The organism is Campylobacter concisus (genome assembly GCF_002165785.1).
In the GTDB taxonomy this organism is placed as follows: Bacteria; Campylobacterota; Campylobacteria; order Campylobacterales; family Campylobacteraceae; genus Campylobacter_A; species Campylobacter_A concisus_W.
In genome coordinates, this window is sequence record NZ_NDYO01000001.1 from 1 (window position 1) to 57,098 (window position 57,098).

The window sequence follows — 57,098 nt, forward strand, 5'->3', positions numbered from 1 at the left end:
ATGCTTTAAAATTTTAAATTGTGTATTTTTATTATAGGTTTAAGGGTTTAGTTTATATATGCGTATCCACTTCTTTTTTCTATATTTATAGAAGCTACATTGTTATTTTTATCTGTTAAAACTATCTTACAATCACCTTTTAATAGTCTTGAATAAGGTCTTTTCGCTCCTTTATTGTTAGTAACACTTACCACTCTCATGGGCCTACCTAATTCGTCAAAATCAATGGTTTGTGTTTTGTCTTTTCTACAACTACCAACAAATTTAACCGATTTTATGCCATATTTTTTTTCAATATTTAAATCTATATTAATTTTATTGCAATAGGACTGAGGAATGCCTCTCCAGCCCGCACTTAAGAATTTGTTTGATTTTTGTGTATCGATGGCAACCTCTTCTTTGGAATTTAAATTACCACTAAATTTATTACCACTACCTCTTTTATCATAAAAAATACTATATTTCCAAGATTTAACCCCAGGCTCATCTACTGAGCACTCTTGCAAACTAGTGTCATTAATAGCTATCCCCCATCTCATTTTAAACCAAAATTTTTCATTTTCAGAATGTACAAATTTATCATCTTGCATGGCAAGGTGCTGGGCGTACCTTATATGCGTTAGCATCTGTGTAGCTGCCTCTCTGGCTCCGTTTATTTCTAGCCTTGGTATGATCATTGCTGCAAGTATGCCAACGGCAATGATTACAAAAATAAGCTCTATAACAGTAAAACCCTTGTTTTTATGCATCTACCTGCCTCTTACATCAAAATTTGCGATTACTTTTCCCATTTTTTCTATGCAAAATTTTGATTTTCCATCTAGATCGGCGCTTACTAATAAATTTTTAGACTCATCTCTTACGTCTATACCATAAAATTTAAGTCTTAATGCAAGCTTTTTATTATCAGTGTATAAATCCTTGATTTCCGCTTCTTTTAATTTAGTAGTAAGCTCTTTTACAACATCAAATTTATAGACAAAATGCTTTGTTGGGTTATCTAAAAATAGGTAAAAAAATTGATTAAATACGATCATCGACCAGTTTAAGGCTAAAAAAAGCATCACTAAGGTCGTGCAAATTTTATAGCCTTTTCTAAATTTTGGCAATCTTACGCGATACGAATTAAAAAAAACTCTTACCATAAGTGGCGTTGCGATCATGCAAAACGGCAAAAACTGCTCAAGCTCTAGCCTTTGGCGCACTGAGACTATCATACAAAAGCAAAATGAGCAAATCGCAATAAACCATAAAAGATCCTTCTTTTCCTTAACCCAAATTCTATAAATAGTATAGACAAAAAAGATAAAAATAAACGGCGAAAAAACAGCGGCAAAGATACCAAAAGTATCGATAAAGTGCCCACTTGGCCTACCATTTGTATCAAAACCAAAAAAGTAAAGCGTGAGTAAAAATAAAATAGCACTTAGCCAAGCAAGTGGAGGCCTTCTTTTATAAAGTGAAAATATAAAAAATCCTGCGTAAAATATCAAAAAATCGCCATCTATAAAAAAAGAAAGACAAAAAAATACTACAAATAAAATTTTATTTTTAACATGAAAAAAGTATATACATAGGAGCGCCAGCATAACGCAAAGCCCAGCATTATTGACGATAAGAGCTGAAGCTATCGTACCAGGAAGTAAGATAAAAAGCAATACCGCAATAAGTCTGTCAAACTCTAATTTAATGTAAAATTTGCTTACCTTATACATTAAAACGACACTTATTACATGAAAAGCGATCATCACAGATCTTAGAGCAATATCTGTTTGACCAAAAATTTGAACGCTTAAGTTTAAAACATGACTAAGAAAATTTTGTTTGTTAAAAAAAATTTCAGCTTCACTATAACTTATGCTAAGAGAATTTGCCGTATAAAGTAAAAATATACAATCAATCAAACATATTAAAAATACGCTAAAGGCGACGTGATGTCCAACAAATTCTCTAAATTTATCTAGCAAAAATTTTCCTTAAATATGTATATCCCAAAAAAACTCGATCCAATCGTGAGCTTCTTTTACCTTAAATTCTGGCAAAAGCAGAGCTTTCTCTTTATAAAAGACGGTCGCTATTTTGATATCTAAATTTGGATAACGCTTAAGCAGCTCTCTTTTTATCTCGACCATACTCTCTCCACTATCGATGATATCATCGACGAGCAAAATTTTAGTGTATTTGCTAAGATCTGGTACATTAAAGATATTAATCGCATCAAGTTTGTTTGTATCTTCGTAGTGGATAGAATTTAGGGTAAATAAATTTCTATTATTAAGCGCAACAGCTAGCGAGTGACCAAGCGTTAGACCGCCTCTTGCCACAGCTAGTATCACCTCTGGATCAAACTCATCTTTTATCTGTTTTGCCATCTTTTTAGTATCAACAGCAAATTCATCGTAGCTATAAAATATCATCTTTCATCCTTATCAATGCACTAAAAATACGATAAAACTAATGAGTGCTAGCACGACTACACCTAAATTTATATCGCTAAATTCTCTCTTTATGAGCTTAACTATGACGTATGACATAAAGCCAAATGCAAGGCCATTTGTGATCGAGTAAGTAAGCGGGATGAGCACGACTATAAAAAATGTCGCAACCGCAATGGCTGGATCTTTAAAATTTATACTAGCAAGCTCAGCAAACATAAGCACGCCAACCATCACAAGGATCGGATAAATGGCATTGCCAGGGATCGCTTTAAAAAGTGGCAACATAAAGAGTGTAAGTATAAATAAAAGTCCGCAAAATACAGCCGTTAGACCAGTCCTACCGCCCTCTTCTACACCGCTAGCACTCTCTACAAACGATGTGGTCGTACTTACGCCTACAAGTGAGCCAGCTGCCGTAGCAATAGCGTCAGCTTCAAGAGTTTTTTCAAGTTTTACGACGCCATCTTTTTTGTTTTCATCAAAAATTCCAGCCCTCGTGCCTACACCAGCTAGCGTGCCTATAGAGTCAAAAAGATCGGTCACAAAAAATGTGATAACAACTGGAAGCAATGCTAGACTAAGCGCACCTTTTATATCAAGCTCTAAAAATATCGGAGAGATAGAGGCTGGAGTTGAGAAAATTTCTGTTGGATGAGGAGCGATACCAAGCACCCAAGCTATCACTGAAGTAGCAAGCACAGCTAGGATAAACGCGCCCTTTATCTTCCACGCCCAAAAGCAAATAACTAAAAATAATCCCAAAACACCAAGAAGTACGTTTGGATCTTTGAAATTTCCTATACCAACCAAAACTGCGTCGCTATTTACGATAAAGCCCATTTGCTGAAACGCGACAAAGCTGATAAATGTGCCTATGCCAGCACTTATCGCTCTTCGTAGGTCAAGTGGGATGGATCTAATTATCCACATTCTAAAATTTGTAAAAGACAAGACGACAAATATCACGCCGCTTAGAAAAACAACGCCAAGAGCCGTTTGCCAAGGTACTTTCATGCCGATGCAAAGACCAAATGTAAAATAAGCATTAAGCCCCATGCCAACGCTCATCGCAACTGGCGTGTTCGCCCAAAGACCATTTAATATCGTAGAAAAGATGGTAATTAGCGCAGTTGCCGTAATTAGTGCCTCATAAGGCATACCAGTTTTGCTCATAATGATCGCATTTACCGGCACGATATACATCATCGCCAAAAACGTCGTAAGTCCCGCTCCAAATTCCTGCTTCACACTCGTTTTGTTTTGTGCTAAGTCAAAAAATTTCACCCCAAGCTCCTTTTAGTAAATTTTAAGTTCGTTATATAAGCTATCACGCTCAACCGGCGTAAAACCAGATGTCTTTATGAGATCACAAAATGTCTTTAGTGTAACGCCATTTGCGCTATTTGCGCCAGCTGCACTTTGGATGCTCTCTTTTTCTATCGTGCCATCAAGATCATCAGCGCCAAATTCCTGAGCGATCATCGCTAAATTTAGCGTCGAAGTGGCCCAGTAAGCTTTGATATGTGGAACATTATCTAGCACAAGACGTGAGATCGCCAGAGTCTTTAAAATTTCAGCTGATCCTAGAAATTTCACATCTTTTAAGTAGTTATTTTCTCTTTGATAGACAAGCGGGATAAATGCGTTAAAACCGCCAGTTTCATCCTGCAATTCTCTAATCCTTAGCATATGATCGATCCTGTTACCGCGACTTTCTATGTGACCAAAAAGCATTGTTGCGTTGCTTTGTTTGCCGTGATCGTGCCACATTTTATGGATCTTTAGCCAGTTTTCGCTACTTACTTTGCCTTTGCAAATTTTAGCTCTGACCTCTTCATCAAAAATTTCAGCCCCGCCGCCTGGCATGCTATCGACGCCGTATTCGAGCATCTTCTCTATCACCTCATCATAGCTTAAGCCGTAATGTCTTGATAAAAAGTCGATCTCAGCTGCCGTCATCGCTTTTACATGGAGCTCTGGATGAGCTGCTTTTATCTTTTTAAAAATTTCTAAATACCACTGCCAGCCACTTTTTGCGTTGTGGGCAGAGACAATGTGTATCTCCTTTACGCCGTGACTCACGCTCTCATCAACGATCTTTAAAATTTCTTCGTGGCTCATTAAGTATGGGTTTGGATTTTTTCTGTGAGCCGAAAATGCGCAAAATTTACAGATATCAGCACACATATTTGTTGGATTGATATGGCGATTTACATTAAAAAAGACCTTGTTGCCATGCAGTTTTCTACGTTTTTTATCGGCAAATTTAGCCAAGGTAAAAAGATCAAGCTCATAAAGCGAAAAAGCCTCTTGTTTGCTTAATCTCTCGCCACTTTCTAGTTTTTGTAATAGATTCATTATCTTTATCGTCCTAAAGCTGAACTTAAGGCTTTATTATAAGCAAATAAAGCTTTGTTTTTGCAAAAATTATGTAACATTTGCCAAGATATTTTTAACAATGGAAACATTAAATGCTGGCCGATAAAAGTACCAAAAATAGCGATAATTATTTAAAAATCAAAGAGAAATTTCTTGATTTTAAGGCAAATTTGCCAAAACATTTTCAAAAAAATCAAGGCAGAAATTTCACAAATTTCTTAGCCAAAGAGTATGATGAATTTATAAAATCTTATTTAAATGAAACTATGCGAGAATTTTTTGATGAGTTTGTGCCACAAAATGACAGCTTTGCCTTTAGTGTTTTAGCTACTGGAAAATATGCCCAGACCTTACTTAGTGCAAATAGCGAGCTTGAAATTTTACTAGTTTATAAAAATTTAAAGGGCTATAACATAAAGAATTTCTTAAAAGAATTTAGCGAAATTTTAAGTAGCTCTGGAATAAATTTTTATATAAAAAGCGTTGAAATAGATGAAATTTTTACAAATTACAAAGACGATCTCAAATTTAAAAGCGAAACATCGCAAGTCCGATATATCTGTGGTTCAAAAAGCCTCTACCGCTTAGTAAAAAGCGAGATCATAAAATTAAAAGAATTTGATAAAAAAGCCTTTTTAAACTACCATTTAAAGGCGTTTTTGCCGTTTTCTAGCATCAGCTACTTAGCCCAAGAGCCAAATTTAAAAAGTGGCTTTGGAGGAATCGATGAAATTTACCACTTAAACTGCATACTAAACTGCCTAGATAGCGACATTTCGGTTAGATCACAGGCCCTAAAAGTGATGAATGAAAAAGAGATCGCTAGCTTTAACCTAAATGTAGACTTTTTACTAAGCCTACTAACTACCTTAAATTTAACGCAAAATTCTGATACTTTTAGTGCTTCAAGCGTTGAAATCACGACAAATTTCATGCAAACAAAGTCTAAAAAGCTTCAAGACAATGAAAGCGTTATCAGCCAAAAAATGCTAAGTTCAATGAATAATGTTGCTATTTATTCAAGGTTTATCGTCGCTTCTCTTTGCAGGCCATTTTTTAAAAGCGAGCTAAATTTTGATCAGAGAAAATTTGCAAGGCTAAAAAATGGCTTTTACGAGATAAATGGTGTCATTTACGTGCCACTTCATAAAAAGCCAGCTCTCATTGAAAATCTAATAACCGAGCTTTTAGAGCTAAAAGATGTGGATTATAAATTTGATATAAGCGCGATCTTTTACATCAAGCGAGCCATCATCACAAAAAGTGGCTTAGAGCGCGCTATCAGCGAGTTTAAAAAGATATTTTTAAGAAAAAATTCCTACGCAATTTTAAAATCATTGCTCGATGCGCAAATGATACAAATTTTAATAAAACCAATGGAACACATCAGCCAGCTAGCTCAGTACGACGGCTATCACGAATTTACGGTCGATGAACATAGCATCTTAAGCGTAAAATTTCTTGAAAATATAAAAGATAAATTTATAAAAAATCTCTATACCGAGCTTTGCTTGGAGGGCAAGACGATGCTAAAGATCGTGACTTTAATGCACGACGTTGGCAAGGGGCTTGGTAAAGACCACGCAAATATCGGCGCTAATATCTTTAGAGCCTACGCAAACAAGCTAAATTTAAGCCAAAAGGCCGTAAATATCGGCGTCATCTTGATAAAATACCACACGCTAATGAGCAACGTCTCAAACAGAGAAGACATTTATTCCCAACGCGTTATATTTGCTTTTATCTCAAAGCTTGGCGACAAGCAGGTTTTAAAACTGCTTTACATCCTTAGCTACTGCGTGATAAACGCCACAAATGAGAGGCTTTACAACGCCTACACAGCAAAGCTTTTAAGGGAACTTTATGAAATTTCTCTTAATGCATTTAGCGATGAAAATTTATTAGATGAAGCGACAAGGCGAGTAAAAAAAGAGCAATCTATAAAACGAAATAGCGAGTTTTTGGCGCTTGAGCCAAGCTTGCAAGAGAAAATTTTTAAAATCACATCAAATCTTGTCTTTATAAAATATAGTGCGAGTGAGATCATAAATTTAAGCAAGGCTGCAGATAGCTTAGATACGACAGAAATTTTTATAAATAACTCTAAAAATTTAAGCATTCAGATCTATACAAAAAAGAGCCTAAACTTAAGCGCCCTGCTCTATGAATTTGCCAAATTTGACCTTGCATACATGGAAATTTTTGAGCTATTTGAGAAGAAATTTTATATCAGGCTTGATTTTAACCAAAATGTTAAAAAAGAGGAGCTTGAAACTACTAAAAATTTAGCTCTAAAATCCCTAAATAGCGAGGTTTTAAAAGAGCCTTTGAAACCAAACATTAACAAAGATGAGATAAACTTCGAGCTAAATCACTCAAAAGATTACGCCAAACTTAGCATCAACGCAAAAGATCAGCGTGGGCTAATGGCTTATGTGATGAGTGTTTTTGACAGGCTTCATTTTCAAGTCACGAGTGCTAGAATCCAAACGGTCAAAAATAGAACAAGAAATCTCTTTTTGATCGAGAAAAACGAGCGACTTGAGAGCAAGGGCGAAGAGATATTAAATTTATTAATAAGCGAGTAAAACATGTGTGGAATCGTAGGATACATCGGAGATAAAGAGAAAAAAGAGGTCATTTTAAGCGGTCTAAAAGAGCTTGAGTACCGAGGATATGACAGCGCTGGTATGGCTGTGATGAGTGATGGCAAGATCGATTTTTTTAAAGCGGTTGGCAAGCTTGAAAATTTAGCCCTAAAGACAAAGGACTTTACATCAACTGGCTTTGGCGTGGCGATAGGTCACACACGCTGGGCGACGCATGGCAAACCAACTGAGATAAACGCTCACCCGCACCTTGGCGAGCACTCATTTGTCGTTCACAATGGCATCATCGAAAACTACAAAGAGCTTAAAGATGAGCTTGAGGCAAAGGGTGTGAAATTTGTCAGCCAAACCGACACCGAAGTGATCGTGCATCTTTTTGAAGAAATTTTAAAAGAGAAAAAAGACCCATTTAAAGCTTATGAGGCGACTATCGCAAAACTAAGAGGTGCTTATGCGACGCTACTTATCACCAAAACTGCGCCTGATAAGATATTTTTCGCAAAAGATGCTGCTCCTATGGCAATAGGAAAGAGTAATGAAAAAGAGCTATATTTTGCCTCATCAGATGCCCCGCTTATCGGCAACGCAACCGAAGTGGCATATCTTGATGACAACAATTACGGCTACGTGAGCTTAGACGAGATTGCTGTTTTTAAATACGGCAAAAAGGCGAGCATAACGTTTAATGCTTTACCAAAAGATAAGAGCTATGCCCAAAAAGAGGGATATACATTTTTCATGGAAAAAGAAATTTACGAGCAAGGTGCGGTCGTATCTGAAACCATCATGGGCAGGGTTAAAAATCACAAAGTCACCCTTGAAAATTTAGACGATGAATACCTAAAAAGTATCGATGATGTCGTGCTTTGTGCGTGTGGGACTAGCTACCATGCAGCGCTAACCGCAAGCTATCTTTTTGAAAGGCTTGCTAAAGTTAGAACAAAGGTCGAAGTGGCAAGCGAATTTAGATATAGAAAGCCTTATCTAAACAAAAACTCACTATTCATCGTCATCTCACAAAGTGGCGAGACGGCTGATACTCTTGAGGCTCTTAGGATCGCAAAAGAGGCCGGACTAAAGACACTTGCGATTTGCAATGTCGATAACTCATCTATAGTTAGACTAGCTGATAATACGCTTCTAACTCGTGCTGGCATCGAAAAAGGTGTTGCAAGCACAAAGGCATTTGCAACGCAGATCATCGTACTTTGGATGCTTGTGCTTCAAATGGCATCAGCAAAGGGATCTATCAGCAAAAAAGAGCTTGATCACGAGATCAAAACGCTTCTTCACATCCCACAAATTTTAAATATCAATAACTCTCTTCAAGAGAAGCTTCACCGCCTAAGCAAGCATTATTTACACGGCCATGGCTTTTTCTTTATTGGTAGAGATATCTTCTATCCGCTAGCACTAGAAGGTGCGCTAAAGCTTAAAGAAATCTCATATCTTCACGCCGAGGGCTATCCATCAGGCGAGATGAAACACGGTCCTATCGCACTTGCAGATGAGAAGCTATTTACGATCGCTTTAATGCCTCAAAATTTACTTTACGAAAAAACAAAAAGTAACGTCGAAGAGCTTGCTGCAAGAGATGCATACATCCTAGCGATAAGCCCACTTGAGTTTGAGCTAAGCGATGACTACGTAAAAACAAGCGTTCAAGATCACTATATGAGCGAATTTTTTGAGATGATGCTTGTACTTCAGCTACTTGCACTTGAAATTTCTGTTAGACTTGGCAACAACGTCGATATGCCAAGAAATCTTGCAAAAAGCGTAACTGTTGAGTAATTTATGTGGCTGTAATCTTGCTGGCTGCTTAAATTTTTGTGAAAAATAATTTTGCATTTATGTTATTAAACATAAATTTTATATTAATATTTTTATAATATTTGCTTATATATAATGCTAAGATCAACTTAAATATTAAGGATAAAAATGAAGTTAAGTTCATCTTTACTAAGCGTAGGTCTTGGAGTTTTACTTTTAAGCGGTTGCGCAACTGGCAACAACAATGGCGTAACTGGCAGTGCTGCTGGAAGCAATAACAATAATGCTAACACAAAAATAGAAAAATGCAGTAGCACTCTTGGAACACTTGCGTTTTATGAAGACCAAAATTCTGATTGGTATTCATATTTAACACACAACTACAAGCTCACATCAACTATTCCGGTTTTGCGTCTTCTTGCGCAACAAACTGGTTGTTTTGTTATAGTTGAACGTGGCGCTATGATGGATAATATGATGCAAGAGCGTGCACTTGATAGATCAGGCGAACTACGTGGTGGTTCTGGCTTTGGTAAAGGTAAAATGGTAGCAGCTGATTATACTATTCGCCCTGAAATTTTCTTTAGCAACGAAGATACAGGCGGAGCAGGCGCTCTTGTTGAAGCACTTTTTGGTAGTGTAGCAGGTGCTATAGCTGGTGGTTTTTCAACAAAAGAGACGCAAACTACATTAGTTCTTATAGAGAATCGCTCAGGTGTTCAATTAGCAGCAGCCATTGGCTCAGCTTCTAGCACTGACTTCTTTGGTATGGGCGGTAGCGCTGGTGCTTCTCTTGGTGCTGGACTTGGCGTATATTCAAGAACACCTGAAGGAAAAACACTTGTAAATGCTTTCCTTGATTCGATGAATCAATTAGTTATTGCTCTAAAAGACTACAAAGCACAAAATGTAAAAGGCGGTCTTGGCAAAGGCGGAAGCCTAAAAGTAGGAGATTAATATGAAATTTATAGCCATTTTATTTTGTTCATTGACTTTTTTGTTTGCTATGAGTTATGAAAAAAAAGTTGAAGCTAGGCTTTGTGGTCTTATAAATCAAAGAGAAATGGCTAAAATTTATGGCGACATAAGAAGTATTGATAGCTTTGATAAAAAAATAGAAAGCTATAAATTTCGCAACGGAATAGAAAAATTTGACGAGGATAGTTGCCGTGCAAATGGCTACTATCCTGTTGATCCAAACTATGCACCATATCCTCCTAGCTACCGTCCATACTATCAAAATGGATATGATAGATTTCAGCGTGGTTACCGCGGAGGCTACTATAACGATGACGACTATGATGATGGCTTCGATCGTGGTTATAGACGTGGTTATAAGGATGCTAGAAGAGACTATAGGCTAGGTAGATAACTTATCTCTAGCCTTAACCTTGGCTTAATTCTAGTAAAAACGATTTTTACAAATAACAAATCAAAAGCAATATATATATCAAATTTTACTGCTATAAATAAGTTCAGTGCATTGATTAAAAATTACAAAACCTGTGGATACGACAACATCCCAACTACCCAAATTTTTCTTTCGACAAAAGAGTAATAGACACCCTTACAAATAAGCTAGAGCAAGACCATAAAAATTTAAAAGAGCTAACAAGCAATATCAGCAGAGACGATCTTTTAAAGGTGCAAATTAGTGCACTTGAAGATGAAATAATAAGTTCATCTCTCATAGGGGGCGAAAGGCTTAAAAGATCAAGCATTCGCTCGTAGATAAAAAAGAGGCTAGATGAAAATTTTGACTGGCTAGCTGATACTCATGCGACTAGACACAGTGTTAATCTAGTCTCGCTAATGTTTGAAGTAAATTTAAACAAAGACTATATGAACCTCGAGCGGCTACATGGCTGGCACAATACAAGATAAAACGAGCCAAGTTTAGAGATGATGAGATGAGCGTCGTCTCAGGCTCTCCAGAAAATGTGCAAATCCACTATGAAGCCTTGCCAGCAGAGGTATAGAAGATGAGATGAGAACTTTTAAAATTTTATCAATAAAAGCCTTGAAAACGCATATCTAAAAAGTTTTATTGCACATCTTTAGTTTTTTATCCATCCTTATGATGACGGTAATGGGCGCATGACAAGGGCTTTGGCACACTACTTTTTAAGAGAAGATAGTGTTAAGCCATTTTCTATCTCTAGCATTATTTAAGCAAATAGAAAAAATTATTATGAAATTTTAGAGCAGACAACAAAGCTTGAAAATAATTTAAACTTTGACTTCACAGCGTGGATAAAGTGGCATTTAGAAGCGGTAAATAGCGCTATAAACAAGCTATAAGCTTACTAAAAATATAAAATTTCTATCGTAATTTAAGAGTCAAAGCCATTAAAATTTATCTTTACCTAGCATCGTTGCCAGCTGTTCTTTGATTCTATCATCAAATTCACTAACGCTTATAATACCTCTACTTTCGCACATCTTGGCATCATTAACATCACAGTAGTCACTAAGTGCATTTTTGTATCCGCCCCTTATGCAAGCCTCTCTGTCTTCTAAAAATCCAGCCCCACCAATGATAAGCACGCCGAGGTCAAAACCTATCTTAAATTTTGCACTCGCTGAGCTTTTAACCCAGCTTAAAAATATCTCATCGTATCTTAATCCAAGTGCTCCAACGCCATCTGGCACGACTAAGATATCCACACCATAAAGGCTCTCTGCATAAATTTCTGGATGAAGCCTGACGCCAAATTCATCGACAACCTCAGGCTTTAGTGCGTAAGTCTTGATATTAAAATCCTCAAATTTATGTAAAAAATCATAAATTTTGGCAAAGCTTAGTAGATTTAGCTTGTCAAACATCAAAATGCCAACTTTCATGCTAGCTCCTTTTAATGAAGTGCCTCATTTAGCTTGATCGCCCTTTTGCTCGCACTTGCAGTGATCTGGCCTGTTTGGCTATTTTGTCTAAAATGAAGTCCATTTAGCCCACCAAGCTCAAGCGCTTTGTAAATTTCAGCTTCAAATTTAAAGCTAGGATTTAGCTTAGCTAACTTTTCGCGCTCGCTAGCTGATATATAGACCTTTGTGCCCTCAAGCACCGCTATGCCAGCATCCACGATGCAGTTATCGCCAAGAGGTACGCCCGTGACTGAGTTTGCGCCAAGCAAGCAGTGCTTGCCGATGCTTACAGGGTTGCCGTTTGTGCCACTTAGTACGCCAAGTATGCTTGCCCCTCCGCCTACGTCACTGCCCTCGCCCACTACGACAGAGCTGCTGACTCTGCCTTCAACCATCACACCACCAGTTGTACCTGCGTTAAAGTTGATGTAGGCAGCACCTGGCATAACGACTGTGCCAGGATACACGGCAGCGCCCATGCGAACCTTAGCTGAGTCTAAAATTCTCGTGTTATCAGCTGGGATGATATGGCTTAAAAATCTTGGGAATTTATCGACGCTAACGATCGCTGGATATTCGCCAAACATCTTTAGAGAAATTTCATTTTCTCTTAGCCATTCAAGCTCAATTGGCGTATTTTGGCTAGTCCATGCAACATTTGGCAACACACCAAAAGCTCCATCAAGTACGATCGTTCTAGGTGCGACTTTGCCAAGCGATATCAAGTAAAGCTTGAGGTATACGGCTTCCACGCTAAGTGGTTTTGCATCATCAAACAAAAACACAAGCTTAAATTTATTCTCATTTAGTTCAAGATCGTCATCAAAAGCCATTTTTACGGCATGCAAATTTTGTACATTTTTATGAGAGCTTATCTCTTTTTCAAAGACACTAAAGAGCTTGCTGGCTTTTTTCACTACTTTTGGCGTAAGATCGGCTACAAATTCAGAGCCGTTAAAATCAACCTTAACATCACATTTTTGCAAGGCATAGATATAAGCAGCAGCGCTTAAAAAGCTCTCTTTGTAATTTACAACAGCAAAAGTCGCTTGCAAAATTTTATCTGTATTTTTTTGTCCGCGATCGATCCTAGCGATACCAAAAGCAAGCGGATCTTTGTAGCCATCTTTTTTTCTAAATTCTTCAAAAAATTCCTTAAATTCATTTGCATCTTTAAACTCTTTAGACATCTATTCTCCTTTAAATTTTTTCTTAGTCTAGCCAAAAATGGCTAAAAATTTTATGATTTTAAGTCCATTAAAATTTTTAAATATTTTTAATAATGATTAATCTTATCATAAAGTAAATTGCAATAAGATTTTGCAAATTTAAAGAAGGAATTTAAATGTCAAATTTAGTAACAAAACCTAGATTTGCTCTGGCTGCATTGATCGGCCTTGTCGCTGGCGTTGTCTCAGCTTTTGTCAAATGGGGAGCGGAATTCCCACTTCCTCCAAGAAGTCCGATGGATATGTTTAACGCTGCTTGTGGACCAGAGAGTACCATTAGGGCAGCCGATGCGATCGATTGCTCTAGAAATTTCTTAAATCCGCCTTATGTATTTTTAAGGGATTATTTGGGCATAGCCGATCCAAATGTCGCCATTTACGAGTTTGCAGGGCATGCGTTTAACTACGTAATGATGACGCATATATTGTTTTCGATCGTTTTCGCGGTTGCTTATTGTGTTTTGGCTGAGAAATTTCCAAAGATTACAATATGGCAAGGCTTACTAGTTGGCGCTATCGTAAATATCGCTGTTCACGTGATCACACTACCTATTTTGGGGCTTACTCCACCACTTTGGACACTTCCTTGGTACGAGCATGTATCTGAATTTGTCGGTCACATGATATGGTTCTGGTCGATAGAGATCATCCGTCATGACCTAAGAGCTAGGATCACAAAAGAAAAAGATCCGAGTGATTATTGCTGCTGCAACGCATAAATGCAAATTTTTGCTGTTTTGGGCTAAAAACCTAAAACAGCAACCAAATTTATCTCACCGTTTAAAAGCAAAATTTATCCGCGATTAGCACTCCTGGCTAAGCTCTAAATTTTCTAAACGAAGTGGCTTTTCATCCTCAAAAATCACCCCAATACCAAAAGGTTCGCAAATATCAAGCACACCATCGGCAAATCTCATCAGCCACTGCTTATCTTGCGCATAAAAAGTACACTGTGGGGACTCAAACGGCAAATCGCAAACTGGCACATCAAGCGCTCTAAGCTCGTCCTTGCTCAAAAGGCATTTCTGTTTAAGCTCATCTTGTAAAAATGTAAGCGCATCTTTTATGTGCCGGTCGATATCCTGAGCGATACGCCGCACAAGCAAAATCGTCTCATCATCCACATCTGCCCCATTTGCCGAGATAAGGCAAAAGAGCACTTGGCCAAAAATTTCACTTTTTAGCTCCGTCTCCGCGTACCAAATAAAGCCCTCATCTATTGCAACTTTTTCAAGCTTGCCAAATTTCAAAGTCATTTTTTATTCTCATTTTTGTGGTTTTGCTACTCTTACGAAAAAGAGCGAAATTTAAGCAGATTTGTAGTGAGCTAAAATTTATCATCTAAAATAGAGATAGCTTATAAATTTGCCCTTTTAGCATAAAGCAAAAGCTAAATTTACAAGCAAATTTTCAGTTTTTCTCGCTATTTAGAAGCAAAATTTCTCATCAGTGCCATTTTGCTTGCGCATAGCTTTAAAGTTAGCAAGATTATCTTTATCTAAAAAGTAATCTTTCTCTTTTTTATTGCGCGCTTCTAGCTTTTCTATGCCTTTTGCAAGGGCTGCTTTTCTATCTTCGTGAGGCGAGCTAAATTCTGGCGAGAACATCGCTTCATAGGCATTTTTCTTAGTCCATTCAAGCGCTTTATCAGCGATATCTTGTTGCTTTTTGATATCGCAAAATGCATAAGGATTGACCACTTCGCCAACAAGCTTCATAAACGCCCCTATCGCGGCCACCACGTCAGTAAATTTATCGCCCTCCATGTCTATAACGCCTCTTAGCAAGATCGCGCGATTTTTTGCCGCATAAAACCAAAATACCGCATCATCGCGAAGTCCAAGATCGTATGCGCGAGCTGAAAGGACAAAAAGAGTTATCGGAGAGACCATTTGTGGGGTGTCTTGCACGATCTTTTCAGCCTTTTTAAAATCCTCTTCTTTGCCACTTTTTAAAAGCTCGTCTATCTTGTCATAGACTTTGACGTACTCCACCTTGCCAGCATTTGCTGAGTAGTATGGCGTGACGTAGATGTCGATACTTCTTACTTTGCCATCATTTGCAAAGCCACATACTGCTCCAAAAAGTAGCGCCGTAAGCAGTGATAAAATTTTCATTTTAGCTCCTTGGTTTAAAATTTTTATTATTTCAACTAAAAGCAGTTGAAAAGATTAGGATAAATTTAAGAAAAAGTCCGCAAATTTAAAGCGGACTTCGAATATTAGTTTTTAAAACTATGAATTGGAGCTGGAATTTGTCCGCCACGAGCGATGAAGTCGGCACTTGAGGCTTTGTTTATCTTCATCACAGGCGCTCTTCCTAAAAGGCCGCCAAACTCGATCATATCACCCTCACGTCCAAGAGGTATAATTCGAACGGCCGTTGTTTTTTGATTTATAACGCCGATAGCCGCCTCATCAGCGATCATCGCAGCTATGCTCTCACTTGGCGTATCCGCAGGTATGGCGATCATATCAAGACCAACCGAGCATATCGCGGTCATCGCTTCAAGCTTTTCTAAATTTAGCGATCCCGCGCGCACCGCAGCTATCATGCCCTCATCTTCTGAGACCGGGATAAATGCACCGCTTAAGCCGCCAACTTGATTGCACGCCATGACGCCACCTTTTTTTACTGCGTCATTTAGGAGAGCAAGTGCCGCAGTCGTTCCGTGCGTACCAACAGCCTCAAGCCCCATCTCCTCAAGCACACGAGCCACCGAGTCGCCCACAGCAGGTGTTGGAGCAAGAGAGAGATCAACGATACCAAATTTCACCCCAAGGCGCTCGCTCGCCATCTGGCCCACGAGCTGGCCGATACGCGTGATCTTAAATGCCGTCTTTTTCACAGTCTCAGCCACCACATCAAAGCTCTCGCCACGTACCTTTTCAAGGGCTCTTTTTACCACTCCTGGGCCTGAAACTCCGACATTTATCACCACATCAGCCTCGCCCACGCCGTGAAATGCGCCAGCCATGAAAGGATTATCTTCGACTGCATTTGCAAAGACAACAAGCTTCGCACAGCCCATCTCTGATGCTGCCGCCGTCTCTTTTATAATGCGTCCCATATCACGTACCGCGCTCATATTTATGCCAGTTTTCGTTGAGCCGACATTGACACTTGCACATACTTTTGAAGTCTGGGAAAGTGCTTGCGGGATAGAATTTATCAAAATTTCATCGCCCTTTTGATATCCCTTTTGAACTAAAGCTGAAAAACCACCTATAAAATCAATACCAACCTCAATAGCCGCCCTATCAAGCGTCTTTGCGATCATTACGTAGTCTTTTGCGTCCGTTGCGGCGCCGATTATCGAGATAGGCGTCACGCTTACTCTTTTATTGACGATTGGTATGCCTAGCTCAGCAGAAATTTCGTTGCCTACTTTGACTAGGTCTTTGGCTTTAGTGGTGATTTTTGCGTAAATTTTGTCGCAAGCTTTGCCCATGTCAGGATCGATGCAGTCAAGCAAACTAATGCCCATCGTGATAGTTCTGATGTCAAAATTTTGCTCTTCGATCATCGAGATCGTTTCGGTTACGTTTTTGATGTCCATTGTTTTTCCTTAGATTGTATGCATCGCATCAAAGATAGCGGAACTTTGGATATTTATCTTTACTTTTAGGCTCTCTCCAAGTTTATTAAGCTCTTCTCTTAGGACCGTAAAATCCTTATTTTCATTACTTGAAACCACCGCCATCATCGTAAAAAACTCATCTAAAATAGTCTGTGAGATATCATCTATGTTTAGTCCTAGCTCGCTAAGCTTTGCTGAGACGCCAGCAACGATGCCAACTCTATCTTTTCCGACTACGGTTACGATCGCTTTCATGTTTTCTCCTATTAAATTTTAAATGATTGCATTTTGGATCCAAAATTTAAGCCAAGCATCAAGCAAAGCTAAATTTTGGTAGCCAACTTTAAACGAACAAATTTTAAAATTTGCTCTAAATTTTATCTTTTGTAAATTTTACTTCGAGCAAGCACTCTTGCCGTCATTTACTGGTTGGATCGCTGAGTTATCAGCTCCGCCATCACTATTTATATTTTCTATCACTTCCCAAAGTCTAGCAGCCGCACTCTCGTAGCGTTTTGCAGTGACTGAGTTTGGCTCGTAAAAGCTAACTGGCTTACCATTATCGCCGCCCACACGAACAGCTGGTTCGATAGGGATTTCGGCTAAAATTTGAGTGTTATAAGCTTTTGCTACCTCTTCAGTCGTACCTTTGCCAAAGATATCGTACTCTTTGCCATTATCTGGGCAGATGAAACCACTCATATTTTCGATGACACCAGCGATTGGGATGTGAAGCTTCTCAAACATATCAAGCGCACGTTTGCTATCGTCAAGTGCTACCACTTGTGGTGTTGTGACGCAGACGCCTGCCGTTACTGGCACGCTTTGAGCTAGAGTTAGCTGCGCGTCGCCCGTTCCTGGAGGCATATCAAGAAACAAGACATCAAGCTCACTCCAAAGCACGTCTTTTAATAGCTGCTCGATAGCTTTCATTATCATCGAGCCACGCCAAATAAGGCTCATGCCCTCTTCCATCAAAACGCCCATACTCATCATCTCGACACCATGGCTAAGTATCGGCTTTAGCTTGTTGCCAACGACTTGTGGCTGAGTATTTACTTCGCCAAGCATTCTTGGGATATTTGGTCCGTAGATGTCAGCGTCTAAAATTCCAACCTTTTTGCCTAGTTTTGCCATTGAGATAGCTAAATTTAGAGTCGTGGTTGATTTACCAACGCCACCTTTTCCTGAGCTTACCATTACGAAATTTTTAACTTGTGGCGCGATATTTTTGCCACTTTGAGTGTTACTTTTCTCCTCAGGTATCTTTGGCTGGATCAAATTTAGCACATACTCGTTTGAGCCCATGACACGTTTGATGTCCGTTTTTAGCTCATTTGCCACTTCTGGGCTTGAGCTGACGATCTCGACTTCGATTAAAATTTTATCGCCGATTTCTATATTTTTTACAAAGCCAAAGCTAACTATATCTTTTTCAAAACCAGGATATATAACACCTTTTAGCCTATTTAAGACCTCTTCTTTATTTAACATTTTTCTCCTTTTTCTAGATCTTTTGAAATTTTATATGCACAAAATTTTGGTCCGCACATCGAACAAAAATGAGCGCTCTTAAACGCATCTTCCGGCAAGCTCTCATCGTGAAGCTCTCTAGCCTTTTTTGGATCAAAGCTTAGCTCAAACTGCTTGTTCCAGTCAAATGCGTATCTAGCATCGCTCATCTCGTGATCCTTTTCTATCGCTCCCGCCTTGCCAAGTGCGACGTCTGCAGCGTGAGCCGCTATCTTGTGAGCTACGATGCCCTCTCTTACGTCATTTTCGTTTGGCAAGCCAAGGTGCTCTTTTTGTGTCACGTAGCAAAGCATGCTAGCGCCGTGATATGCTGCCATTGTGCCACCGATCGCCGAGGTGATATGATCGTATCCTGCACCTATGTCTGAGACAAGCGGCCCAAGCACGTAAAATGGGGCATCATGGCAGAGCTCTTGTTCGATTTTCATATTATACTCAATTTGATTTAATGGCACATGACCAGGGCCCTCTATCATCACCTGCACATCTTTTTCCCACGCCCTAAGCGTAAGCTCTCCAAGCACCTTTAGCTCGCTAAGCTGTGCCTCATCTGTCGCATCAAAAAGGCAGCCTGGGCGAAGTCCGTCGCCAAGCGAGAGCGAGACGTCATATTTAGCGCAAATTTCTAAAATTTCATCAAAAATTTCATAAAATGGATTTTGCTTATTTAGCTTTGACATGTAGCTTGCGCTTAAACTGCCACCACGGCTTACTATGCCCATTTTACGCTTTTTAACAAGCGGCAAAAACTCACGCAAAAATCCAGCATGTATCGTAAAGTAACTAACTCCTTGCTTTGCTTGTTTTTCAAGTATCTCTAAAATGAGCTCATTTGTGATATTTGTAACCTCTTTTGCCTCTTTTAAAATTTCATACATAGGCACTGTGCCAACTGGCACGCTTGAATGCTCGATGATCGCACTTCTAATAGCGTCCAAATCGCCGTCCGTACTTAGATCCATAACCGTATCAGCGCCAAATTCTAGGCAAATTTCAAGCTTTCTAAGCTCAGCGCAAATGTCGCTACTTAAGCTTGAATTGCCGATATTTGCATTGATTTTTGTCTTTAGCTTTCTGCCTATGCCCATTGGCTTTAAATTTTTATGATTTATATTTGATGGGATGATGATGCTACCTTTTGCAACCTCATCCATCACCAAATTTTCACCAAGCCCTTCGATCCTTGCCACATAGCTCATCTCTTGCGTTATCTCGCCGCGCCTAGCATAATACATCTGCGTCTTATCTCTCATATAAGGCCTTTTTTGATTTTTAAAAACCTCATTTTAGTCCTTTTTTGATTTAAACTAAATAAATAGGCTTTAAAAATTTACTTTTTTTAAAAAGAAATTTTGAAGTTTTGAGATGTATAATTCTGTAACAATTTTTAAAGGAGTTATCTTGCTTGATATATCACTTATAATGCTTGGAGCAGGAAATTCTAGCCGTTTTGAGCTACCAGTAAAGAAGCAATGGCTTCGAATAGGAAGCGATCCACTTTGGCTATTTGCTACTAAAAATTTGAGTAACTTTTACACATTTAAAGAGATCATTGTCGTTAGCAAAGAGTGCAAATATATGTCAAAATTTGCTCCAAATTATAAATTTGTTGATGGCGGTGAAACCAGACAAGATAGCTTAAAAAACGCGCTTGAATTAGTAAATAGCGAATTTGTCCTAGTTAGCGACATCGCTCGCCCTTGTATCTCAAGCGAGCTTTTTCACAAAATCATCGAAGCTGCGTCTCAGGCTGATTGTGTAGCTCCAGCGCTAAAGATCGCAGACACTGCTTATCTTGGCGAAAATGTGGTTGATAGAAATAAGGTAAAACTTATCCAAACACCACAACTTTCTCGCACAGCACTTCTTAAAAAAGCTCTTAGCGGCAGCGAAATTTACACAGATGATAGCTCAGCCATGAGAGCCATTGGCGCAAGCGTATGGCAAATTTTAGGTGATGAGATGGCAAGAAAGATCACTTACAAAGAGGATCTTGCCAAAATTTCTGCTTTAAAAGAGCCCGAAAATGAAGTCTTTGTGGGAAATGGGTTTGATGTGCATGAGTTTGAAAAGGGCCGTCCTTTAATTCTTTGCGGCGAGAAGATCGACTATGAGTTTGGGCTAAAAGCTCACAGCGACGGCGACGTGGCGCTTCATGCGCTAACTGACGCTATCTTGGGAGCTGCTGGACTTGGCGATATAGGCGAGCTTTTTCCTGATACGGATGCTAAATTTAAAGATATTAGCTCCATTTACTTGCTTGAGGAAGCTTACAAAAGGGTGCAAAGCGTGGGTTTTGTGCTAACAAACGCTGATATCACGATAATGGCACAAAAACCAAAAATTTCAAAACTAAAATCAAAAATGGAGGCAAATATCGCAAAAGCTCTAAATTTAAGCCAAAGCCGCATAAATGTAAAAGCAACGACTACTGAAGGGCTTGGCTTTGTTGGCAGATGCGAAGGGGTCGCTGTAATGGCAAGCGCTAGCCTTAAATTTTATAACTGGAAGCAAATATGAAAATTTTAATAGTAGAAAATGAAATTTACCTAGCTGGCTCGATGGCTAGTAAGCTAGCTGATTTTGGCTACGACTGTGAGATTGCCAAGAGCGTTAAAGAGGCATTGAAGTTTGAAAATTTTGATGTAGTGTTACTTTCTACCACACTCCCAGGGCAGGATTTTTACCCTGTTATCGAAAAATTTAAAAACTCTATCATTATTTTACTAATCGCTTATATCAATAGTGACACTGTGCTAAAACCAATCCAAGCAGGAGCGATTGATTACATCCAAAAGCCATTTATGATAGAAGAGCTAGTTAGAAAGATAAAGCATTTTGAGGAATTTAGAAATTTCAAAAACGAAATCAAAAACTATGAAAGCTACGTAAATTACGCTTTAAAAGAGTACGAAATTTCTAGCTTTGAGGCAAAAAAGATAAAATTTCCACTGCTTTTAAAATCAAGCAAAAGCGGATACAGCGATAAATTTATTTTTAGCTACGTAAAAGCTTGCAAATTGCCATTTTTATTTTTAGGTAAAGCCTGTTTCTCTGAACTTGAAAAGGCACTAGCCAAAAATGGTGACGAGCTAATCTATATGACAAATTTAGAGGAGCTAAAACAAGAAGAAAAAGAGAAAATTTTAGAAATTTGCAAAAAGAAAAAGGTTGCGATCTCAACTAGCGATTTTGCACAAAAAGCACCATTTGACGAGCTTGAGCTTTCAGGACGAGATAAAAATTTCAATATCGATGAGATCGTTACGATCGATGAATATATAAAGTACATAATCGTTAATTATCAAGATAAATTTCCTGATACAGAACTTAGCAAAAAGCTTGGAATTTCTAGAAAATCACTTTGGGAAAAGAGAAAGAAATATGACGTCAGCAAGAAAAAATAGCGAAATTTCTATAAATACCGAAGTTTTTGGTGCTTTGGAGCTAATAAAAAATAAAATTCTCTCAGATTACGACTCGCTGATGGACGATGAACAGATAAAAGAGGTGAGCAAAAAAGGCTATTTTAACGGCGAGCCGATGCCGTATTCTTTTGGATTTGCTCCATTTGGCGAGCTAAATCAAAATATTGCCAGCAAGCTTACTCCTGGACAAAAGGTAAATCTAAGTCTTGATGGTAAGATTGTTGGGCACATCAATGTTGCCAAGGTCTTTAAATTTGACGAGAACATGAGAGCTAAAAATATATTTTTAGCAAACGAAGCTAGCAATGATAAAGAGCTAAATTTAGGCAAATACGGCATTAGTGGCGAATTTGAGCTTTATGATGAAAGTATGCAAATAAGTAAAAATGCACTAAACGATCTAATAAAAGAAGATGGCGCTAAAAAGATAACGGCGGTCTTTTTAACGGCTGATCCATTTAATAGAGCTCACGAGCGCCTTGTTAGAATGACTATTGATAAAGCTGATTTAGTAATCATTTTTTTAATAAGAACACGCGAAGAAAAGCACGTTGATTACGAGATTAGAAAGCAAGTGTTAGACTATTTTATACAAAATTATTTGCCGATAAAAAAGGTCTTTGTCTTTGCTCTAAAAAACACGACTCTTTTTAGCTCACATGCAAATCCTACACTTGAGTGTATCGCTGCTTCAAGATTTGGGGCAAATAAACTAGTCATCGGGCAAAACCACTCAGGGATTGGAATGTTTTTTGATCACAATGAAGCTCATACAATTCTTGATATTTATAAAAACGACCTAAATTTAGAGATAATCGTGCTGCCAGAGCTAGTTTATTGCAATAAATGCAAGACACTAGTTAGCACCAAAAGTTGCCCGCACGGACAACATCATCAGATCAAATATCACCCAGATGTTATAAAAGAGCTACTGTTTAACGGCATCATGCCTCCAGCCATTCTTGTGAGGCCAGAAATTTCTGCACTAGTTTTAAGCAAACTCTTTACAAATCGCTTCAAAGACGTACAAAAGCTTTGTGATGATCTTTTTGTAAATTCAGGATTACTTGAAAACAAAACTGACCGTGACTTTTACGAAGAGCTTATGAAGCTTTATCAAACATCATCGATGACTTAAGGAAATTTATGCAAAAACTATTTTTAACTTTTTTTGGATTTGGACTTTTGCCAAAAGCGCCTGGTACTTGGGGCTCTATAGCTGGCGCTGTGGTAGCTTATTTTGTGCTTTATTTTTTATCATCAACCACGCTTTTTCTAGCTAGTATTTTACTCTTTTTGATAAGCATTAGTGTTATAGATGATTTTGAAAAAAAGGTAAATTCTCACGATGAAAGTTTTATCGTTATAGACGAAGTTGCTGGAGTTTGGCTTGCTATTGCCATTAGCGGAGCTACGATCTCTCAGCTAATACTCTCACTTGTGCTTTTTAGAGTGCTTGATATTAAAAAGCCTTCGATAATAGGCAGGATCGACCGCAATGTAAAAGGTGGACTTGGCGTAATGGTCGATGATATGGTAGCTGGTTTTTTTGCTGGATTAATTAGCGCAATAATATACGGGGCTGCTATAAAATTTGGCATAACTTTGCCGTAAAAATATAGATTTTTGGCAAAGTTATATAGGCTTAAATATCTTTTATATAAATTTTTAAGCAAGTCCTAGCTCATTTAAAACAGAACTTAGATTAACCGAGCTACTACTCTTACTATTAAGATTTTTTTGCTTCTCTAGCAGAGCTTGATTGGCAAGTGCTACATTTAGCTCTTTGCGGTAATCACTTAAAATTTTATCCATTATCTTAAGCAGCTCATTTTTTTGATCCTGTGTTTTTGCGGGATCATCTATGCCTAGAAATTCAGTTAGCTCCTTTTTCTTTTGGGCTATTTTCTCTTCTATCTTGTTAGAATTTAGCTCGCTTATAAAACCAACTGCGCCGATTTCAGTAAGCCTTTTTTTAAACTGTTCAACTTTATCTGAAATTTTTGCATCGCTTGTGATCTTATCCATAGCAAGGTTTAAAATTTCGTCAAAACTATTTTTTTTATCTTTAGTTTTGCTTGAGCCTGATTGCAATAAATAATCGATTATGTCGTTATTTTGTACTTTCATATATCTCCTTTTTACTGTATTGAGATATATTTTATAAGCAAGATTTATTCCTAAAAGTTAATCTCTTTGGCTGTTTTTGCTTTTTGTAAGATAAAACTAGCAAACTCATCACTAAAATTTGGGCACCAAACAACCTTGTAGAAGCTAAAATTTAGCTCTTTTGCGATCTTTGCATACTCAATAACTAGCTCAAAAATGGTCTCAGAGTTATCTATACAAAAAGAGAGTGGATAGACAAGAGCCTTTTTACTCTTGCACTTTGCCAAAATTTCATTTAGTGATGGCTCTAGCCATTTTACAGGGCCAAGACGCGACTGGTAGGCTAAATTTATCTCTTTGAAGTTTAGTCCACTATCTTTTATCATTTTGCTTAAAATTTGCACATGCTCATTTATATGTTTTTCGTAGACATCACCTTTATCGATAATTTTTTGAGGCAACGAATGAGCCGAAAAGATAAGCTCCATATCGCTTATATCTATATTATTTATAGCTTCATTTATGTGCGAGATTATGATTTTATTATAAATTTCATCATCATAAAATGGCCCGCAAAGCAAAATTTTAGCCTTTACCTCTAGCTCATCTTTTGCTTTTTTAAAATCATCTAAACTCGAAGTTATCGTAGTTTGTGAATGATGAGGATAAAGTGGCAAAAGCACTATCTCATCAAAATTTTCGTATTTTTTAAGCACATCTTTTGCAAATGGTGAAGTATAGTTCATCGCAAAATCAACTGCATCAAACTCATTTTGTAAGCCTAAAATTTTATCGCAAAGCTTAGCTGTAAGCTCGCAAATAGGCGATTTGCCACCTATTTGTTCGTAGTTATGCTTAGCCGTTTTTAGCCTACCTTTTGTGATCATAAAAGCTACAAATTTTCTTAAAAATTTATTCTTTATACCTAAAATATAAGGGTCATTAAACATATTTTTTAGAAAAATTTCTACATCAGCAAGGCTATTTGCCCCACCCATATTTAAAAGCAAAAGTGCCTTTTTCATCAAAACAACTCCTTAATTTTTATCGCATCATCAATGCTTGAAAGCTCGCTACTTTCGCCGCTTTGACAAAGATCATAAAAGGCATCATATTGGGCTTTTATTTCATTGTTTAAAGGATCGGTTTTTAAATTCATCTGACCATTTTCATTTACTCTGTGAAGTTTGTAATCAATAAGATCGCCAAAATAAACACCTTCTTTGGCATTTACTTCTATTTTAAAACGCTCTAAAGAGCCACAAAAAGAATCAGTAATACTCACCAAAATTTGATTTTTCATTTTAATGTTAATTCCAACATTGTCGCATATTTTGGTATTTGTTTTATTTGCCTGAGTATAAAAAAAGCTGCAAATTTCACTATCTACTAAATTTTTCGCAAGGTCTATATCACAAAGCGAAAGCTCATTTATAATATTTCCCTCACAAAGTGGTCTAAAATGTGCAATTGAAATGCTATAAATTTCTTCTTCTTTTAAAAGTGCCTTTTTTAATGAAACGATGGTCGGATTAAAGCGCTCATCAACGCCGGTGCAAACTCTTACTTTATTTACCACTGAAGCATATTTTATCTCTTTTAGCTCGCTTACACTTTTAAATATCGGCCTTGAAATCAAGATATTTTGGCAATATTTTGCACACTGACAAAAGGCCTCTACTATCTCATGTTGAGGCAGACAAAGTACGACAGCTTGCGGCTGGGCTACTTCTATAAATTTCTTAAACTCATCAAAAAACGGAGCTCTGCAAGCATCATCTCTATTTTCTTTATCAAAAACTCCACAAACTTCAAATTTGTCAGAACGCCTCAGCTCTATATAGTGCCGCTTGCCAACTAGATTGTATCCAACAATGCCAATTTTGAGTTTCACTAAAGACCTTTTAGTTATAAATTTTTAGGCTATTTTAATTGCAAATCGCTTTTAAACAAATAAATTTATAAAATATATTAAGCAAAAATTAATTTTGTATTTTTTTATAAATTTACAAACGATTTTTAGCTAAAATCGAGCAAAATTTAAAACTAACGAGGATAAAAATGCAAAATTTAGATATAAGAAAGGCATATCTTGATTTTTTTAAATCAAAAGGTCACGAAGTCGTAGCTTCTGCGCCACTCGTGCCAAACGATGCAACACTACTTTTCACAAACGCTGGCATGGTGCCATTTAAGAGCATTTTCACAGGCGAAGTGCCACGCCCAACACCACCTATCCGCACTAGCTGTCAGACCTGCATAAGAGCTGGCGGCAAGCACAACGACCTAGATAACGTCGGCTACACAGCGCGCCACCACACATTTTTTGAAATGCTTGGAAATTTTAGCTTTGGCGAATACTTCAAAAAAGAGGCGATCGCTTACGCTTGGGAATTTGTTACAGAGGTGTTAAAACTACCAAAAGATAAGCTTTATGTGACCGTTCACGAAAGTGATGATGAAGCATTTGAAATTTGGAGCACTCACATCGCAAAAGAGAGAATTTACCGCTTTGGCGACCATGATAACTTCTGGCAAATGGGCGATACTGGACCATGCGGCCCTTGCAGTGAAATTTTTTACGATCAAGGCGCTGAACACTTTAACACACCTGAAGACTACATGGGTGGCGATGGCGATAGATTTTTAGAGATCTGGAACCTTGTTTTCATGCAGTATGAAAGAAGTGCGGACGGCAAGCTAAGCCCACTACCAAAGCCAAGTATCGATACAGGTATGGGACTTGAGCGTGTTACAGCTATCTTGCAGGGTAAATTTAGCAACTACGATAGCTCACTTTTTATGCCACTCATCAACGAAGTAGCAAAGCTTTGTGGCAAGCCATACGTCTATGAAAGTGGCGCTAGCTACCGCGTCATAAGCGATCATATCCGCTCGGTTACATTTTTGCTAGCTCAGGGTACGACATTTGACAAAGAAGGCCGTGGCTACGTGCTTCGCCGTATCTTACGCCGTGCGATCCGCCATGGATACTTGCTAGGTATAAAAGAGCCATTTATGTATAAGCTTGTCGATAAAGTTTGCGAGCTTATGGGCGAGCACTACACCTATCTAAATGAGAAAAAAGCGGCTGTAAAAGAGCAGATCAGGCTTGAAGAAGAGAGATTTTTAGCGACTATCGCAAGCGGTTTAGAGCTATTTGAGAGCGAGCTTAAAAATACAAAAGAAATTTTTAGCGGGGAGGCTGCGTTTAAGCTCTATGACACATTTGGCTTCCCACTTGATCTAACGGCTGATATGCTTAGAGAAAAGGGCTTAAAGGTCGATGAGGCAAGGTTTGATGAGCTTATGAGCGAACAAAAAGCACGCGCAAAAGCTGCTTGGAAAGGCAGTGGCGACAAGAGCGCAAAGGGCGATTTTAAAGAGCTACTTGAAAAATTTGGCGAGAATAAATTTATAGGTTACGAAGAGCTTAAGAGCAAAAGCAAAATTTTAGCCCTACTTGATGAAGAATTTAAAAATGTAGATAGTCTAGACGCTGGCAAAGAGGGCTGGGTGATGTTTGATGTCACTCCGTTTTACGCTCAAAGCGGCGGTCAATGCGGCGATAGCGGTAAGGTAGTAGGCAAAGCAGATGTACTTGATACTGAGAAATTTCATGGGCTAAATTTATCTTTAGTGAAAACTAGCATGGCAATAAAAGTTGGCGACGAAGTTGAGCTTGAAGTGGGCAGTGATAGAGCCCAGACTGCGCGACATCACAGCGCCACACACTTGCTTCACGCAGCCCTTAGAAGCGTGCTTGGCACACACATCGCTCAAGCTGGCTCAAGTGTCGAGGCAGATAGGCTAAGATTTGACTTCTCTCATCCAAAGGCGCTTACTAGCGAAGAAATTTCAAAGGTCGAAAACCTTGTAAATGAGTGGATCTTAAACGGCGCTAACTCAAAAACAGAGCTTATGAAGCTTGAAGATGCTAAAAATAGCGGAGCTATCGCACTATTTAATGAAAAATACGCTGATGATGTGAGAGTCGTTAGCTTTGGCAATGTCAGCAAAGAGCTTTGTGGTGGTACACACGTTAAAAATATAGATGAGATCGGATCGTTTTTCATCACAAAAGAGAGTGGCGTAAGTGCTGGCGTTAGGCGTATCGAGGCTATTTGCTCAAGAGCTGCGCTAAATTTAGCAAAATCATTTAGAGCCGAGATTGATGAGCTAAAAGATGAGCTAAAAAGCACCGAGCCACTAAATGCGGTCAAAAAGCTAAAAAATGAACTAAGAGTTTTAAAAGATAAACTAAAAAATGCTAAAAATTCTCATGAGCTAGTCTATTTAGACATAAATAAAACCAAGCTTTGCGTCACAAGCGTAGATGGTGGAGATATAAAAACTTTGATAGATGAGTTTAAAAATGAGTATGAAAGTGCTGCTATTTTGCTAATCCAAGCCGATGAGAGTGGCAAAATTTCTCTTGCAGCTGGCGTTAAAAATGCTCCTTTAAAAGCTGGTGCTTGGGTAAAATTTGCAGCACAAATTCTAGGCGGCAATGGCGGTGGCAAAGATGACTTTGCAACAGCCGGTGGCAAAGATGCATCAATGATAGAAGATGCGATAAAAGACTCACTTGAGTACGCAAGGCAAGCCTTAGAAAAATGAGTCATTACGATATAGCTTTTATAAAATTTGACCAAGTAGTACTATTTTTGCATGTATGCTTTGTAGCTCTTTTTGTGGGGCTACAAGCCGGTCTTATACTTGTTGGAAGCTACTTTATAAAAAATAAATTTGAAGACAAGGAACGCTATCACATCTTACTTCATATTATAAGACGCTTTGGCATTGCGATTTTCATACTAATCCTTTGCGTGATAGCGACAAGTGTGGTTATAATTTTTGGATTTTATGATGCAAATTTGACAAATCCTATGGCAAGTGCAATGGTGGCAACAAAATGCGCAATAGAACTATTTTTGCTATTAAATTTAAGCTATATATTTTATAGATACAAAAAGGCCTTAAAAGCACTAAGATCGCATGAAATGATCGAGCTAAACGAGAGTTTGATCGTTATAATTTATTACTTCACACCGCTAAATTTATTAGCTTCTCTAGCAGCTATTTATCTTGGTATAAGCTATAAGGTATTTTTATGATAACACTTGCTTCAAGCTCGCAAACAAGGGCAAATTTATTAAAAGATGCTGGTATAAATTTCACTCAAATTTCTTTCCAGTTTGACGAGAGCAAGATAGAAAAAAATGTAAAGCCTGAAATTTATGTCCAAAATGTCGTAAAAGCTAAAAAAGAACAATTTTTAAAAGAAAACATGGGTCTTAAAAATTTGCTCTTTGCAGATAGCTGTGTGGCGTGTGGGGATAAAATTTTAGGTAAAGCAAAGGACGAAAAAGAAGCGATTGCCATGCTAAATTTACAAAGTGGCAACGAATGCAGCGTCTATACAGCGATGATATTTTTAGGCGAATTTGAGCTTATAAACGTAAGTAAAACTACGTATAAATTTAAAAAATTTGACGAGTATGACCTTAATGAATACATAAAAAATAATGAGTGGCAAGGCAAGGCTGGAGCCATGACGATAGAAAATTTTAATAAAAAATATATCATCTCCCAACACGGCGAAACCAGCACAGCCATGGGACTAAATTTAAAAATATTAAAGGCATTTTTATGAAATATATCCTGGCATTTATCTTTATAGTTGCCATTTCGCTTGGCGGAGCATTTTTATATTTTTACTCACAAGTTAGATTTGATGCTTACGCTATTATTGATTATAAACCAAAGCTTACAACGCAAATTTTTGATAGAAACAACGAACTCATCGCGAATATCTTTGAAGAAAATAGAATTTACGTAAAATATAACGACATCCCACCACGTGTCATCGAAGCACTCGTGGCTATCGAGGATACGAGCTACTTTGAGCATGGTGGCATAAACGTAGAAGCCATGGCAAGAGCTGCCATAAAAGATATTAAAGCTAGAAAGCTGGTCGAGGGTGCTTCAACACTAACACAACAGCTCATTAAAAATTTGGCTCTAAGCCGTGAGAAGAAATTTACAAGAAAGATAAAAGAAATTGTGCTTGCCATGAAGCTTGAAAGCGAGCTTAGCAAAGAAGATATCATCGAAAGATACCTAAATCACGTCTATTTTGGACATGGTTACTACGGCATAAAAACAGCAGCTGAGGGATATTTTAGAAAAGAGCTAAATGAGCTAAGCATAAAAGAGGTTGCCATGCTAGTTGGCTTGCCAAAGGCTCCAAGCACTTATGATCCTACAAAGCACCTTGACCTATCACTTAGCCGTGCAAATAGAGTACTTGAGAGAATGTATAGCATCGGCTGGATAAACGAAGACGAGTACCGCAAGGGCGTGCTTGAAGAGCCAGCGGTCTTTGACGATACACTCACAAGAAATAAAGCCCCTTATGTAGTCGATGAGATAATAAAAGAGGCTTCAAAGAAATTTGACGATATAAAAACTGGTGGCTATAAGATACAAAGTACAGTTGATCTAAACGTGCAAAAGATCGCGCAAAACGCCCTAGTCTATGGCTACAATGAAATTTTAAAAAGAGATAAAAAGGCAAATCCAGAGATGCTAAATGGCGCTATCGTCGTCACTCATCCACAAAGTGGTCAAATTTTGGCACTGATTGGCGGTATTGACTACACAAAAAGCAGCTATAACCGTGCCACTCAAAGCAAGCGCCAGCCAGGATCTAGTTTTAAGCCATTTATCTATCAAATAGCACTTGATAGCGGATACTCAGTCGTTTCTCAAGTAGCTGATATCGCCAGGACATTTGACATGGGAAATGGTAAAGAGTGGACGCCAAAGAATTATAGTGGTGGCTTCCAAGGATATATCACTATAAAATCAGCAATAACCCAGTCACGCAACCTCGCAACCATAAATTTGCTAAACGATCTTGGTCTTAGCTCGGTTCGTAAACAGCTTACAGATATGGGCTTTAACGATATTCCTGAAAATTTATCTATCGCACTTGGAAGTTTTGGGATTTCGCCACTTGATTTTGCAAAATTTTACTCGATGTTCCCAAATGAGGGTGAGATGGTTGAGCCAACACTTATTAAGCATATAGAAAATAGCTTTGGTGCGTCGATGGACTATGAGCCACAAAAGAAGCAGGTGCTAAAACCTGAGCAGGCATTTTTGATGACGACACTTCTTCAAAATGTCGTAAATAACGGCACTGGACGCAACGCTAAAATAAACGGCATCCAAATAGCAGGCAAAACCGGCACAACAAATAATAACATCGATGCTTGGTTTTGTGGTTACTCACCTGATATCGAAGCGATAATATGGTACGGAAATGACGACAACAGCCCTATGAAAAAGATTGAAGGCGGTGGTAGAACAGCCGCACCTGTGTTTAAGAAATTTATGGAAGGCTATATTAAACTTTATCCTACTTTAAGACGTGCATTTGAGCAGCCAGATGGTGTTTATAAAGGCTATTATGGTGGCAGTGACGAATACTACACAAATGACTCACCGCTACCTCAAAATATACCGGCAAATGACATCATACAAGATCAAGAAAACGATGGATTATTATTTTAGGAAGATAAGATGAGGATTAAAATTTTACTTTGTTTGGTAGTTGCAAGTATTGCATATGGCGCTAATCTAAATACAGCCAGCAAAAACGAGTTAATGGAACTTGGGCTAAGCAAGGGCCAAGCGTTAAACATTATAAAATACAGAAAAGCCCATAAATTTAAAAGCATCGATGAGCTTGAAAGAGTCCAAGGTATTGGTTTTAACGATATGCAAAAAGTTAAAGAAAAACTTAGCATAAAAGAGAACGCAAAAGTCAAAAAAACTGAAGCAAAAAACTCCAAAGGCAAGAAAAAATAATCTTATTTTTATTTGAAATTTCTAGCCATTTGCACTTGAGTCCTATTATTATGACTTTTTATAAAATAATCCACTATTTTTCTTATATTTGTCATCGTCTTTATCTTAGTTTTTGCTAGCATTTAATGAGTTTAAATTAAGAGCAAAAATTATCTCATTTTCTATAGTTGCGATAGCTATCATATTTTCATTAACGTCTAAAATTTTTATACCATTTTTTAGAGAGCATTCGAATTTAAGAACCGCATTGCTCCCATACTATCCCATCTACTCGGCTGCAAAGCTAGTAAAATCGCTCATACAAAAACCACTACCTTTTACCTATGTAGCAGATGATGCGGTACTAGCTGATGATAAAAAGAAAATTTTAGTTTTGATAGTTGGCGAGACGCAAAGAAGCAGAAACTACTCAACAAATGGCTACGCCAAAAACGATACGAATAAATTTACTAAACAAAAAGGTGTGGTAAGTTTTACAAATTTCTACTCATGTGGAACAGCCACGGAGACTAGCGTGCCTTGCTTATTTTCAGACTTAAAGCGAGAAAATTTTAGCAACCGCGAAGCTAAAGCTCGTGAAAATTTAGTTGATATCATCAACAAACTTGGAATAAAAACATACTTTTTTGGCAACAATAGCGGCGGCTGCAAGGGCGTTTGCGACAATCTTGATCAAAATCATACTTCAGATCATCGAGCAGAAGGCTTTGACGAAGTGATATTTAATGAAGCAAAAGAGGTCATCGAAGATGCAAATTCCACCACCTTTATCGTGCTACATCTGCAAGGCTCGCACGGCCCTATCTACCACAAAGGCTACCCAAGCAAATTTAAAGAATTTACCCCAACGTGCGACACTGCCGAGCTAAATAAATGCACACCAGATGAGATAGCAAATACCTACGACAACACTATTTTATATGAGGACTATCTACAAAGTGAGCTGATAAACGCCCTTGAAGCAAGAAAAGATAAATTTGAAGTTGCCATGTTCTTTTTTTCAGATCATGGAGAGAGCCTAGGCGAAAATGGTATATATTTACATGGTCTACCTTACTCCATCGCTCCAGATGAGCAAAAACACATCCCAGCCATCGTCTTTTCAAGCGATAGTGAGCTTTTAAAAAGGCTAAAAACCAGGAGAGATGAAAGCCTTTCGCATGATTTTATCTTTAGCTCAGTTCTTGGATATTTTGGGGTAAAAACTAAGGCTTATGAGCCAGAATTTGATATTTTTAGGTAGTAAATTTAAAGCCAGCCTAGGCGAGAGCCTGAAGCTGGCGTAAATTTAAAAGCTAATCTCTTTTATATCAGCTACTTTTAATATCTCACTATAAATTTGACCGATGATTGCGATGCGGTTGTTTCGCACTTTCTCGTTTTCAACGTTTATCATAACTTTGTCAAAAAACTCATCTATTTGCGGTTTTAGAGCAAATAATGCCTTTAGCCTTGGCTCATACGCTAGACTCTTATCAACTACTTTAAACGCGTCATTTAGGGATTTTTCAGCATCTATCTCAAAGAGACCCTCATCAACCTTGCTAAATTTATCATCTTTGATGATGTTTGCAAGGCGCTTAAATGTAGAGAAATTTTCCCTAAAGCTTGGTTCGCTAGAAATTTTAGCAAGTGCCTCTATCATCTTGGTTAGCTCCAAGATATCCTTTTCGCCGCTTTTTATGCACGCTTTTACGATAGAAGCGTTTGCGTCAAAGAAAGTGTAAAGCCTATCAAGGATGAAATTTATAAGCACTTCAACATCAAATTTCTTATAATCTTTTGCGATATCTTCTAAAATTTCTTTTACGTTAAATTTCAAATTATGTGCCAAAACGATCTTTATCACGCCGTTTGCCGCGCGTCTTAGAGCGTAAGGATCTTTCGTGCCACTTGGGATTTTGCCAATGCTAAAGAGCCCCATTAGCGTATCAAGCTTATTTGAAAGCGCTACAACCGAGCTAAATACCTTACTTGGGCACTGCGCCTCCTCACCGTCTGGCAAATACTGCTCTTTTATAGCTAAAACGACGTCTTTATCCTCGTTTTTAGCCTTTGCATAGTAAGCGCCCATGATGCCTTGAAGCTCGGTAAACTCATAAACCATCTGAGTTGTAAGATCAGCCTTGCTTAACATCACGGCTCGCTCAAGCTTGGCTCCATACTCGCCAGCTTCTTTTTTGAGTAGCTCGTCATAGTTGCTAGCAAGCTTTTTAGCCACTTCTAGCTCTCTAAGCTCTTTTTCGTAGATACTTCCAAGCTCTTTTAGATAAGTTATATTTTTTAGTTTTTCTGGGCCAAATTCGTGCGCTAGGTCACTTTGCCAAAAGAACATCGCGTCACTTAGTCTTGCTCTTAGCACCTTTTCGTTGCCCTTGATGATGAGCAAATAGTCCTGCGTTATGGCGTTACTAACGACTACAAAGCCATTTGCGAGCTTATTATCTTTAAAGACTGGGAAGTAGCGCTGATTTTCTTTCATGGAAGTAATGATGACCTCGCTTGGCACCTCCAAAAATTCCTCTTCAAATGAGCCAAGAAGTGCTGTCGGATACTCGGTGATCGCCACGACTTCAGCCAACAAGTCTTTATCGATCTCGATCTTTAGCCCGCCTTTTTGGCTAATTTTTTCAAACTCATCAAGAATTATTTTTTCTCTCTCACCTGCTTCAAGCACGACACCACGCTTCTTTGAGCCTTCAAAATACTCTTTTATATTTGAAATTTTTATCTTATCATAGCTAATACTTCTGTGCGGATAGGTTGAATCGCCGCTCTCTACGCCAAATTTATTAAATTTTATGGCCTCATCACCAAGCAAACACAAAAACGATCTTATCGGGCGGATAAACTCAAACTCGCCGTTGCCCCAGCGCATAGACTTGCCAAAGTTAAGACTCTTTAAAAACTCCTCAACCATCTCGCCCATTATCTTAGCAACCGGCTCGCCTTTTACCTCTTTTTCGTAGTAAAGCACCTCTTTGCCGTCTATCTCTTTAAATTTAAGCTCACTATCATCTATGCCGCATTTGTTTGCAAAGCTAAGCGCAGCCTTTGTGAAAGCTCCGTCTTTTAGCGCTACTTGCTTTGGCGCACCGATAAAGCTAGCCACGCTATCAGGCTGAGATTGTGGAAATTTCTCATGAAAAAAGACCAAGCGACGCGGCGTATAATAAAATTTAAACTCACTTGTGATGTTATATTTTTCAAGAACAGCCTGCCATTTAGCATTGATATTTGGCAGCTCCCTTAAAAACGGTATCGCTGGAAGCTCCTCAACTCCAATTTCTAATAATAACTCTTTCATATTTCACTCTTTTTATTAAAATTTTCTCTTTTTTCTCTTACCATTTTTCTTGCTCTCTCCTTCTCCTGTGACTGCAAAATGACGCCTCTTATCATAAAAATAAGAAATAAAACAAACGCCGTAATCATAAAAATATCTAAAATTTGCACTCTCTACTCCACAGCGATTTGGTTTGCTCTCTTGTAAATTTTAACTCTCGCGTTTTCAAAACTATACTCGCCATCTTTTAGCTTTTTCTTACTATAAACCCTGATCTTACCGTATGGTGTATGCAGGTAGCCTCTCTCTAGTCTGCCCGAAATTTTAGCAAAGACATCGCCACTTCTAGCTTCACTTAGTTGCGATGCATCTAGTAAATTTTCACTAATATCTTTTGTGCCATGCTCATTTATGATCTCATAAGAGCTGACTTCAAGCGCATCTTTATAAATTTTCATTCGCCTTACTAAAATATCTAGCTCTTCGCCTACAGTAACGCTATTTTTAGGATCATAGACATAAATTCCGCGGTGATTTTTCGAGATAATAAAGCCATGCTTATCTTTTAAGATAACAACCGCTTTTTCAATCACGACTGGCACTGCCTCTGGGTGATCAAAAAGCGTACCCACATCAGCAGTCTTATAGCTTTGCTCGCTTGTTTTTTTATTAGCTTTATTTTCATCTTTTTTAAAAATTTTACTTACAAAGCCTTTTTTCACTGGGCTTGGATCAGTTGAAATTTTAAACTTTAATGCAAAGTGATCCGAGTAAAGGTCGCTCTTTGCAAAGCCTTTTTCATCGACTGCAAAGCTTGGTTTAAAGACTTCAAAACTACCACTAACATAGCTTAGATCGCCATTTTCCATAAAACTAGGCGAAAGCAAAACATGATCGATCGCTCTTTTTTTGCCATGCACTGCGTGAGAATATCTATCTTTTGGCTCAAGCTCTTTATAAAGATCATAAAAATTTCTCGTTGCAATGATGTCGTTTAGGATAGACTTTTGTCCAAAGGGCGAGTTAAAATCACCCAAAATAATCACGTTTTTCTCTTTACCCAGAGCCGTTCTTAACGTTTTTTCAGTCTTTTTTTGCATATTTATGCCATTTTTATAAGTTGGAAAGTGATTTACAAATATGCTAAATTTCTTACCTTCCGTCTCAAAAACAACCTTTAAAATATTTCTCGTCTTTACGTTTGAAACTTTAAAAATTTCACTACCACTTGGCTGTAACTTTGAAATAAGCCCAAGCCCAACAGGCGAGTTTTTCTCCTTTGTAAAGCTTATAAATTTATACTCGCTACCACTTACTAGAGCTTTTAAAACTTGCTCATTTTCGATCTCTTGAAGTGCGATAATGTCAGTATTTAGTGCATTTATGACTTGTCTTGTTCTTTGTAATTTTGAATCAGCAGCCTCGCAGTTCCACTTTGATACGCTTACTTTAAAATCAAAATACTCGCTACCATCATCTTTGCAATCAAATAAATTTTGCACATTATAAGTTGCGATGCTAATTTCACTCGAAAATGCCGCTAAAATGGTAAAAACCAAAGCAAAAACTACTCTCAAATCTCACTCCTAAAGTCAAATTCAGCGATATTTTGCCTGATCGCCTCATAAGCGATAATGCCAGCACTCATAGCTAAATTTAAGCTCCTGCCCTCTTTTCCCATTGGTATGGTTATGGCATTTTTAAAATTTATATCCATAAATTCTCTTGGCAGCCCAGTACTCTCTCCACCAAAAAATATAAAATCTCCTGGCTTAAACCTAACCTCGTAGTAAAGCCTATTTGTCTTTGTGGTAGCGAAGAAAAATCTATCCTTGTGGCTTAAGTTCGCTTCTAAAAATTCTTCCAAACTATCCCAAATTTTTGGATTTAAAATTTTCCAGTAGTCAAGCCCTGCTCGTCTAACAGCCTTTTCACTCAGATCAAAGACCGTTGGCTTAACGATATGTAGCTTTAAATTTGCATTAACGCACATTCTACCGATAGCTCCAGTATTTTGCGGTATCTGAGGATGAACTAAGACTATGTTAAACATAAGCTTTCTTTGCCTTAAAAAGTGTTATACACTAGCCTATTTTAGCCAAAATGGGCTTTTAAGAGTTTTAAAATTTAAGGATTTAAAATTTTTGCTCATTAAGATATTTTGAGATCGCAAGCTCTTCTTTGCGTTTTATCTCTTTTGCGATCTCTTCGTTTTTAAAACCAGCTGATAAAATTTCTGCCACATCGACTTTTGCGTCAAATTTTGCCTCATAAATTCCAAGCTTCTTGGCACGCTCTATTCGCTCTTTATTATAAGCTCCAAACCATGATTTTATAGGCATATTTAGAGCAATTTGCATTAGCTCTTTATCGCTTGGCATGTCCTTAAAATAAGGCTCTTTTAAGATAGAGAAGTAGCTTTTTGGCAGACGCATTTTCTCTAAAATTTCCTTTGCGTCAAGCTCAAATTTGCCAAACAAAAGATACAAAAATAATCTCTCATCATCCACAAATTCTCTAGCACTCTTAAGATCACTTAAAAACTCATCATCCATAGAAATTTGCATACCAAAAATTTCTTTAAAAAGTCCAAGCTCAAAAAGATAGTAAGCTCCTTTTTCAAGATGCTTTGCGCGAAAAAATTTAATAAGCTCAGTATTTATCCTATCTCTGCTTAAAAACTCTAAACTAAGGCTTTTCATAAGAGCTAGCGTCTCATCAGCTATGCTAAAATCAAGCCTCGCGCTAAACTGCACGCCACGAAGTACCCTTAGCGGATCTTCTTTAAATTTTTCACTATCAATGTGCCTTAATATCTTGTTTGCTAGATCTTGCTTCCCACCGTAAAAGTCTAAAATTTCTCCATTAAAGATATTCATCATCATGGCATTTATCGTAAAATCTCGCCTAAGGCTCGCCATTTTGGGATCGTTAATATAGCTTACTGCAAAGTCTTTGTGTGAATTTCCAGTTTTGCTCTCGCTTCTTGGAAGCCCAATGTCGTAGTTTTTGTATTTGTAGATAAAGTAGCTTTTGCCAACTCCGCTAGCGCCTATGCTAGCCATTAGCTCATTAAATTTAGTAGGCTCAATGTCATAAGCTTCGATGTCATAATCATAAATTTCTCGCCCCAAGAACGCATCTCTCACGCAGCCACCCACGAGATAGACACGTGAAGTAAATGGAGCAAATAGCGATCTAAAAAAGTCTAGCTCGCTATTTTTATAAATTTCATTTTTGATTTTTATCTCATTTTTTAAGCCATCTAATGGCTTATTTTGAGAGATTTTGGAGTCTATTTTCGATATTTGCAAGGGTAAATTCTAAAAATTTTGTCGTTAGCTCAAGCCTTGAAGCAAGATTTTGTTCACTAGTTTGTTTAAGCCCTTCAAAAAGCACTTCTATGCGCTCAGCAAGGTTTGCTAAGAAAATTTTTTCTTCGCTCACCTCTCTATTTTTTATTGGACTTACTGGCTCCTCTTTTACCTCAAACACTTGCTCATTTTGTAAATTTGTCTCAACTTTTAGCTCGTTATTTAGTGCATTTTCATTAGACTCTATAGCCAAAAGCTCTTTTTTTAGATTCTCACGCTCGAGCTCTTCTTGCTTCTTACTTTGCAATGCTTCTATTTTTTCAAGCTCAGCGCTAACCTCACTGATTGCCATTCTAGCGATATCATCAAGCTTCATAATCTTATCAACCACCTTTTAAATTCATTTATCTCTTCATCACTTTTCATCGCTATAAAAAACTCTTTCATCTGCTCGTTTTTTATCGCTCGCTCTTTACGAAGTCCGCTCAGGCGGTTTATCGCGCTAAGGGCATCTTTGTTTGACGGATCTTGCTTTAAGATATTTTTATAAATTTCAAGTGCATCATCTTTTAGCCCCTGAGCTTCGTAAATCAGTGCTTCAGTGATTGTGTTTTTCATTTTTTGATAAATCCTGCAATAACATCGCCTATCTCGCTAGTTGAGCAAATTTCAACCGCATTAAAAGCAGCGATATCTTTTGTTCTATAACCTTTTGCAAGTGCCTCTTTCACAGCATTTTCTATCGTATCTGCGGCTTCATTTTCACTAAATGCGTATCTTAGCATCATCGCTGCACTTAAAATTGTTGCGATTGGATTTGCTATGCCCTGCCCTGCGATGTCTGGTGCTGAGCCATGTATTGGCTCATAAATTCCCACTTTACCGCCCATACTAGCGCTTGGCAAAAGTCCTATCGAGCCACAGACCATACTCGCTTCGTCACTTAAGATGTCGCCAAATAAATTTTCAGTAAGGATGACGTCAAAATTTGCTGGCGCTCTTACTAACTGCATCGCCGCATTATCCACATACATAAAGCTAAGCTCTACTTCAGGGTAATTTTTAGCCACCTCGCTAGTCACCTCGCGCCAAAACTGGCTTGTCTCAAGCACATTTGCCTTATCGACCATGCAGACCTTTTTCTTGCGAAGCATTGCTGTTTCAAAAGCAATCTTTGCTATGCGCTCGATCTCAAATTTAGAATAAATCATCGTATTAAACGCTCTATCTTCGCCTTTTTCACGTGGCTGCCCAAAATAAAGTCCGCCTGTTAGCTCACGAACCACGACAAAATCAACGCCTCTTAAAACCTCTGGCTTTAGCGTGCTAGCATCTACTAGCTCATCAAAAACGATGGCTGGGCGTAAATTCGCATAAGCTTCAAGCTCTTTTCTAATCTTTAAAAGCCCACTCTCTGGCCTTAGGTGTCTTGGCAAACTATCCCATTTCTCGCCGCCGATCGCTCCAAAAAGCACAGCATCAGAGTTTAGAGCAGAACTAAGCGTCTCATCTGGCAAAGGCACGCCAAATACATCATAAGCTGCACCACCCATAAGCTTGTAGTCGTACTCAAATTTTATCCCAAACTCAGCGCTAACAACATCTAAAATTTTTATCGCCTCGTCGATGATCTCAGGACCGATGCCATCGCCTTTTATAACACAAATTTTATATTCTCTCATTATTTAATCCAACTTTACTTTTGCATACTCTATAAGTCCGCCGGCGTTTAGAAGCTCTTGCATAAACGGCGGTATAGGGCTAAATTTATACTCTTTGCCGCTGGTTAGATTTACGATCGTGCCGTTATCTACGTCTATTTTTAGCTCATCGCCCTCGTTTATCTCGTCCGTTTCTTTGATCTCAAGTATTAAAAGCCCCGTATTAAAGCTATTTCTATAAAAAATTCTCGCATAGCTTTTAGCTATCACCGCGCCTATACCGGCAGCTTTAAGCGCGATAGGAGCGTGCTCGCGAGAGCTACCGCAGCCGAAATTTTCTCCCGCTACGATAATGTCGCCCTTATCTATCTTGGAGCTAAAATTAGGATCGGCGTCCTCCATTATATGTTTTGCTAAGATATTTTCGTCGGAAGTATTTAAGTATCTGGCGGCGATAATTATATCGGTATCGATATTGTCGCCGAATTTCCAAACTTTATTCATCGTTTCGCCTTTTTTAAATTTTCGAGATTTTAGCCAAAAGTAGCTAAATAATTCATCAAACGGCGAATAAAATTTGCGGCCCAAACGGCTAAAGGGCAAGGCAAAGGGCGCTAAAACGCCCTTTTTATCTTTTTAAATTTAAAGAGCACCTACCCAAGAATTTACACGCAGGGCAAAAACCCGTAACGCCGACGATAATCGGGATTAACCCGATTAACGCCCAGTAGCTCTCATAAAAATACCAAACCGCTACCGTAAAAATCAGCCCCAGTACAACCCTAATAATTCTACTTTTCACGCTTACCATAATATTTTTACCTTTTCTTAAAAATTTTATAAAGCGGGCAGTAGCCGTAATATCCCGTTAAAAGCGGAATTAGCCCGACCGTCCACAACCAGCAATCGCAAATAAATCCGAAAATAAAAAACCAAATCGCCGCTATAATCAAACGTATAGTTTTATCTAAAACGCTCATTTTATCTCCTTTAAGCCAAAGCTTTTAGCATTCCGTTCATAACCATAGGTTTAAATCCGTAAATTTTAACCAGCCAACTCATATAGCTCTCCCTGGTAGCGCCGAAGCACTCTAGCGTCGGAGCCGTTCCCTCCCAGTCAAACTCTACCATTATGGCCTTGCCGTATTTGGTGATAAAAGGGCAAGCCGTATATCCTGTAAATTTCTCGCTAGGTTCTCGTCCTTTTATCGTATCGGCTAAATTTTTAGCTAAGATCGGATACATTTTCCTAATGCTAGCCCCCGTTTTGCCGGCCGCAAATCCGCAAATATCACCGATGCCGAATATATTTTTAAATTTTGTACTTTGCAGGCTGTATTTATCGACGGCTAAAAAATTTAGCTTGTCGCCCTCTTTGGTTAGGCCGGCGCGAGCTAAAATTTCGCTTCCTTTTTGCTTAGGCGGCAGGTGAAGCCAGTCGTATTTTACGTCGATTAGCTCGGATGCGATTTTATCTTCGCCGTTTTGCCTATACGCCGTCCAAAACTCGAAAGTAGCGGTACTTGAGCTTTTATCGACGGCTACGATTTGGTGGCGAAGATTAAATTTTATCTTTCTTTTTATCATTATTTGAGTCATCGCCGCGGCATAAGTCGGATCGCCGAAAAGCTTGCCGCCGCCGACGTAAAGATTAACGCTGCCTTTATCGCGGTTGCCGGCCAACCTCAGCCTATCTTCGCTCATGCAAGTTACTTTTTTATTTGCGCCGCTGCATTTCATCGGGGTTTTTTGATCGCAAAATACAGCCGCGCCGCCGTTTTGAGAGAATTTTTTCATCAGCTCGTTGCTCTTTACGGCGCCTTGTAGAGTGTAGACGGAAGATATATTGCCGCTCGTATCGTTAATATCCTCTAAGCTTAGCCCCTTAACGGCTTCAAAATCGTATTCCACGCCGCTTGCTACGATTAGATAATCATACCCTAGTTCGCTCCCGTCATCTAAGACGAGCAGATTGGCTTCGGGCTTTATCTCCGATACGTTTTTGCGTATCCACTCGGTTCCTTGCGGGATATAATCCGCTTTTTCGTAAACGACGTCGCTAGCTTCGTAAATTCCGACGGCGATTAGCGTAAAGCCCGGCTGGTAGTAAAATTTCTCGTCTTTATCCACGAGAATTACCTTGGCGTTAGGCATATCTCTTCTAAGTTTAGCCGCCAACGCGATACCGCTAAGTCCCGCGCCCATTATGACGATTTTAGAATTTATATCGTCGTTTTCGCCGCCCGTTGCCGAGCAACCGCTCATACTCGCGGCTAGTCCAGCGGCCCCCATTAGCTTTAAAGCGTCTCTTCTTTGCAGTCCTTTCATAAATTCTCCTTTCAAACGAGTTTATGAAATGCTACTTAAAAAAGGCCGCCCTCTCCGTAACAAAGTTACCTTAAAACGAGAATTTTAAGAAACTAGCCTTATTTCGCCACGGCTTTGCGTTATTTGCCCGCTTCTCTCAAGCTCTTTAAGCACCCTAGATACCGCTTCTCTAGCGCTTCCTAGATGATTCGCCAGCTCTTCGTGCGTTATTTTTATAAAATTTTCGTTTAGGTTTTCGATGCTTTGGGATAAAAAATTCATAATCCGCGCCGAAAGCGGCGAAAACAAAGCCTGTTCCATAACGTTTATGGTTCTAGCAAACCGATCGGCTACGATTTTTAGAGTAAAATTTAAAATGCTCGGATATTTTTCTTTAAGAGGTTTGTAAATCCGCGCCGGAATAACGATAATCTCGCTGTCTTGCTCGATTTCGACGCTTACTTTATTTTCTAACGAATTTATAGAACACGTATCGCACAGCACGCAACTCTCGTCTTTAGTTAGCCTAAATATCGTTATTTCCTTTGCGCTAGACGACACGAACGCCCTTAAAACGCCTTTTAGTATAAGGATAAATCCGAAGCAATCGTTTCCGGAGTAAAATATATCGCCCTTTTTTACGGTTTTTAGATACGCGTTAGTAAAGATCGCATTTAGATCCTCGCTTGCTAGATTGAAATTATTCGTAAATCTCTCGCGCAAAATTTCTTTTAACTCTTCGCTTAGCATTTTGTCCTTTCGTGACTTCGTTACAAAAATTTAGCCTTATTATAGGTAATATTGCATAAAAATTTAATACGAAAAGAAAAACAATGCACGACGTTAAGCAAAACGACTCGCAAAGCAAAATAAAATCGCTTCCGATTATGCTTTTTGCCGGTACTATGGGGCTTGGAGGGCTTTGCGCGGCTTACAAGAAATTAAGCGAGATATTTGATTTACCAAGCGAGATATTCTCGGCGCTTAGAGCGTTAGACTGCACGGTATTTTGCCTGCTTTCGGCGTTTTACTTCTTTAAGCTTTTAAAATTTAAAGAAGAGGTAAAGGCCGAATTTTCGCACCCTATAAGGATAAATTTTTTCGGCGGGTTTATCATCTCGCTTTTTCTTTTAGCTCTAGCCTACAAAGACGCGCCGCTACTATACTACTCGCTTTTTTACGCGGCTTTAGGCTTACAAACGATTTTTACTCTTTACGTAATTTCTTTTTGGATTGACGAAAAATTCGATATCGCGACGCTAAATCCGGCATGGTTTATCCCCGTAGTGGGCAACTTGTTAATTCCGATCATAGCCGAAAAATCTCAAGCGATCTGGTATTATTTTAGTTTGGGGCTATTTTTCTGGATTATTTTATTCGCCGTTATATTTTATAGGTTAGTTTTTTGCGATAAGTTAGCCGACAAATTCGTCCCGACGCTAGTCATTACACTAGCGCCGCCGGCTATTGCGTTTTTGGGATACGTAAAATTAACCGAGCAATTCGACGCTTTTGCGGCGATACTTCTTAATATAAACGTATTTTTCGCCGCGCTTATACTTTTTTCGTATAAAAGATTTATTAAACTCAAATTCGCCCTATCGTGGTGGGCTTTTACTTTCCCGACGGCCGCTAGCTCCATAGCGTTTTTAAAAGCTTACGAAGTTACGCAAAGCGATTTTTATTTAGTTTTAGGCGTCGGCGCTTTTGCGGCTCTAGTTGCTTCGATTTTGATAGTCGGATTTTTAACGGCTAAATCTATAATAAACGGCGAAATTTTTTCGGAAAAATAGCCTTATCGCTCAAAAATTTACTTTAGTAGTATTCGTAGCTGATTTCTAGCTTTTTATATAGGCCGATTTCCGTTATGTCGCCGTTTTCGTAGTATTTGTCCGCTGGCTTAAATTTGACCGAGGTTTTACGCGTCAAATTTCCCCGCTCGTCCCTGCTTATGTCTTTAAACTGCAAGATTTGCCAGATTTTTGCCTCGGAGCCGAAGTAATTTACCGACGTATACTCCATCTCGTCGCCGTTTGCGGCGTAGTAATAAACCCATTTTGAGCCCGGGGCTTGCGTGATTTTTTCGTATTCGCCGTTTGGCTTGCGCTCGAAGCTTATTTCTATGCCGTGGCCCGGCTCCATATTATTTTCTATCCGCGTTAAAACGCCCTTTTCGTCGTAGACGTAGCTATCGTCCGTCACTAGCGTCCCGCCCGAATACGCCGCCCGAGCGATCATTTTGCCGTCCTTGCCGTAGGTAATTTTCTCCGTGCGGGGGTAAAATTTATCCTCCACATGCTGCTCTTTGGCCATTGCGACTAAATTTTCGCCGTCAAATTCGTATTCGTAGAGATAAACGGCGCTATCTTGATATTTTTTGCGTATTAGCCCGTCTTTGCCATACTCAAACAAAACCGAGCTGTTTGGCGCGCCGTTTATATGCTCGGTTTCTTGCAGTATATAGCCGTTTTCGTTAAACTCCGTCCGCTTTACGCGCGTATTTTCTAGCGTCCCAGAGCCGTCTATAGAGTATTCGTACTCAGTAGCCGTCATGCTCTTAACCTCGCCTTTTAGCTCTCTTTTGCTCCAATCGCTTTCTGGTAAAACAGCCGAGTTTAGATAGCAAACCGCCGATGCCGCCGCTAAAATAGTTTTTAAAATTTTCATTTTTATCCTTTTTCAAATCACGCAAATCCTAGATTAGTTTAGGCTAAATTTCGCCTAATTTAGCCTAAAAGGCGGCAATACCGGTAAAATCCTAGCTTTTACGAGTTTAAATCCGCGCCTGAAACTGACTTAAATTTTTAAGCAAGTCTGAGGCGAATTTTCATTTCGGCAGTTTATTAACTTAAGCTTCGTTTGCCTTTTTTAAAATTTCTCTCATCTCTTCTTCGCTAAGCGGCTCAACCAGTATATTTGCGGCATCTATGAAGCGATATTTTTCTTTTGGTAAATTTGCCATAAAGGCATTGTATTCGCATTCGCCGAACACGTGCGCGTCCCTATCGTCTACGCCGACTACTAGCGTAAGTATCCAGCGCGAGACCTTGCGCTCTCCTAGAACTTCTTGCGCCTGCCACGACGGAGAAGGGGCGTAAGGCAAGATAGTCGGCAAATTTTCGCTAAGCGTATACGCGCCAAAAATTTCATTCCCGTTTTTATCTTCGTATAAATTCTCTCTTGCGCTATAAGCGTTAAGATACTGCACCTGCCTCATCATCTCATCAAATTTAGCCGCAGGGCTAGTACTTGCAAAAATTTCATCTATCATAACCGCGTCAAACGCCACGTCGCGCTCCACGCCATAGATATAGAGCGTTTGATTTTTCTCTCTTGCGTCTTTTAACGCTTCAAGTCCCCACATTATGTCGGCTTCATAATCAAATTTTAAAATTTGCTCTTCATCGTAAATTTCCTCGTTGTCGCACTCTATTGGTGAGCCGGTTTTGGCTGAGAGCTTTGAGAGTAGCTCAAGCGCGATCTGCCAGTCTCCAACGCCGCTTGGAGTGCAGACTCGAACGATATATTTTCCATCTTCATAGTTTAGTTCAAAGCCACGAGCGCTCTTTTGCCGTACGCCTGATATCATCACGTTTTCGTTTAGCGAAAGCTCGCTCGGCTCGTCGTTTTGACCATTAAAAAAGCAAAATCCCTCTATAACCTCTGAAATTTCACGCTCACTTAGCGCCTTTTCATATCCGCCCAAAAGCTTCTTTTTATTTTTCACCTTAAATGTTACGCTCATAAATTCTCTTTCGCCTACTCTAAAACGTCATCACTTGATCACACTGCCTAACCCACTCGGACAAGATATCCATGCTGCCTTTCACCTCAGCCTCGAAATAAGGCTCTCCCGCATGCAAACCGCACCTCGTTTGGCAGCTACCGCAAACCTTTAACATAGCGCCGCTAGCGTAAAGCTCTTTTAACATCGCTACTAGATCTACGTCATAGTTTTCCGGCTTTTTGGTGCTATTTCGCGCAAGGTCGACCGCATCGTTCATTAGAAAAATTCTAACCTCTTCGCCTTTTTCTTTTAGCGTTTTAGCTAGCCTTAATGCGTTGTAAGCATTGTCGGTACCGTTGTATGGTTGATTTGTAAGTATAAATAGAAATTTTTTCATCTTTTTCTCCTTTTGCCAAAAATGTAGTGCAAACCGAGCAAATTTTAGCCAAGCTATATAAAAAGAGGCTAAATTTATCTAAAAAGTAAAAGTACGCCGATCGTGCAGACGATGAGGGCGGTGAAAATTTCAAGTAGCCTTAGGTGCGTTTGTAAAAATTTCTTTAGCATAGCTCCGCCGAGTGCGTAGATATTTAGCGAGCAAAACTCGATGAAAACGAGCGTTGCCGTGATCAAGCACATACGAGCGAGACTAAAGGGATCGTCTTTGTCCAAAAATGTAGGCAGTAAAGCCGAGAAAAATATCCATGCCTTTGGATTTGTGACGCAAACGATGAGGCCGTTTATAAACATCTGCTTTTTGCTTGGTAAATTTGAGACGTTTGTTATGCTAAGCTCGCCCTTGCCAAAAAGAAGCATCGCGCCAAGATAGAGCATATAAAGCCCTGCGATGATGTTTAGCGCCTTAAATGCGTACTCAAAATGATGAAGCACCGCGCCCACGCCAAGCATACAGCAAAACGCCACGAAAGCAAGCGAAAGAAGCTGTCCGGTCATCATAATAAACGAGTGCTTATAGCCAAAGCTCATACCGATACTCATCGCATAGGTCATGTTGATGCCTGGCATTAGCGAGATGGGAGCAAGCATGGCAAAAAAGAGTAAGAAGTCCATAAAAAGCCTTAAAATTTAGCTAACAAATATAAAAATTTAAGCTATAAATCAGATCCAGCGATCAAATTTATAGCTTAAATTTAAAAGGCGGACTAAACCGCCTCTTTTTTAGTGAGTCAAAAAATACTCTTGAATTTTTGCTTTATCGCTTGTTTTTGTAAGCGCAAGCATTAAAAGCACTCTAGCTTTTTGCGCGTTTAGATTATCGCTTGTTAAAAAGCCGTATTTTGCGTCGTCCACTTCGCCGTTCATAGTCGTCTCGCCGCTTCCTACACGTGAGTCGCGAACTACCACTACGCCAGCTTTTGAAGCCTCGCCAAGTGCGTCAAGCACGCTAAAGTAAGGGTTGCCGTTGCCAAGGCCAGCGCTAACTATGCCTTTTGCGCCGTTTTTAACAGCTATGTTTACAAAGTCAGGGTTATCATTTGCATGAGAGTAGATAATATCAACTCTTGGAAGTTCTTTTACGCCCTCTAAGTCAAATGCTGATTTTGCTGTATGTTTTCTGATCGGATTCATATAGTATTTTACGTTGCCATAAAAGACTGTGCCGATCTTACCGCTGTTTGGTGATTTAAATGTATCAACGCCTGTTGTGTTGGTTTTTGTTACCTCTCTAGCAGCGTGAATTTCGTCATTCATAGTAACCACAACGCCCTTGCCTACGCTATCTTTGCTGATAGCTACGTTTACAGCGTTAAATAAATTTAGTGGACCGTCTGCGCTTAGTGAGCCGCTATTTCTCATCGCACCTACAAGCACGACTGGCTTGTCACTTTTAACGACTAAATTTAGAAAGTAAGCTGTCTCTTCCATAGTGTCTGTGCCGTGAGTAACGACGATACCATCAGCTTTGCCGCTGTTTAGAAGTTCGTTTATTCTATTAGCAAGCTTAAGCCAAACTTCATTGTTCATATCCTGTGAGCCGATATTTGAAATTTGCTCGCCTTTGATAGTGGCTATCTTGTTAATATCCGGCACGGCTGCAATTAGTTTATCGACCGTAACAGTTCCAGAAGTATAGCTCGAATCAAGCGATCCTGAGCCGCTTCCCGCTATCGTTCCACCAGTGGCTAGAATGTAGATGGTTGGCTTTGCAACCGCTAAAGTAGCACCTAAAATCATGAGTAATACCGCCTTAAAGATTAAACGCATTTTAGCTCCTTTGCATTAAAATTTGCAAAGTCATTATAATGCCATTTATTTAAAAAAATTATTAATTTCCAAATTTTATATTTATTTAAAAAAATCTTATCAAAAACATATAAATTCCGGTTGAAATAACTATGCTAAGAAGGGTATTTTTAAACTTTAAATGCATCAAAATAGCTGTAAAAACCGCTACTATCTCGCTTAAGCCATAAGGAAACTCGCTAAATTTCGTATCTTTTAAACCGTAGCAGACCAAAACAACCATTATCATCATGCCCATATGCTTCTCAATGGCGTCTAAATAATGGTTTGACTTATGGTTTTTCAGAGCATAAAACGGCGTTGCCCTCGTTATAAAAGTAGCTAGGGCGCTTAAAAGCACCGCTATAAACAGTATCATCTCACTTGAATTTACACTTATCAAATTTTATCCTTAAACAAAAGCAAAAATATAAAACAAAGCGCCATCGAGCCAACAAGCACAAATTTAGCCGGAAATAGGCTCACTCCAAGCACGCCAAAAAAGATCGCCGCGAAGAGTACGCGGTAGTTTTTATCATTTTTAAACATCTCTATCACAATAACAATAAAAAGCGATGTCAAGCTAAACTCAAGCCCCTTTGTATCGGCCTTTATAAGATCACCAAGTATCGCTCCAAATAGCGTTCCAGCCGCCCAGTAAGACCAAGATAAAAGATTTAGCCAGGTAAAGACAAAACTTCGATCACTTGCATCTTTTAGCCCTAAATTTTTAAATATCGCAAAGGTCTCATCTGTTAGCAACGAAATATTTAAAAGCCTAAATTTGATCCCGCTATACTCTTTTAAAAGTGAAATTCCATAAAAAGTGTGACGCAAATTTACAAGGTAGCTCACGATAAAGACCTCAACGTAGCTCGTGCCCACGCTAAAGAGCGAAAGCATCATAAACTGCGCTGCGCCGCCGTAGGCAAGAGTGCTAAGAGCGACGGCGATAAATGCGCTCACACCCATGCTTTTTGCCAGCACGCCAAATGCGACGCCAAGTGGGAAATAGCCCATAAAAATAGGAATAGATAGTTTAAAAACGTAGTTAAATGTCAAATTTTACCTTCATAAAAAGCCAAAATATTAGCAAAAATTTGAAAATAAGAGTAAAAATAGAGTTAAATTTTATAAAATGATAGAAATTTTTGGAGTTAAAAGATGAAAAAGGTAATTCTAATTTTATTTTGTATTTTATTTTCTTGGGGTAAAAACTTAGATACCACTAAGCTTGAAAATGAATGTGCTTTAAACAACATAGAAAGCTGCACCGATCTTATATATATCTACCTTGACAACAATGAGCGCGATAAAATGGCAGCTATGGCAAACAAAGCCTGCGAGCTAGGCAATCCACATAGCTGTCTATTTTTAGGAAATATATATCTACAAAAAGACACTCTAGTACAAGAGAAAGAAGAGGGGCTTAGACTTTATAATAAGGCTTGCCAACTAAAAAATGCATTTGCTTGCTATACTCTTGCGCTCATTTATGAAACTGGAGATGCTGGTATGTTGCAAGATAAAAATAGAGCAAAGAACTACTACAAAAAAGCCTGTGAGCTTGATTTGAAAGAAGCATGTAGTATGCTTAAAAATTTTTAATTAAACAAAAGATGCTTTTATTCTTGCTCTTAAGAGCAGAAATTTTAGATGAGATATATCAAAGCGATAGCAGGATAAGAGAAAATTTTACAGGCAGTTACAAAGATGCCTTAAAAATTTATAATTCATCAAGCAACAATAGTACTGCCAAATTTATATTAATGCGTCTGCTTTATTGAGTCCTTCTCTTTTGAAGTATTATTTGAAAAATAAAATACCTCAAGCGTAAAAGAAAGCAGTATAAGCCCAACGATAGCTAGAGTCGCGTTCATACTACCTACCTTTTAAGCCCATTTACTATTTCAAGCATCGAGTCACTCGTGGTTATCGCCTTTGAGTTCGCCTCGTACGCACGCTGACCAGTGATAAGATCGGTCATCTCTTCAACTAGCTGAACGTTACTCATCTCGACAAATCCTTGTCTGATCGTACCAAGTCCGTCAAGTCCTGCCACACCTACCACAACATTACCGCTAGCGCTTGTTTCTAGGTAGTTATTATCACCCATTGAGTGAAGGCCGGCTGGGTTTATGAAATTTGCTAGCTCGATCTGACCTATCTGAGCCATCTCTCTCTCACCTGCTTGAAGCACTGACACGGTGCCATCTGTGCCTATTGAAATTTGCGTTGCATTTGCAGGAACTGTGATCTGCGGGATGAGCTGATAGCCATCGCTATTTACGATCGTGCCGTTTGCATCAAGCTTAAATGCGCCATTTCTAGTATAAGCCGTCGTGCCATCAGGTAGCTGAATTTGAAAAAAGCCGTTGCCAGCTATGACCATATCTAGATTGTTGCTAGTCTCTTTAAAGTAACCCTGAGAAAAAATTTTATTTATCGCCGTTGGACGTACGCCAAGACCCACCTCAATGCCTGTTGGACTTGTAGTGGTCTGGCTTGTAGCCGTACCTGCATACTCCATGACTTGATACATAAGATCAGCAAATTCGGCTCTATTTTTTTTGTATCCATAAGTATTTACGTTTGCAATATTGTGTGAGGTTACGTCTATCTGCGTCTGCTCGGCGATCATGCCAGTGGCCGCAGTGTAAAGTGATCTCATCATAGTTTTATCCTTTTATTAAGCTTTTAGGGCTAGTTTTTGAACAGCATCTTGATTAAGGTCGCTCATGTGGCTTGTCATAACCTTTTGATACATATCAACTAAGCGCTGGGTTTCTATTAGACCCACCATTTCTAAAACTGGGTTTACATTTGACATCTGAGCATATCCTTGCATCACGCTATCAGCTTCTTCAAGCTCTGTGATGTCGTCAAAATTTCTACTCTCAAAGAGATTATCTCCAACCTTTTTTAGATCTCTTATCTCTCTTGGCTGAGCGATGTAAAATTTAGAAAATTGGTTGTTATTTGAGTATAAATTTCCATTTTTATCAGCAGTTAGAACCTCGCCTTGTGGTACTTGGATACCTCTTTGACCGGGGTTTTGTGCCTCATAGCCACTTGGTAAAACTTTATAGCCCTCCTTTGTGACAATATAACCATCGCCATCAAGGCTAAAAGAGCCGTTTTTGCTAAGCTTTACGCCATTTGGAGTATCGACTAAGAAAAATGCGTCATCTCTTTTTATTGCAAAGTCAAGCGTATTTGAGCTGTATTTAAAACCACCAGCACTAAAGTCGGTATACTCTTCGCTCACTTGTGGCACGCGATTAAGAGTTCTGTTTAAAAATTTAGCTCCATCTTTTGTGTGATTTTTAAGTGGGAGCTCATCTTGTGTCTCTTTAAAAATTCTCGCAAAATCTCCGATAACTACGTCATTTCTCTTGTAGCCAATCGTATTTACATTTGCAAGATTGTTTGAGATAACGTTTAATCTGTTAAACTGCGTTACCATGCCAGCAGTGGCTTGATAATAACCATTTTGCATACAATTTCCTAGTCAAAATTTGATTGTTTAGAATTACTAAGCAATCATCGTTCCAACTTTATTTTTATACACATTTACAAAATTTGGGTATAATCCACTTTCTTTTAAACAACACTTAAATCACAATTAGACGATTCGAAAGGAAATTTATGAGCGCCGCAAAAGACTCTTTTTCTCAGATAGAAGAGCTTTTCGCTGAAAATGCAAAAGGCTTTTTGACATACGAAAAATTAGTAAAATTATTAGACAAAGCTCCGACTGCTACGATAGTAAAAAAGATAGAACAACTAGCAAAAACAAACAAAGTCCAGCTCATCACATCTGCTGAGGCTGCAAAGCTTAGAAATTTAGCCGATGCTAAAAAACGCCAAGAGAATGCTCAAAAAAGTGATCAAGATATCGACGAGGATCTCGATCTTTCAGGTGAAAGTGACCTTTTAGAGTGGTCAAGATCTGATAGTCCAGTGAGGATGTATCTAAGAGAGATGGGCCAGATCGCACTTCTTACAAAAGATGAAGAGGTGGAGATCAGCAAAAGGATCGAGCTTGGCGAAGATATCATTATCGATGCATTTTGTTCTGTGCCATTTTTGATAGACTTCATACTTGACTATAAAGAGCCGCTCATCAATAGAGAACGCCGTGTAAAAGAGCTTTTTAAGAGCTTTGAAGACGAGAGTGAAAACGAAGAAAATGAAGATAGTGAAGACGATATAGACGAGGAAGATGAAGAGAATGAAGAGAACGAAGCTCCTAAAAAATCAGCCAAAAATGATAAACGTGCTGAAAAAGTTATAGAGAGTTTCAAGGCCCTCGAAAAGGCAAAAAAAGAGTGGCTAAAGACTGCAAATAAACAAGATAAAGTAGAAAGCGATGACACGGCTTCAAAGATGACTCTTGCATTTAAAAAGAAAATTTTAAAAGAGAAGCTAATGGATCTTGGCCCAACAAGCAAGTTAATTAGCGAGATCGTAAAATCAATGGAAACAGCATTAAAAAGCGACGACGAATTTGACAGAGAGCTAAAACGCTTAGAGTATCGCTTACCAATGTTTAGTGACGAGCTTAAGAAAAATCACAAAAGCATACTAAAAGATATCATCAAGCTTAGTAAGGAAGAAATCTCGGCTCGCGTGCCAGAAGCTACAATGGTCTCAACTTATGTCGAGATCAAAAAGCTATTTACTACAAAAGAGGCGAGTAAGCAAGGCTTTGATCTTGAGCCAACAAGGCTAAAAGAAATTTTAGAGCAGATCAAACGTGGAAAGAAAATTTCTGACGAGGCAAAAGCCAGAATGGCTAAATCGAACCTCCGTCTAGTTGTAAGTATCGCAAAACGCTATACAAATAGGGGCTTGCCATTTTTGGATCTCATCCAAGAGGGCAACATCGGCCTTATGAAAGCGGTTGATAAATTTGAATATAGAAAAGGTTATAAATTTTCAACCTACGCCACATGGTGGATCCGCCAAGCTATTTCGCGTGCGATCGCCGATCAGGCAAGGACGATTAGGATACCTATCCACATGATAGAAACGATCAATCGTATCAACAAAATCAACCGCAAATACCTCCAAGAAGAGGGAAAAGAGCCTGATGTAAGCGTTATCGCAAAAGAAGTTGGGCTAAGCGTTGATAAGGTAAAACAAGTTATCAAAATAACAAAAGAGCCTATCAGTCTTGAAGCTCCAATCGCAAATGAAGAAGACGGTAAATTTGGAGATTTTGTTGAGGATAAAAGCTCACTTTCACCGATAGAGCAAATTTTAAAAAGCGACCTTAGAGAGCAGATAGATGATGTGCTTTCGCAGCTAAATGAGCGTGAAAAGGCTGTAATTTCAATGAGATTTGGCTTGCTTGAGGATGAGAGTGACCGCACACTTGAAGAGATCGGCAAGGCCCTAAATGTCACTCGTGAGCGCGTCCGCCAGATAGAAAGCTCAGCTATCAAAAAACTAAAACACCCAAAAGTTGGTAGAAAACTTAAAAACTACATTGAGGGCTAAAAAGCCCTTTTTTCTTTTGGATATTTTCCTTAAGACTTTCTCTTTAACTTTATAAAATTTAAATTTGATAATTTTTAGCAATAAATTTTACTAGCAAACTACATTAATTTCATTATTGAAAGACTAGATCTAAATTTTATTTAGCCATTAGACCAACTTAAAAATAGAAATACAAAGAACTTAGTATTTTTTAAAGAATAAAGTTAGATAAAAAGTATTTTACCGGCGCAAGACCGGTAAAAATTTATTCAGCTAGAAGTTTATCTAGTTTTGCGGCCAAGCTCGTAGTATCATGAGCTTTAGCTAAGCTCGCAGCATGAAGTTTTAAATTTGCTTGTAAATTTTCTTCCAAGCTCTTTGCTATATCGCTACTATCAAGATTCTCTATACTATTAGCATTTGCCACACTTCTTGCTGCTAGAGCGTTTATGCCCCTAAATACAGCATTTTGTGTTGATCCGATCTCTGAACGAAGCGAATTTATATTTTTTAAAATTTCACCCGCATTTGAGCCGTCATCTTTTACATTTAGAAGCGCGTTCGTACCTAAATTTATATTTTTTGTACTCTCTCCTGTGAAAAATCCAAGCTCAGCATCAAATACGTTTTTTCCATTAAATTTAGCTTCTTTTACACTATCACTCATAGCATTTCTTAGTGCATTGATTTCGCCCCTTATGCCTTTTTGTTCATTTGCCGAGAGAGTAGGATTTGTGAGTTTACTTGAAAGTTCACCTATTCTATCTGTACTTTTACTTAAATTTAAAAGTGTTGAGTCAGCGATTTGAAGCATACCGATCATGTCGTTTGCATTTGCCAAACCTTCGTTCAAAACATTTGTTTGTGAAAGCAAACTCTCTGCGATTTGCAAATTTGCACTTGATGCTTTGATCTCGCTGTTTGCAGAGATGGCATTTAGCGCCTTCTTCTCGCTATTTTTTGCTTGATCTAAATAATAGTTTCCTGAAGCCTGGTTTGCAGTATAAGTTCCTAACTCCATAACAACTCCTTTTTTATAATTCGCTATTGATTCTACTACAAATTCTATAAAAAGTTGCAAAATCTTTATAAAATCTATTTTTCTTTACTCTTCTAGCCTCATTGCAACTGATTTTTTATGAGCGGTTAGCCCCTCAGCTTCAGCTAGCTGCATGCATGATTTGCCAAGATGCATAATACCTTTTCTACTCACTGAAATGATCGAACTTCGCTTCATGAAATTTTCAACTCCAAGCGGTGAATAAAATCTCGCACTTCCGCCAGTTGGCAAGGTGTGGTTTGGTCCAGCGATGTAGTCACCCATCGCCTCAGGTGTGAAGTGTCCAAAAAATATCGCTCCAGCGTGTTTTACCTCATCCATATAGCTCAAAGCGTCGTTTGTAGCGATCTCTAGGTGCTCTACTGCAAGCTCATTCATGAGAGCAAAACACTCTTTTAGATCTTTTGCTACTATTATTGCAGCTTTATTTCTTATGCTTGCACTTGCGATCGGCTCACGTTTTAGTGTCTTTAACTCATCTTCGATGTGTCTTTGCACAGCCCTTGCAAAAGCCTCTACTGGCGTTATCAAAAAGGCACTTGCGATCTCGTCGTGCTCAGCTTGAGAGAGCATATCGATAGCTATGTGGCGAGGATCAGCACTGTCATCAGCGATGACGCCTATCTCGCTTGGACCAGCGATCATATCGATATTTACGTCGCCATAAACTAGTTTTTTGGCAGTCGCTACGTAGATGTTGCCAGGGCCCGTGATGACATCTACCTTTGGCACGGTTGCAGTTCCGTACGCCATCGCTGCAATAGCACTTGCTCCGCCTATCTTAAAGGCTGTTTTGATACCACAAAGATGCATTGCAGCAAGAAGCAAAGGATTTACCTTGCCACTTGGTGCTGGTGTACAGACAACAATCTCTTTTACGCCAGCTACGATAGCAGGTACAGCGTTCATAAGAAGTGAGCTAGGATATGCTGCCTTACCGCCAGGGATGTAAAGGCCGGCACGATCAACCGGAGTGTATTTTGCCCCAAGTAATATGTCGTGCTCATCTTTATAGGTCCAGTCACTTGGCTTTGTGCGCTCATGATAGCTTTTTATCCTATCGTGGGCTAAATTTAGGGCCACTATTAGGGCGTTATCTAGAGAGTTGTAGGCCGCTTCCATCTCTTTTACGTCGATTATTATGTCGTTTTTGCCTGTGACGCTAAATTTATCAAATTTTGTTATCTGGGCAAAAAGTGCACTATCGCCATCTTTTCTTATCTCGTCTATTATGCTGGCAACCACTGGCATCACAGCACTTATGTCATTATCACTTCGTCTAACAAGCTGCGAAAATTTACTCTCAAAGTCAGCGTCGCTGCTGTGTAAAAATTTCATTTGCGATCCTTTATTTTTAGTTTTCTCTCATATCTTTGCTTTTGTGTAATATTACCTAAAATTCCGCCCTGGTGGATGTATAAAATTTGATCCCCAAGCTTATCTAAATTTGCAAAAAGCGTGATAAAACCGACCGGATCATAAACTAGGTCAAATTCCACGCCACTTTTGCAAACCTCTAGCCAAATCTCATAAAGCTCTGGGTATAAATTCCCAAAATGATACTTCTTTGGGGGATTTAAAATTTGCACTTTGCTGTTTTTGTCTAGCTCGTAAATTTGCTTTTTGAGATAGTCGCTGTCCCCTACACAAGGGGCTGTAAAAACCATAAGATCAGTGTGCTTTGCCAGGTAGCAAGCACTAGTGCCTGTACCAGAAGGCAAAAAAATATCAGGCTTTATGCCACTTTTTTCGCTCCATTCATTTATCTCGCGTGCCTGCGTGATAAAACCAAATTCAGCTTCACTCTGAGCCACACCCTCGTTTATAAAAAGTGCATTTTTGCTAATTGCCAGCTCTTTAGCAAATTTCTCACGTTCCTCTTTTACAAAAATTTCCATCCCATTTTCAAGTGCAAATTTGAAATTTCCAACTGGATCTTGCTCTAAATTTGAGCTTAGATGAGAGACGACGTAGTAAAATTTGAGTCCCTTTATCTTAGCAAAAAGGCTTAAGCTATACATCGCATTTGACTGGCTTGAGCCGTGAGATACGATGGCCTGAGTGCCACCAAGATCAGCGTTTAGGAAATACTCTAGTTTTCTTGCTTTGTTACCGTTAAACTCACCTAACAGATCATCTCTTAAAAGCCAAAACTCTCGCCCCCTAAGGATTACCCGCTCAATCACCCTTAAAC

At 38.8% G+C, this 57,098-nt stretch carries 61 protein-coding genes (1 of these 61 running past the window's edge); 20 read left to right on the forward strand and 41 right to left on the reverse strand.

The window, feature by feature from the left end:
- Positions 1-47: 47 nt before the first annotated feature.
- The 5 genes from B9N62_RS00005 to mqnE are packed head-to-tail and all read right to left on the reverse strand — an operon-like array spanning position 48 to position 4,799.
- Positions 48-749, reverse strand: coding sequence for a pilus assembly FimT family protein (locus B9N62_RS00005; protein ID WP_087583825.1), 702 nt, complete (start codon positions 747-749; stop codon positions 48-50).
- Positions 750-1,967, reverse strand: coding sequence for a hypothetical protein (locus tag B9N62_RS00010; protein WP_087583826.1), 1,218 nt, complete (start codon positions 1,965-1,967; stop codon positions 750-752).
- 9 nt (positions 1,968-1,976) lie between these two features.
- Complete coding sequence (locus tag B9N62_RS00015; RefSeq protein ID WP_087583827.1) at positions 1,977-2,417, reverse strand: phosphoribosyltransferase; 441 nt, start codon at positions 2,415-2,417, stop codon at positions 1,977-1,979.
- A 12-nt stretch (positions 2,418-2,429) separates the two neighbouring features.
- Positions 2,430-3,722 carry an NCS2 family permease gene (locus B9N62_RS00020; protein WP_072594681.1) on the reverse strand — a complete coding sequence of 431 codons (1,293 nt, stop codon included), beginning with the start codon at positions 3,720-3,722 and terminating at the stop codon, positions 2,430-2,432.
- A 12-nt stretch (positions 3,723-3,734) separates the two neighbouring features.
- Positions 3,735-4,799, reverse strand: coding sequence for an aminofutalosine synthase MqnE (gene mqnE, locus B9N62_RS00025; RefSeq protein ID WP_087583828.1), 1,065 nt, complete (start codon positions 4,797-4,799; stop codon positions 3,735-3,737).
- Between the two features lie 110 nt (positions 4,800-4,909).
- Here mqnE and B9N62_RS00030 point away from each other — a divergent pair, with 110 nt between their 5' ends.
- From B9N62_RS00030 to B9N62_RS10975, 6 genes are all read left to right on the forward strand, one after another.
- Positions 4,910-7,405, forward strand: coding sequence for an HD domain-containing protein (locus B9N62_RS00030; RefSeq protein ID WP_087583829.1), 2,496 nt, complete (start codon positions 4,910-4,912; stop codon positions 7,403-7,405).
- 3 nt (positions 7,406-7,408) lie between these two features.
- A complete protein-coding gene (glmS, locus tag B9N62_RS00035; protein WP_087583830.1) occupies positions 7,409-9,220 on the forward strand; it encodes a glutamine--fructose-6-phosphate transaminase (isomerizing) in 1,812 nt (603 codons plus the stop codon).
- Between the two features lie 147 nt (positions 9,221-9,367).
- Positions 9,368-10,156 (forward strand): peptidoglycan-binding protein, encoded by a 789-nt coding sequence (locus B9N62_RS00040; RefSeq protein WP_087583831.1) that lies wholly within the window; start codon positions 9,368-9,370, stop codon positions 10,154-10,156.
- A gap of 1 nt (position 10,157) precedes the next feature.
- Entirely contained in the window at positions 10,158-10,571 is a 414-nt protein-coding gene (locus B9N62_RS00045) for a gamma-glutamyl phosphate reductase (RefSeq protein ID WP_087583832.1), read from the forward strand.
- A 137-nt stretch (positions 10,572-10,708) separates the two neighbouring features.
- Positions 10,709-10,930, forward strand: a complete 222-nt coding sequence (locus B9N62_RS10970) for a DUF4172 domain-containing protein (RefSeq protein WP_223154482.1) — start codon at positions 10,709-10,711, stop codon at positions 10,928-10,930.
- Positions 10,931-11,266: 336 nt separating this feature from the next.
- Complete coding sequence (locus B9N62_RS10975) at positions 11,267-11,371, forward strand: Fic family protein (protein ID WP_087584034.1); 105 nt, start codon at positions 11,267-11,269, stop codon at positions 11,369-11,371.
- A 177-nt stretch (positions 11,372-11,548) separates the two neighbouring features.
- On the opposite strand, the gene B9N62_RS00060 is transcribed toward B9N62_RS10975, so the two are convergent.
- Positions 11,549-12,043, reverse strand: a complete 495-nt coding sequence (locus B9N62_RS00060; protein WP_087583833.1) for a hypothetical protein — start codon at positions 12,041-12,043, stop codon at positions 11,549-11,551.
- An 11-nt stretch (positions 12,044-12,054) separates the two neighbouring features.
- Positions 12,055-13,254, reverse strand: a complete 1,200-nt coding sequence (locus B9N62_RS00065) for a 2,3,4,5-tetrahydropyridine-2,6-carboxylate N-succinyltransferase (RefSeq protein ID WP_087583834.1) — start codon at positions 13,252-13,254, stop codon at positions 12,055-12,057.
- A 155-nt stretch (positions 13,255-13,409) separates the two neighbouring features.
- On the opposite strand from B9N62_RS00065, the gene B9N62_RS00070 reads away from it, so the two are divergent.
- The gene (locus B9N62_RS00070) at positions 13,410-14,012 is read left to right on the forward strand and encodes a YagU family protein (RefSeq protein WP_087583835.1); all 603 of its coding nucleotides are present in this window, start codon (positions 13,410-13,412) and stop codon (positions 14,010-14,012) included.
- Between the two features lie 84 nt (positions 14,013-14,096).
- Here B9N62_RS00070 and B9N62_RS00075 read toward each other — a convergent pair whose 3' ends face one another.
- The 6 genes from B9N62_RS00075 to thiC form a co-directional block, all read right to left on the reverse strand.
- Positions 14,097-14,549, reverse strand: a complete 453-nt coding sequence (locus B9N62_RS00075) for a hypothetical protein (RefSeq protein ID WP_087583836.1) — start codon at positions 14,547-14,549, stop codon at positions 14,097-14,099.
- Positions 14,550-14,720: 171 nt separating this feature from the next.
- Positions 14,721-15,410 carry a cytochrome-c oxidase gene (locus B9N62_RS00080; protein ID WP_087583837.1) on the reverse strand — a complete coding sequence of 230 codons (690 nt, stop codon included), beginning with the start codon at positions 15,408-15,410 and terminating at the stop codon, positions 14,721-14,723.
- Positions 15,411-15,514: 104 nt separating this feature from the next.
- Complete coding sequence (locus B9N62_RS00085) at positions 15,515-16,852, reverse strand: PFL family protein (protein WP_087583838.1); 1,338 nt, start codon at positions 16,850-16,852, stop codon at positions 15,515-15,517.
- Positions 16,853-16,861: 9 nt separating this feature from the next.
- Positions 16,862-17,128: an ACT domain-containing protein gene (locus tag B9N62_RS00090; RefSeq protein WP_087583839.1), complete on the reverse strand. Its 267-nt coding sequence runs from the start codon at positions 17,126-17,128 to the stop codon at positions 16,862-16,864.
- A 138-nt stretch (positions 17,129-17,266) separates the two neighbouring features.
- On the reverse strand, positions 17,267-18,367 hold the full coding sequence (locus B9N62_RS00095) for an Mrp/NBP35 family ATP-binding protein (protein ID WP_087583840.1): 1,101 nt from the start codon (positions 18,365-18,367) through the stop codon (positions 17,267-17,269).
- Positions 18,361-19,659: a phosphomethylpyrimidine synthase ThiC gene (gene thiC, locus B9N62_RS00100; protein ID WP_087583841.1), complete on the reverse strand. Its 1,299-nt coding sequence runs from the start codon at positions 19,657-19,659 to the stop codon at positions 18,361-18,363. The genes B9N62_RS00095 and thiC overlap by 7 nt, the downstream gene beginning before the upstream one ends.
- Positions 19,660-19,807: 148 nt before the next feature.
- On the opposite strand from thiC, the gene B9N62_RS00105 reads away from it, so the two are divergent.
- Genes B9N62_RS00105 through B9N62_RS00120 form a run of 4 tightly spaced genes read left to right on the forward strand, consistent with a single transcriptional unit; the run spans position 19,808 to position 23,448 of the window.
- Positions 19,808-20,926, forward strand: coding sequence for a bifunctional 2-C-methyl-D-erythritol 4-phosphate cytidylyltransferase/2-C-methyl-D-erythritol 2,4-cyclodiphosphate synthase (locus B9N62_RS00105; RefSeq protein ID WP_087583842.1), 1,119 nt, complete (start codon positions 19,808-19,810; stop codon positions 20,924-20,926).
- Positions 20,923-21,813 (forward strand): response regulator, encoded by an 891-nt coding sequence (locus B9N62_RS00110; RefSeq protein WP_087583843.1) that lies wholly within the window; start codon positions 20,923-20,925, stop codon positions 21,811-21,813. Before B9N62_RS00105 ends, B9N62_RS00110 begins: the two co-directional genes overlap by 4 nt.
- On the forward strand, positions 21,791-22,972 hold the full coding sequence (locus tag B9N62_RS00115) for a sulfate adenylyltransferase (RefSeq protein WP_087583844.1): 1,182 nt from the start codon (positions 21,791-21,793) through the stop codon (positions 22,970-22,972). The genes B9N62_RS00110 and B9N62_RS00115 overlap by 23 nt, the downstream gene beginning before the upstream one ends.
- Before the next feature lie 8 nt (positions 22,973-22,980).
- Positions 22,981-23,448, forward strand: a complete 468-nt coding sequence (locus B9N62_RS00120) for a phosphatidylglycerophosphatase A family protein (protein WP_087583845.1) — start codon at positions 22,981-22,983, stop codon at positions 23,446-23,448.
- A 54-nt stretch (positions 23,449-23,502) separates the two neighbouring features.
- Here B9N62_RS00120 and B9N62_RS00125 read toward each other — a convergent pair whose 3' ends face one another.
- Genes B9N62_RS00125 through B9N62_RS00135 form a run of 3 tightly spaced genes read right to left on the reverse strand, consistent with a single transcriptional unit; the run spans position 23,503 to position 25,837 of the window.
- Complete coding sequence (locus tag B9N62_RS00125; protein ID WP_087583846.1) at positions 23,503-23,964, reverse strand: response regulator; 462 nt, start codon at positions 23,962-23,964, stop codon at positions 23,503-23,505.
- Positions 23,965-24,014: 50 nt separating this feature from the next.
- Positions 24,015-24,968 (reverse strand): ferrochelatase, encoded by a 954-nt coding sequence (gene hemH, locus B9N62_RS00130; protein WP_087583847.1) that lies wholly within the window; start codon positions 24,966-24,968, stop codon positions 24,015-24,017.
- On the reverse strand, positions 24,968-25,837 hold the full coding sequence (locus tag B9N62_RS00135; RefSeq protein WP_087583848.1) for a Gfo/Idh/MocA family protein: 870 nt from the start codon (positions 25,835-25,837) through the stop codon (positions 24,968-24,970). Before B9N62_RS00135 ends, hemH begins: the two co-directional genes overlap by 1 nt.
- A 167-nt stretch (positions 25,838-26,004) precedes the next feature.
- Here B9N62_RS00135 and alaS point away from each other — a divergent pair, with 167 nt between their 5' ends.
- From alaS to B9N62_RS00165, 6 genes are all read left to right on the forward strand, one after another.
- Positions 26,005-28,563, forward strand: coding sequence for an alanine--tRNA ligase (gene alaS, locus B9N62_RS00140; RefSeq protein ID WP_087583849.1), 2,559 nt, complete (start codon positions 26,005-26,007; stop codon positions 28,561-28,563).
- Positions 28,560-29,060, forward strand: a complete 501-nt coding sequence (locus B9N62_RS00145) for a 3-isopropylmalate dehydratase (RefSeq protein ID WP_087583850.1) — start codon at positions 28,560-28,562, stop codon at positions 29,058-29,060. Before alaS ends, B9N62_RS00145 begins: the two co-directional genes overlap by 4 nt.
- Positions 29,057-29,599 (forward strand): septum formation inhibitor Maf, encoded by a 543-nt coding sequence (gene maf, locus B9N62_RS00150; RefSeq protein WP_087583851.1) that lies wholly within the window; start codon positions 29,057-29,059, stop codon positions 29,597-29,599. Before B9N62_RS00145 ends, maf begins: the two co-directional genes overlap by 4 nt.
- Complete coding sequence (locus B9N62_RS00155; protein ID WP_087583852.1) at positions 29,596-31,524, forward strand: transglycosylase domain-containing protein; 1,929 nt, start codon at positions 29,596-29,598, stop codon at positions 31,522-31,524. Before maf ends, B9N62_RS00155 begins: the two co-directional genes overlap by 4 nt.
- A gap of 9 nt (positions 31,525-31,533) precedes the next feature.
- Positions 31,534-31,821 (forward strand): ComEA family DNA-binding protein, encoded by a 288-nt coding sequence (locus B9N62_RS00160; protein WP_087578948.1) that lies wholly within the window; start codon positions 31,534-31,536, stop codon positions 31,819-31,821.
- A gap of 112 nt (positions 31,822-31,933) precedes the next feature.
- Positions 31,934-33,064: a phosphoethanolamine transferase gene (locus B9N62_RS00165; RefSeq protein ID WP_257640154.1), complete on the forward strand. Its 1,131-nt coding sequence runs from the start codon at positions 31,934-31,936 to the stop codon at positions 33,062-33,064.
- Between the two features lie 45 nt (positions 33,065-33,109).
- Here the strand turns inward: B9N62_RS00165 and glyS are convergent, their stop codons facing one another.
- The 12 genes from glyS to B9N62_RS00225 all read right to left on the reverse strand — a co-directional run bounded on the left by glyS (position 33,110) and on the right by B9N62_RS00225 (position 43,139).
- Positions 33,110-35,128 (reverse strand): glycine--tRNA ligase subunit beta, encoded by a 2,019-nt coding sequence (glyS, locus tag B9N62_RS00170; RefSeq protein WP_087583853.1) that lies wholly within the window; start codon positions 35,126-35,128, stop codon positions 33,110-33,112.
- Between the two features lie 152 nt (positions 35,129-35,280).
- Complete coding sequence (locus tag B9N62_RS00175) at positions 35,281-36,684, reverse strand: endonuclease/exonuclease/phosphatase family protein (protein WP_087583854.1); 1,404 nt, start codon at positions 36,682-36,684, stop codon at positions 35,281-35,283.
- Positions 36,681-37,160: a tRNA (cytidine(34)-2'-O)-methyltransferase gene (locus B9N62_RS00180; RefSeq protein ID WP_087583855.1), complete on the reverse strand. Its 480-nt coding sequence runs from the start codon at positions 37,158-37,160 to the stop codon at positions 36,681-36,683. The genes B9N62_RS00175 and B9N62_RS00180 overlap by 4 nt, the downstream gene beginning before the upstream one ends.
- 82 nt (positions 37,161-37,242) lie before the next feature.
- Complete coding sequence (locus tag B9N62_RS00185; RefSeq protein WP_087583856.1) at positions 37,243-38,421, reverse strand: CCA tRNA nucleotidyltransferase; 1,179 nt, start codon at positions 38,419-38,421, stop codon at positions 37,243-37,245.
- Positions 38,381-38,797 carry a CiaD-like domain-containing protein gene (locus B9N62_RS00190; RefSeq protein WP_054196872.1) on the reverse strand — a complete coding sequence of 139 codons (417 nt, stop codon included), beginning with the start codon at positions 38,795-38,797 and terminating at the stop codon, positions 38,381-38,383. The genes B9N62_RS00185 and B9N62_RS00190 overlap by 41 nt, the downstream gene beginning before the upstream one ends.
- Entirely contained in the window at positions 38,794-39,039 is a 246-nt protein-coding gene (locus B9N62_RS00195) for a hypothetical protein (RefSeq protein ID WP_021091490.1), read from the reverse strand. The genes B9N62_RS00190 and B9N62_RS00195 overlap by 4 nt, the downstream gene beginning before the upstream one ends.
- Positions 39,036-40,103, reverse strand: a complete 1,068-nt coding sequence (gene leuB / locus B9N62_RS00200) for a 3-isopropylmalate dehydrogenase (RefSeq protein WP_087583857.1) — start codon at positions 40,101-40,103, stop codon at positions 39,036-39,038. The genes B9N62_RS00195 and leuB overlap by 4 nt, the downstream gene beginning before the upstream one ends.
- A 3-nt stretch (positions 40,104-40,106) precedes the next feature.
- Positions 40,107-40,586 (reverse strand): 3-isopropylmalate dehydratase small subunit, encoded by a 480-nt coding sequence (locus B9N62_RS00205; RefSeq protein WP_087584035.1) that lies wholly within the window; start codon positions 40,584-40,586, stop codon positions 40,107-40,109.
- 124 nt (positions 40,587-40,710) lie between these two features.
- Positions 40,711-40,893, reverse strand: a complete 183-nt coding sequence (locus B9N62_RS00210; protein WP_087583858.1) for a YgaP family membrane protein — start codon at positions 40,891-40,893, stop codon at positions 40,711-40,713.
- Between the two features lie 7 nt (positions 40,894-40,900).
- A complete protein-coding gene (locus B9N62_RS00215; protein ID WP_021091464.1) occupies positions 40,901-41,062 on the reverse strand; it encodes a YgaP family membrane protein in 162 nt (53 codons plus the stop codon).
- 10 nt (positions 41,063-41,072) lie between these two features.
- Entirely contained in the window at positions 41,073-42,410 is a 1,338-nt protein-coding gene (locus tag B9N62_RS00220; RefSeq protein WP_087583859.1) for an NAD(P)/FAD-dependent oxidoreductase, read from the reverse strand.
- An 84-nt stretch (positions 42,411-42,494) separates the two neighbouring features.
- On the reverse strand, positions 42,495-43,139 hold the full coding sequence (locus B9N62_RS00225) for a Crp/Fnr family transcriptional regulator (RefSeq protein WP_087583860.1): 645 nt from the start codon (positions 43,137-43,139) through the stop codon (positions 42,495-42,497).
- 83 nt (positions 43,140-43,222) lie between these two features.
- Here B9N62_RS00225 and B9N62_RS00230 point away from each other — a divergent pair, with 83 nt between their 5' ends.
- Positions 43,223-44,182 (forward strand): SLAC1 anion channel family protein, encoded by a 960-nt coding sequence (locus tag B9N62_RS00230; RefSeq protein ID WP_087583861.1) that lies wholly within the window; start codon positions 43,223-43,225, stop codon positions 44,180-44,182.
- Between the two features lie 22 nt (positions 44,183-44,204).
- On the opposite strand, the gene B9N62_RS00235 is transcribed toward B9N62_RS00230, so the two are convergent.
- The 7 genes from B9N62_RS00235 to B9N62_RS00265 form a co-directional block, all read right to left on the reverse strand.
- The gene (locus tag B9N62_RS00235) at positions 44,205-45,056 is read right to left on the reverse strand and encodes a hypothetical protein (protein ID WP_087583862.1); all 852 of its coding nucleotides are present in this window, start codon (positions 45,054-45,056) and stop codon (positions 44,205-44,207) included.
- A 181-nt stretch (positions 45,057-45,237) separates the two neighbouring features.
- Positions 45,238-46,134, reverse strand: coding sequence for a DUF4299 family protein (locus B9N62_RS00240; RefSeq protein ID WP_087583863.1), 897 nt, complete (start codon positions 46,132-46,134; stop codon positions 45,238-45,240).
- 19 nt (positions 46,135-46,153) lie between these two features.
- On the reverse strand, positions 46,154-46,513 hold the full coding sequence (locus B9N62_RS00245; protein ID WP_085658300.1) for a DsrE/DsrF/TusD sulfur relay family protein: 360 nt from the start codon (positions 46,511-46,513) through the stop codon (positions 46,154-46,156).
- A 74-nt stretch (positions 46,514-46,587) separates the two neighbouring features.
- Entirely contained in the window at positions 46,588-47,187 is a 600-nt protein-coding gene (locus B9N62_RS00250; RefSeq protein WP_087583864.1) for a LysE family translocator, read from the reverse strand.
- 108 nt (positions 47,188-47,295) lie between these two features.
- The gene (locus tag B9N62_RS00255) at positions 47,296-48,342 is read right to left on the reverse strand and encodes a type II asparaginase (protein WP_087583865.1); all 1,047 of its coding nucleotides are present in this window, start codon (positions 48,340-48,342) and stop codon (positions 47,296-47,298) included.
- 85 nt (positions 48,343-48,427) lie between these two features.
- Positions 48,428-48,763: a branched-chain amino acid transporter permease gene (locus B9N62_RS00260; RefSeq protein ID WP_087583866.1), complete on the reverse strand. Its 336-nt coding sequence runs from the start codon at positions 48,761-48,763 to the stop codon at positions 48,428-48,430.
- Entirely contained in the window at positions 48,760-49,422 is a 663-nt protein-coding gene (locus tag B9N62_RS00265) for an AzlC family ABC transporter permease (RefSeq protein ID WP_087583867.1), read from the reverse strand. The genes B9N62_RS00260 and B9N62_RS00265 overlap by 4 nt, the downstream gene beginning before the upstream one ends.
- A gap of 102 nt (positions 49,423-49,524) precedes the next feature.
- On the opposite strand from B9N62_RS00265, the gene B9N62_RS00270 reads away from it, so the two are divergent.
- Complete coding sequence (locus tag B9N62_RS00270; protein ID WP_087583868.1) at positions 49,525-49,968, forward strand: tetratricopeptide repeat protein; 444 nt, start codon at positions 49,525-49,527, stop codon at positions 49,966-49,968.
- A gap of 277 nt (positions 49,969-50,245) precedes the next feature.
- Here B9N62_RS00270 and flgG read toward each other — a convergent pair whose 3' ends face one another.
- Both flgG and B9N62_RS00285 read right to left on the reverse strand, forming a co-directional pair.
- Entirely contained in the window at positions 50,246-51,034 is a 789-nt protein-coding gene (gene flgG, locus B9N62_RS00280) for a flagellar basal-body rod protein FlgG (protein ID WP_087583870.1), read from the reverse strand.
- Between the two features lie 15 nt (positions 51,035-51,049).
- Positions 51,050-51,859 carry a flagellar hook-basal body protein gene (locus B9N62_RS00285; protein ID WP_087583871.1) on the reverse strand — a complete coding sequence of 270 codons (810 nt, stop codon included), beginning with the start codon at positions 51,857-51,859 and terminating at the stop codon, positions 51,050-51,052.
- A gap of 149 nt (positions 51,860-52,008) precedes the next feature.
- Here B9N62_RS00285 and rpoD point away from each other — a divergent pair, with 149 nt between their 5' ends.
- Complete coding sequence (gene rpoD, locus B9N62_RS00290; protein WP_087583872.1) at positions 52,009-53,865, forward strand: RNA polymerase sigma factor RpoD; 1,857 nt, start codon at positions 52,009-52,011, stop codon at positions 53,863-53,865.
- A gap of 244 nt (positions 53,866-54,109) precedes the next feature.
- On the opposite strand, the gene B9N62_RS00295 is transcribed toward rpoD, so the two are convergent.
- The 4 genes from B9N62_RS00295 to B9N62_RS00310 all read right to left on the reverse strand — a co-directional run.
- Positions 54,110-54,865 carry a flagellin gene (locus B9N62_RS00295; RefSeq protein ID WP_180382135.1) on the reverse strand — a complete coding sequence of 252 codons (756 nt, stop codon included), beginning with the start codon at positions 54,863-54,865 and terminating at the stop codon, positions 54,110-54,112.
- An 84-nt stretch (positions 54,866-54,949) separates the two neighbouring features.
- Entirely contained in the window at positions 54,950-56,242 is a 1,293-nt protein-coding gene (hisD, locus tag B9N62_RS00300; RefSeq protein WP_087583873.1) for a histidinol dehydrogenase, read from the reverse strand.
- Positions 56,239-57,090, reverse strand: coding sequence for a pyridoxal-phosphate dependent enzyme (locus tag B9N62_RS00305; protein WP_087583874.1), 852 nt, complete (start codon positions 57,088-57,090; stop codon positions 56,239-56,241). Before B9N62_RS00305 ends, hisD begins: the two co-directional genes overlap by 4 nt.
- Positions 57,083-57,098 carry the 3' end of an OmpA family protein gene (locus B9N62_RS00310; protein ID WP_087583875.1) on the reverse strand. The gene runs 1,076 nt beyond the window's last position, so 16 of the gene's 1,092 nt are visible here — the last part of the coding sequence; its start codon lies beyond the right edge, outside the window; the stop codon is at positions 57,083-57,085. The genes B9N62_RS00305 and B9N62_RS00310 overlap by 8 nt, the downstream gene beginning before the upstream one ends.

Excerpts from the sequence above, each read along its gene's own strand:
- B9N62_RS00005 (WP_087583825.1), bottom strand. The coding sequence starts at position 749 with ATGCATAAAAACAAGGGTTTTACTGTTATAGAGCTTATTTTTGTAATC.
- B9N62_RS00015 (WP_087583827.1), bottom strand. The coding sequence starts at position 2,417 with ATGATATTTTATAGCTACGATGAATTTGCTGTTGATACTAAAAAGATG.
- B9N62_RS00030 (WP_087583829.1), top strand. The coding sequence starts at position 4,910 with ATGCTGGCCGATAAAAGTACCAAAAATAGCGATAATTATTTAAAAATC.
- glmS (WP_087583830.1), top strand. The coding sequence starts at position 7,409 with ATGTGTGGAATCGTAGGATACATCGGAGATAAAGAGAAAAAAGAGGTC.
- B9N62_RS00040 (WP_087583831.1), top strand. The coding sequence starts at position 9,368 with ATGAAGTTAAGTTCATCTTTACTAAGCGTAGGTCTTGGAGTTTTACTT.
- B9N62_RS00045 (WP_087583832.1), top strand. The coding sequence starts at position 10,158 with ATGAAATTTATAGCCATTTTATTTTGTTCATTGACTTTTTTGTTTGCT.
- B9N62_RS00060 (WP_087583833.1), bottom strand. The coding sequence starts at position 12,043 with ATGAAAGTTGGCATTTTGATGTTTGACAAGCTAAATCTACTAAGCTTT.
- B9N62_RS00065 (WP_087583834.1), bottom strand. The coding sequence starts at position 13,254 with ATGTCTAAAGAGTTTAAAGATGCAAATGAATTTAAGGAATTTTTTGAA.
- B9N62_RS00070 (WP_087583835.1), top strand. The coding sequence starts at position 13,410 with ATGTCAAATTTAGTAACAAAACCTAGATTTGCTCTGGCTGCATTGATC.
- B9N62_RS00075 (WP_087583836.1), bottom strand. The coding sequence starts at position 14,549 with ATGACTTTGAAATTTGGCAAGCTTGAAAAAGTTGCAATAGATGAGGGC.
- B9N62_RS00080 (WP_087583837.1), bottom strand. The coding sequence starts at position 15,410 with ATGAAAATTTTATCACTGCTTACGGCGCTACTTTTTGGAGCAGTATGT.
- B9N62_RS00085 (WP_087583838.1), bottom strand. The coding sequence starts at position 16,852 with ATGGACATCAAAAACGTAACCGAAACGATCTCGATGATCGAAGAGCAA.
- B9N62_RS00090 (WP_087583839.1), bottom strand. The coding sequence starts at position 17,128 with ATGAAAGCGATCGTAACCGTAGTCGGAAAAGATAGAGTTGGCATCGTT.
- B9N62_RS00095 (WP_087583840.1), bottom strand. The coding sequence starts at position 18,367 with ATGTTAAATAAAGAAGAGGTCTTAAATAGGCTAAAAGGTGTTATATAT.
- thiC (WP_087583841.1), bottom strand. The coding sequence starts at position 19,659 with ATGAGAGATAAGACGCAGATGTATTATGCTAGGCGCGGCGAGATAACG.
- B9N62_RS00110 (WP_087583843.1), top strand. The coding sequence starts at position 20,923 with ATGAAAATTTTAATAGTAGAAAATGAAATTTACCTAGCTGGCTCGATG.
- B9N62_RS00115 (WP_087583844.1), top strand. The coding sequence starts at position 21,791 with ATGACGTCAGCAAGAAAAAATAGCGAAATTTCTATAAATACCGAAGTT.
- B9N62_RS00120 (WP_087583845.1), top strand. The coding sequence starts at position 22,981 with ATGCAAAAACTATTTTTAACTTTTTTTGGATTTGGACTTTTGCCAAAA.
- B9N62_RS00125 (WP_087583846.1), bottom strand. The coding sequence starts at position 23,964 with ATGAAAGTACAAAATAACGACATAATCGATTATTTATTGCAATCAGGC.
- hemH (WP_087583847.1), bottom strand. The coding sequence starts at position 24,968 with ATGAAAAAGGCACTTTTGCTTTTAAATATGGGTGGGGCAAATAGCCTT.
- alaS (WP_087583849.1), top strand. The coding sequence starts at position 26,005 with ATGCAAAATTTAGATATAAGAAAGGCATATCTTGATTTTTTTAAATCA.
- B9N62_RS00145 (WP_087583850.1), top strand. The coding sequence starts at position 28,560 with ATGAGTCATTACGATATAGCTTTTATAAAATTTGACCAAGTAGTACTA.
- maf (WP_087583851.1), top strand. The coding sequence starts at position 29,057 with ATGATAACACTTGCTTCAAGCTCGCAAACAAGGGCAAATTTATTAAAA.
- B9N62_RS00155 (WP_087583852.1), top strand. The coding sequence starts at position 29,596 with ATGAAATATATCCTGGCATTTATCTTTATAGTTGCCATTTCGCTTGGC.
- B9N62_RS00160 (WP_087578948.1), top strand. The coding sequence starts at position 31,534 with ATGAGGATTAAAATTTTACTTTGTTTGGTAGTTGCAAGTATTGCATAT.
- glyS (WP_087583853.1), bottom strand. The coding sequence starts at position 35,128 with ATGAAAGAGTTATTATTAGAAATTGGAGTTGAGGAGCTTCCAGCGATA.
- B9N62_RS00180 (WP_087583855.1), bottom strand. The coding sequence starts at position 37,160 with ATGTTTAACATAGTCTTAGTTCATCCTCAGATACCGCAAAATACTGGA.
- B9N62_RS00190 (WP_054196872.1), bottom strand. The coding sequence starts at position 38,797 with ATGAAGCTTGATGATATCGCTAGAATGGCAATCAGTGAGGTTAGCGCT.
- B9N62_RS00195 (WP_021091490.1), bottom strand. The coding sequence starts at position 39,039 with ATGAAAAACACAATCACTGAAGCACTGATTTACGAAGCTCAGGGGCTA.
- leuB (WP_087583857.1), bottom strand. The coding sequence starts at position 40,103 with ATGAGAGAATATAAAATTTGTGTTATAAAAGGCGATGGCATCGGTCCT.
- B9N62_RS00205 (WP_087584035.1), bottom strand. The coding sequence starts at position 40,586 with ATGAATAAAGTTTGGAAATTCGGCGACAATATCGATACCGATATAATT.
- B9N62_RS00210 (WP_087583858.1), bottom strand. The coding sequence starts at position 40,893 with ATGGTAAGCGTGAAAAGTAGAATTATTAGGGTTGTACTGGGGCTGATT.
- B9N62_RS00215 (WP_021091464.1), bottom strand. The coding sequence starts at position 41,062 with ATGAGCGTTTTAGATAAAACTATACGTTTGATTATAGCGGCGATTTGG.
- B9N62_RS00220 (WP_087583859.1), bottom strand. The coding sequence starts at position 42,410 with ATGAAAGGACTGCAAAGAAGAGACGCTTTAAAGCTAATGGGGGCCGCT.
- B9N62_RS00225 (WP_087583860.1), bottom strand. The coding sequence starts at position 43,139 with ATGCTAAGCGAAGAGTTAAAAGAAATTTTGCGCGAGAGATTTACGAAT.
- B9N62_RS00230 (WP_087583861.1), top strand. The coding sequence starts at position 43,223 with ATGCACGACGTTAAGCAAAACGACTCGCAAAGCAAAATAAAATCGCTT.
- B9N62_RS00235 (WP_087583862.1), bottom strand. The coding sequence starts at position 45,056 with ATGAAAATTTTAAAAACTATTTTAGCGGCGGCATCGGCGGTTTGCTAT.
- B9N62_RS00240 (WP_087583863.1), bottom strand. The coding sequence starts at position 46,134 with ATGAGCGTAACATTTAAGGTGAAAAATAAAAAGAAGCTTTTGGGCGGA.
- B9N62_RS00245 (WP_085658300.1), bottom strand. The coding sequence starts at position 46,513 with ATGAAAAAATTTCTATTTATACTTACAAATCAACCATACAACGGTACC.
- B9N62_RS00250 (WP_087583864.1), bottom strand. The coding sequence starts at position 47,187 with ATGGACTTCTTACTCTTTTTTGCCATGCTTGCTCCCATCTCGCTAATG.
- B9N62_RS00255 (WP_087583865.1), bottom strand. The coding sequence starts at position 48,342 with ATGCGTTTAATCTTTAAGGCGGTATTACTCATGATTTTAGGTGCTACT.
- B9N62_RS00270 (WP_087583868.1), top strand. The coding sequence starts at position 49,525 with ATGAAAAAGGTAATTCTAATTTTATTTTGTATTTTATTTTCTTGGGGT.
- flgG (WP_087583870.1), bottom strand. The coding sequence starts at position 51,034 with ATGATGAGATCACTTTACACTGCGGCCACTGGCATGATCGCCGAGCAG.
- B9N62_RS00285 (WP_087583871.1), bottom strand. The coding sequence starts at position 51,859 with ATGCAAAATGGTTATTATCAAGCCACTGCTGGCATGGTAACGCAGTTT.
- rpoD (WP_087583872.1), top strand. The coding sequence starts at position 52,009 with ATGAGCGCCGCAAAAGACTCTTTTTCTCAGATAGAAGAGCTTTTCGCT.
- B9N62_RS00295 (WP_180382135.1), bottom strand. The coding sequence starts at position 54,865 with ATGGAGTTAGGAACTTATACTGCAAACCAGGCTTCAGGAAACTATTAT.
- hisD (WP_087583873.1), bottom strand. The coding sequence starts at position 56,242 with ATGAAATTTTTACACAGCAGCGACGCTGACTTTGAGAGTAAATTTTCG.